General features: G+C 72.4%; 51 protein-coding genes, 9 tRNA genes and 1 other RNA gene (1 of these 61 running past the window's edge). 25 read left to right on the top strand and 36 right to left on the bottom strand.

The window, feature by feature from the left end:
- The 3 genes from H0H10_RS30645 to H0H10_RS30635 form a co-directional block, all read right to left on the bottom strand.
- Positions 1-711 carry the 5' portion of a YceI family protein gene (locus tag H0H10_RS30645; protein WP_188184396.1) on the bottom strand. The gene continues 111 nt to the left of window position 1, outside the view, so the window shows 711 of its 822 coding nt (coding positions 1-711); the start codon lies at positions 709-711; its stop codon lies off the left edge, out of view.
- A gap of 109 nt (positions 712-820) precedes the next feature.
- Positions 821-3,280 carry a DHA2 family efflux MFS transporter permease subunit gene (locus tag H0H10_RS30640; RefSeq protein ID WP_507227373.1) on the bottom strand — a complete coding sequence of 820 codons (2,460 nt, stop codon included), beginning with the start codon at positions 3,278-3,280 and terminating at the stop codon, positions 821-823.
- Between the two features lie 85 nt (positions 3,281-3,365).
- Positions 3,366-3,866 carry a MarR family winged helix-turn-helix transcriptional regulator gene (locus H0H10_RS30635; RefSeq protein WP_188184394.1) on the bottom strand — a complete coding sequence of 167 codons (501 nt, stop codon included), beginning with the start codon at positions 3,864-3,866 and terminating at the stop codon, positions 3,366-3,368.
- Between the two features lie 229 nt (positions 3,867-4,095).
- Between H0H10_RS30635 and H0H10_RS30630 the strand changes: the two genes are divergently transcribed.
- Positions 4,096-4,296: a hypothetical protein gene (locus H0H10_RS30630; protein ID WP_188184393.1), complete on the top strand. Its 201-nt coding sequence runs from the start codon at positions 4,096-4,098 to the stop codon at positions 4,294-4,296.
- A gap of 97 nt (positions 4,297-4,393) precedes the next feature.
- Here the strand turns inward: H0H10_RS30630 and H0H10_RS30625 are convergent, their stop codons facing one another.
- From H0H10_RS30625 to H0H10_RS30590, 8 genes are all read right to left on the bottom strand, one after another.
- Positions 4,394-5,320, bottom strand: coding sequence for an RNA polymerase sigma factor SigF (locus H0H10_RS30625; protein WP_188184392.1), 927 nt, complete (start codon positions 5,318-5,320; stop codon positions 4,394-4,396).
- A 268-nt stretch (positions 5,321-5,588) separates the two neighbouring features.
- Positions 5,589-6,458: an RNA polymerase sigma factor SigF gene (locus tag H0H10_RS30620; RefSeq protein ID WP_188184391.1), complete on the bottom strand. Its 870-nt coding sequence runs from the start codon at positions 6,456-6,458 to the stop codon at positions 5,589-5,591.
- Between the two features lie 157 nt (positions 6,459-6,615).
- Positions 6,616-6,909 (bottom strand): Dabb family protein, encoded by a 294-nt coding sequence (locus H0H10_RS30615; RefSeq protein WP_188184390.1) that lies wholly within the window; start codon positions 6,907-6,909, stop codon positions 6,616-6,618.
- Entirely contained in the window at positions 6,909-7,085 is a 177-nt protein-coding gene (locus tag H0H10_RS30610; protein ID WP_188184389.1) for a hypothetical protein, read from the bottom strand. The genes H0H10_RS30615 and H0H10_RS30610 overlap by 1 nt, the downstream gene beginning before the upstream one ends.
- A 103-nt stretch (positions 7,086-7,188) precedes the next feature.
- Positions 7,189-7,273, bottom strand: a tRNA-Ser gene (locus H0H10_RS30605).
- Positions 7,274-7,330: 57 nt separating this feature from the next.
- The gene (gene tadA, locus H0H10_RS30600) at positions 7,331-7,762 is read right to left on the bottom strand and encodes a tRNA adenosine(34) deaminase TadA (protein WP_223180706.1); all 432 of its coding nucleotides are present in this window, start codon (positions 7,760-7,762) and stop codon (positions 7,331-7,333) included.
- A 59-nt stretch (positions 7,763-7,821) separates the two neighbouring features.
- The gene (locus tag H0H10_RS30595) at positions 7,822-8,358 is read right to left on the bottom strand and encodes a tRNA adenosine deaminase-associated protein (RefSeq protein WP_188184611.1); all 537 of its coding nucleotides are present in this window, start codon (positions 8,356-8,358) and stop codon (positions 7,822-7,824) included.
- Between the two features lie 313 nt (positions 8,359-8,671).
- A complete protein-coding gene (locus H0H10_RS30590; protein WP_188184388.1) occupies positions 8,672-8,908 on the bottom strand; it encodes a hypothetical protein in 237 nt (78 codons plus the stop codon).
- A 137-nt stretch (positions 8,909-9,045) separates the two neighbouring features.
- Between H0H10_RS30590 and upp the strand changes: the two genes are divergently transcribed.
- Positions 9,046-9,681 (top strand): uracil phosphoribosyltransferase, encoded by a 636-nt coding sequence (gene upp / locus H0H10_RS30585; RefSeq protein ID WP_188184387.1) that lies wholly within the window; start codon positions 9,046-9,048, stop codon positions 9,679-9,681.
- Between the two features lie 22 nt (positions 9,682-9,703).
- Here upp and H0H10_RS30580 read toward each other — a convergent pair whose 3' ends face one another.
- From H0H10_RS30580 to H0H10_RS30555, 7 genes are all read right to left on the bottom strand, one after another.
- Positions 9,704-10,333, bottom strand: coding sequence for a LytR C-terminal domain-containing protein (locus H0H10_RS30580; RefSeq protein WP_188184609.1), 630 nt, complete (start codon positions 10,331-10,333; stop codon positions 9,704-9,706).
- Positions 10,334-10,493: 160 nt separating this feature from the next.
- Entirely contained in the window at positions 10,494-10,790 is a 297-nt protein-coding gene (locus H0H10_RS30575) for a type II toxin-antitoxin system VapB family antitoxin (RefSeq protein ID WP_003999914.1), read from the bottom strand.
- 242 nt (positions 10,791-11,032) lie between these two features.
- Positions 11,033-11,164, bottom strand: a complete 132-nt coding sequence (locus H0H10_RS40630) for a hypothetical protein (protein ID WP_262506321.1) — start codon at positions 11,162-11,164, stop codon at positions 11,033-11,035.
- A gap of 93 nt (positions 11,165-11,257) precedes the next feature.
- Positions 11,258-11,689, bottom strand: coding sequence for a hypothetical protein (locus H0H10_RS30570; RefSeq protein ID WP_309141929.1), 432 nt, complete (start codon positions 11,687-11,689; stop codon positions 11,258-11,260).
- Positions 11,686-12,363, bottom strand: coding sequence for an HdeD family acid-resistance protein (locus H0H10_RS30565; protein ID WP_188184386.1), 678 nt, complete (start codon positions 12,361-12,363; stop codon positions 11,686-11,688). Before H0H10_RS30565 ends, H0H10_RS30570 begins: the two co-directional genes overlap by 4 nt.
- Positions 12,364-12,900: 537 nt before the next feature.
- A complete protein-coding gene (locus H0H10_RS30560) occupies positions 12,901-13,503 on the bottom strand; it encodes an HhH-GPD-type base excision DNA repair protein (protein ID WP_188184385.1) in 603 nt (200 codons plus the stop codon).
- Between the two features lie 24 nt (positions 13,504-13,527).
- On the bottom strand, positions 13,528-14,253 hold the full coding sequence (locus H0H10_RS30555) for a siderophore-interacting protein (RefSeq protein WP_188184384.1): 726 nt from the start codon (positions 14,251-14,253) through the stop codon (positions 13,528-13,530).
- An 83-nt stretch (positions 14,254-14,336) separates the two neighbouring features.
- Here H0H10_RS30555 and H0H10_RS30550 point away from each other — a divergent pair, with 83 nt between their 5' ends.
- From H0H10_RS30550 to H0H10_RS30530, 5 genes are all read left to right on the top strand, one after another.
- Positions 14,337-16,403 (top strand): penicillin acylase family protein, encoded by a 2,067-nt coding sequence (locus tag H0H10_RS30550; protein WP_188184383.1) that lies wholly within the window; start codon positions 14,337-14,339, stop codon positions 16,401-16,403.
- Positions 16,396-17,004, top strand: coding sequence for a GNAT family N-acetyltransferase (locus H0H10_RS30545; RefSeq protein ID WP_188184382.1), 609 nt, complete (start codon positions 16,396-16,398; stop codon positions 17,002-17,004). Before H0H10_RS30550 ends, H0H10_RS30545 begins: the two co-directional genes overlap by 8 nt.
- A gap of 5 nt (positions 17,005-17,009) precedes the next feature.
- The gene (locus tag H0H10_RS30540; RefSeq protein ID WP_188184607.1) at positions 17,010-17,489 is read left to right on the top strand and encodes a cupin domain-containing protein; all 480 of its coding nucleotides are present in this window, start codon (positions 17,010-17,012) and stop codon (positions 17,487-17,489) included.
- On the top strand, positions 17,486-18,253 hold the full coding sequence (locus H0H10_RS30535) for an SDR family NAD(P)-dependent oxidoreductase (protein WP_188184381.1): 768 nt from the start codon (positions 17,486-17,488) through the stop codon (positions 18,251-18,253). The genes H0H10_RS30540 and H0H10_RS30535 overlap by 4 nt, the downstream gene beginning before the upstream one ends.
- A gap of 118 nt (positions 18,254-18,371) precedes the next feature.
- Entirely contained in the window at positions 18,372-20,138 is a 1,767-nt protein-coding gene (locus H0H10_RS30530; RefSeq protein ID WP_188184606.1) for a copper resistance CopC/CopD family protein, read from the top strand.
- Positions 20,139-20,229: 91 nt separating this feature from the next.
- Here H0H10_RS30530 and H0H10_RS30525 read toward each other — a convergent pair.
- Positions 20,230-20,317, bottom strand: a tRNA-Ser gene (locus tag H0H10_RS30525).
- 73 nt (positions 20,318-20,390) lie between these two features.
- Between H0H10_RS30525 and ffs the strand changes: the two genes are divergently transcribed.
- The 6 genes from ffs (at position 20,391) to H0H10_RS30495 (ending at position 29,145) form a co-directional block, all read left to right on the top strand.
- Positions 20,391-20,485: signal recognition particle sRNA small type (ffs, locus tag H0H10_RS30520), an RNA gene on the top strand.
- Positions 20,486-20,558: 73 nt separating this feature from the next.
- Positions 20,559-22,886 carry a DNA polymerase III subunit gamma and tau gene (locus H0H10_RS30515; protein WP_188184380.1) on the top strand — a complete coding sequence of 776 codons (2,328 nt, stop codon included), beginning with the start codon at positions 20,559-20,561 and terminating at the stop codon, positions 22,884-22,886.
- 149 nt (positions 22,887-23,035) lie between these two features.
- Positions 23,036-24,289 carry a phosphoribosylamine--glycine ligase gene (purD, locus tag H0H10_RS30510; protein ID WP_188184379.1) on the top strand — a complete coding sequence of 418 codons (1,254 nt, stop codon included), beginning with the start codon at positions 23,036-23,038 and terminating at the stop codon, positions 24,287-24,289.
- A 307-nt stretch (positions 24,290-24,596) separates the two neighbouring features.
- A complete protein-coding gene (locus H0H10_RS30505) occupies positions 24,597-26,441 on the top strand; it encodes a M48 family metalloprotease (protein ID WP_188184605.1) in 1,845 nt (614 codons plus the stop codon).
- 197 nt (positions 26,442-26,638) lie between these two features.
- Positions 26,639-28,147 carry a N,N-dimethylformamidase beta subunit family domain-containing protein gene (locus tag H0H10_RS30500; RefSeq protein ID WP_188184378.1) on the top strand — a complete coding sequence of 503 codons (1,509 nt, stop codon included), beginning with the start codon at positions 26,639-26,641 and terminating at the stop codon, positions 28,145-28,147.
- Between the two features lie 89 nt (positions 28,148-28,236).
- Positions 28,237-29,145 (top strand): phosphoribosylaminoimidazolesuccinocarboxamide synthase, encoded by a 909-nt coding sequence (locus tag H0H10_RS30495; protein ID WP_188184377.1) that lies wholly within the window; start codon positions 28,237-28,239, stop codon positions 29,143-29,145.
- A gap of 45 nt (positions 29,146-29,190) precedes the next feature.
- On the opposite strand, the gene H0H10_RS30490 is transcribed toward H0H10_RS30495, so the two are convergent.
- The 8 genes from H0H10_RS30490 to H0H10_RS30455 form a co-directional block, all read right to left on the bottom strand.
- Positions 29,191-29,263 (bottom strand) — tRNA-Gly (locus H0H10_RS30490).
- 23 nt (positions 29,264-29,286) lie between these two features.
- A complete protein-coding gene (locus tag H0H10_RS30485) occupies positions 29,287-29,901 on the bottom strand; it encodes a response regulator transcription factor (protein WP_188184376.1) in 615 nt (204 codons plus the stop codon).
- Positions 29,898-31,148: a sensor histidine kinase gene (locus H0H10_RS30480; RefSeq protein ID WP_188184604.1), complete on the bottom strand. Its 1,251-nt coding sequence runs from the start codon at positions 31,146-31,148 to the stop codon at positions 29,898-29,900. Before H0H10_RS30480 ends, H0H10_RS30485 begins: the two co-directional genes overlap by 4 nt.
- 38 nt (positions 31,149-31,186) lie before the next feature.
- Positions 31,187-32,005 (bottom strand): ABC transporter permease, encoded by an 819-nt coding sequence (locus tag H0H10_RS30475; RefSeq protein WP_188184375.1) that lies wholly within the window; start codon positions 32,003-32,005, stop codon positions 31,187-31,189.
- Positions 32,002-32,970: an ABC transporter ATP-binding protein gene (locus H0H10_RS30470; RefSeq protein WP_188184374.1), complete on the bottom strand. Its 969-nt coding sequence runs from the start codon at positions 32,968-32,970 to the stop codon at positions 32,002-32,004. Before H0H10_RS30470 ends, H0H10_RS30475 begins: the two co-directional genes overlap by 4 nt.
- 128 nt (positions 32,971-33,098) lie before the next feature.
- Positions 33,099-33,171 (bottom strand) — tRNA-Gly (locus H0H10_RS30465).
- An 80-nt stretch (positions 33,172-33,251) separates the two neighbouring features.
- Positions 33,252-33,323, bottom strand: a tRNA-Gly gene (locus tag H0H10_RS30460).
- A 231-nt stretch (positions 33,324-33,554) separates the two neighbouring features.
- The gene (locus H0H10_RS30455; RefSeq protein ID WP_188184373.1) at positions 33,555-33,872 is read right to left on the bottom strand and encodes a histone-like nucleoid-structuring protein Lsr2; all 318 of its coding nucleotides are present in this window, start codon (positions 33,870-33,872) and stop codon (positions 33,555-33,557) included.
- 340 nt (positions 33,873-34,212) lie between these two features.
- Here H0H10_RS30455 and purS point away from each other — a divergent pair, with 340 nt between their 5' ends.
- The 7 genes from purS to purM all read left to right on the top strand — a co-directional run bounded on the left by purS (position 34,213) and on the right by purM (position 41,905).
- Complete coding sequence (gene purS / locus H0H10_RS30450; protein ID WP_019982969.1) at positions 34,213-34,476, top strand: phosphoribosylformylglycinamidine synthase subunit PurS; 264 nt, start codon at positions 34,213-34,215, stop codon at positions 34,474-34,476.
- Positions 34,473-35,153: a phosphoribosylformylglycinamidine synthase subunit PurQ gene (gene purQ, locus H0H10_RS30445; RefSeq protein ID WP_188184372.1), complete on the top strand. Its 681-nt coding sequence runs from the start codon at positions 34,473-34,475 to the stop codon at positions 35,151-35,153. Before purS ends, purQ begins: the two co-directional genes overlap by 4 nt.
- Entirely contained in the window at positions 35,150-37,408 is a 2,259-nt protein-coding gene (gene purL / locus H0H10_RS30440; RefSeq protein WP_188184371.1) for a phosphoribosylformylglycinamidine synthase subunit PurL, read from the top strand. The genes purQ and purL overlap by 4 nt, the downstream gene beginning before the upstream one ends.
- A gap of 150 nt (positions 37,409-37,558) precedes the next feature.
- Positions 37,559-38,356, top strand: a complete 798-nt coding sequence (locus H0H10_RS30435; protein ID WP_188184370.1) for a maleylpyruvate isomerase family mycothiol-dependent enzyme — start codon at positions 37,559-37,561, stop codon at positions 38,354-38,356.
- A 61-nt stretch (positions 38,357-38,417) separates the two neighbouring features.
- Positions 38,418-39,203 (top strand): META domain-containing protein, encoded by a 786-nt coding sequence (locus tag H0H10_RS30430; protein ID WP_188184369.1) that lies wholly within the window; start codon positions 38,418-38,420, stop codon positions 39,201-39,203.
- A 62-nt stretch (positions 39,204-39,265) separates the two neighbouring features.
- A complete protein-coding gene (gene purF / locus H0H10_RS30425) occupies positions 39,266-40,792 on the top strand; it encodes an amidophosphoribosyltransferase (RefSeq protein ID WP_188184368.1) in 1,527 nt (508 codons plus the stop codon).
- A 45-nt stretch (positions 40,793-40,837) separates the two neighbouring features.
- Entirely contained in the window at positions 40,838-41,905 is a 1,068-nt protein-coding gene (gene purM, locus H0H10_RS30420) for a phosphoribosylformylglycinamidine cyclo-ligase (protein WP_188184367.1), read from the top strand.
- Positions 41,906-41,974: 69 nt separating this feature from the next.
- Here purM and H0H10_RS30415 read toward each other — a convergent pair whose 3' ends face one another.
- Both H0H10_RS30415 and H0H10_RS30410 read right to left on the bottom strand, forming a co-directional pair.
- Complete coding sequence (locus tag H0H10_RS30415; protein ID WP_188184366.1) at positions 41,975-42,223, bottom strand: DUF3073 domain-containing protein; 249 nt, start codon at positions 42,221-42,223, stop codon at positions 41,975-41,977.
- A gap of 300 nt (positions 42,224-42,523) precedes the next feature.
- The gene (locus H0H10_RS30410; protein WP_188184365.1) at positions 42,524-43,609 is read right to left on the bottom strand and encodes a Leu/Phe/Val dehydrogenase; all 1,086 of its coding nucleotides are present in this window, start codon (positions 43,607-43,609) and stop codon (positions 42,524-42,526) included.
- A 220-nt stretch (positions 43,610-43,829) separates the two neighbouring features.
- On the opposite strand from H0H10_RS30410, the gene H0H10_RS30405 reads away from it, so the two are divergent.
- Both H0H10_RS30405 and bldC read left to right on the top strand, forming a co-directional pair.
- Positions 43,830-44,681: a DUF8083 family protein gene (locus H0H10_RS30405; protein ID WP_188184364.1), complete on the top strand. Its 852-nt coding sequence runs from the start codon at positions 43,830-43,832 to the stop codon at positions 44,679-44,681.
- Between the two features lie 531 nt (positions 44,682-45,212).
- Positions 45,213-45,419 carry a developmental transcriptional regulator BldC gene (gene bldC / locus H0H10_RS30400; protein ID WP_003949541.1) on the top strand — a complete coding sequence of 69 codons (207 nt, stop codon included), beginning with the start codon at positions 45,213-45,215 and terminating at the stop codon, positions 45,417-45,419.
- A gap of 481 nt (positions 45,420-45,900) precedes the next feature.
- Here the strand turns inward: bldC and H0H10_RS30395 are convergent, their stop codons facing one another.
- The 7 genes from H0H10_RS30395 to H0H10_RS30365 form a co-directional block, all read right to left on the bottom strand.
- On the bottom strand, positions 45,901-46,092 hold the full coding sequence (locus tag H0H10_RS30395) for a DUF6274 family protein (RefSeq protein WP_188184363.1): 192 nt from the start codon (positions 46,090-46,092) through the stop codon (positions 45,901-45,903).
- Positions 46,093-46,335: 243 nt separating this feature from the next.
- Positions 46,336-46,410: transfer RNA gene (locus H0H10_RS30390), tRNA-Asp, on the bottom strand.
- 92 nt (positions 46,411-46,502) lie between these two features.
- On the bottom strand, positions 46,503-50,447 hold the full coding sequence (hrpA, locus tag H0H10_RS30385; RefSeq protein ID WP_188184362.1) for an ATP-dependent RNA helicase HrpA: 3,945 nt from the start codon (positions 50,445-50,447) through the stop codon (positions 46,503-46,505).
- 103 nt (positions 50,448-50,550) lie between these two features.
- Positions 50,551-50,624: transfer RNA gene (locus H0H10_RS30380), tRNA-Phe, on the bottom strand.
- 24 nt (positions 50,625-50,648) lie between these two features.
- Positions 50,649-50,723, bottom strand: a tRNA-Asp gene (locus tag H0H10_RS30375).
- Between the two features lie 49 nt (positions 50,724-50,772).
- Positions 50,773-50,845, bottom strand: a tRNA-Glu gene (locus tag H0H10_RS30370).
- An 80-nt stretch (positions 50,846-50,925) separates the two neighbouring features.
- A complete protein-coding gene (locus H0H10_RS30365; RefSeq protein WP_188184361.1) occupies positions 50,926-52,545 on the bottom strand; it encodes a metallophosphoesterase family protein in 1,620 nt (539 codons plus the stop codon).
- A gap of 83 nt (positions 52,546-52,628) precedes the next feature.
- Here H0H10_RS30365 and H0H10_RS30360 point away from each other — a divergent pair, with 83 nt between their 5' ends.
- The 3 genes from H0H10_RS30360 to H0H10_RS30350 all read left to right on the top strand — a co-directional run.
- Positions 52,629-52,979, top strand: a complete 351-nt coding sequence (locus tag H0H10_RS30360; protein WP_188184360.1) for a metallopeptidase family protein — start codon at positions 52,629-52,631, stop codon at positions 52,977-52,979.
- Between the two features lie 183 nt (positions 52,980-53,162).
- The gene (locus H0H10_RS30355) at positions 53,163-53,726 is read left to right on the top strand and encodes a hypothetical protein (RefSeq protein WP_188184359.1); all 564 of its coding nucleotides are present in this window, start codon (positions 53,163-53,165) and stop codon (positions 53,724-53,726) included.
- Positions 53,727-53,981: 255 nt separating this feature from the next.
- Positions 53,982-55,772: DEAD/DEAH box helicase (locus H0H10_RS30350; protein ID WP_188184358.1), on the top strand; the 1,791-nt coding region annotated here is incomplete at its 3' end.

Below are 55,772 nucleotides of genomic sequence, written 5' to 3'. Positions count from 1 at the left end.
GAAGTCCTCGCGCCGCAGCTCGGTCGTCGCGCGGAACGCGGCCCGGGTGCCGCCCCACGGGTCGGCGCCGGTGCCGAGGTAGGACAGGTCCAGGTCGACCGGCCGGACGACACCGTGCAGGCCCAGCTCGCCGTGGACCGTCCAGCGGTCGGAGCCGGCCTGGCTCAGTCCCGTGGAGCGGTAGGTGATCTCGGGGAACCGCTCGACGTCCAGGAAGTCCGCGGAGCGCAGGTGGGTGTCGCGCATGCCGTTGCCGGTGTCGATGGAGGCGGCCTTGATCACCGCCTCCACGCGGGACTTGGTGACGTCGTCCGGGGCGATCTCGACCGTGCCGGAGAACTCCGTGAACCGGCCGTGCACGCTGGAGATGCCCAGGTGCTGCGCGACCGCGGCCACGCTGGAGTGCGCCGGGTCGACGGTCCACGGACCCGGCGGCGGCAGCTCGGTGCCGCCCTGGCGCGCCAGCGTCACCGTGCCGACCTCGGCCCGCCCGCTGGCGGTCACGATCGCGCTGGACGCGGCGGGCGCGTAGCCGACGGCCGTGACGATGACGGTGTACGCACCCGGCGCCAGCGGCGTCGTGTCCCGCACGGCGCCCTCGGCGTCCGCCTCGGCGCGCAGCACCTGCGTACCGGTCATGTCGGTCACCGTGACGACCGCGTGCGACACGGCCCATCCGTCCCGCGTACGGATCCTCGCGGTCAGTCCCATCCCGTTTTCTCCCTGCAAAGGCTCAGAAAGTGGTCGTAAAGAAACCGGCCCGTGGCGGGCGGGCGCGCCTCCGCTCAGAGCGCGCACGCCACCACGGGCCGGGGACTCGCTACTCGCCGGGGTGGGCGAGTTCGATGTCGTGGTCGCCGACGCCCCGGCCGGCGACCGTCAGGGCCGTCGCCACCGGCGGGTAGCCGGTCGCGATCACGGTGTACTCACCGGAGTCCAGGTCGGTGAAGGCGTACGCCCCGTCCGCGCCGGTGGTGGCGGTGCCGACCACGTTGCCCGCCGCGTCGACCAGCGTCACGCGGGCGTCGGCCAGCGGACCGTGCGGGGCCCGTACGACGCCCTGGACCTGGGCGCCCGCCTCCAGGTCGACCTCGACCCGGGTGACACCGGTGCCGCCCACCTCGACGGGCAGGGCGCGCGGCCGGTAGCCGGCGGCGTTCACCGCGACGGTCACGGTGCCCGGCACCAGTTCGGCGAAGGAGAACTCGCCCGCCTCACCGGTGGCGGCGGTGGCCAGCAGGTCCCCGCGCACATCGGTCACGATCACCATCGCGTCCTTGACCGGCTGCCCGCTCTCCACGGCCCGGACCAGGCCGGTCAGGCCGCTGGTGCCGCTGAGCAGGATGTCGTAGGCGACCGGCTCGTCGTTCACGACGATCGTCGACGCCTGCGGCTGGAAGCCGTCGGCGGAGGCGATCAGGACGTAGCTGCCCGCGCTCGGCGCGTCCACCGCGTAGGAGCCGTCGGCCTGGGCGACCGACCGGCCCAGCTGCCGGCCCGCCAGCGAGATCAGCGTGACGGCGGCCTGCGGGACCGGGGCGGACTCGGCGCCGCGGACGAAGCCGCGGACCGGGATGCCGCCCGGGGCGGGCGCCTCGGAGCCGGCCGCCGCGGCGAAGGCGGCGAGCGGCTGGGCGGCGGTCTGCGCGGCGGACCCGTCGGCCGACGTGCGGGAGACCGCACCGGCCGGGACCGGCTCGGCGACCGCGGTGGCCTCGGCCGGGACCGGGGCCGCCGGGGAGGACGCCTCGGCGGTGGCCTCCGCCGCCTGGGCGAGGGCGCCCGAGGTCCGCAGCGGGACCTCCTTGATGAACAGGGTCACCAGGAAGGCGAGGAAGGCGATCGGCGCGACGTACAGGAAGATGTCGGCGATGCCGTGCCCGTAGGCGCTCTCCAGCCAGTTGCGGATGCCGGGCGGCAGCAGGTCCATGTCGGGGATCGAGCCGCCGCCGGAGGTCTTGGCGGCCGCCGCCTGCTCCTGCGGGCTGAGCTGCCCGATGGTGTCCGAGGCGTAGTGGCTGATGCGGGACGACATGATGGAGCCGAGCACCGAGACGCCCACCGCGCCGCCGAGCGACCGGAAGAAGGTCACGACGGAGGACGCGGCACCCAGGTCGCTCGGGGCCACCTGGTTCTGCGTGCAGAGCACCAGGTTCTGCATCATCATGCCGACGCCGAGGCCCATCAGCGCCATGAAGATCGCGATGTGCCAGTACGGGGTGTCGTACCGCATGGTGCTCAGCAGGCCGAGGCCCGCCGTCAGCAGCACACCGCCGGCCAGCAGCCAGCCCTTCCACTTGCCGGTCTTGGTGATGATCTGGCCGGAGACCGTGGACGACACGAACAGGCCGCCGATCATCGGGATGGTCATGACGCCCGACATGGTCGGGGACTTGTCCCGGGCCAGCTGGAAGTACTGGCTGAAGTAGACGGTGCCCGCGAACATCGCGATACCGACGAACAGCGACGCGAGCGACGCCAGGGTGATGGTGCGGTTGCGGAACAGCCGCATCGGGATGATCGGCTCACTGGCCTTCAGTTCGACGAGGACGAAGATCAGCGCCAGCACGATCGAGCCGCCGACCATGGCGCCGGTCTGCCAGGACATCCAGTCGTACTTGTCGTCGGCGAAGGTCACCCAGACGAGCAGCAGGCAGACGGCCGCGGTGACGAAGAAGGCACCGGCCCAGTCGACCTTGACCTTGCGCTTGACCACGGGCAGGTTCAGCGTCTTCTGCAGTACGAGCAGTGCGATCACCGCGAAGGGCACGCCGACGTAGAGGCACCAGCGCCAGCCGAGCCAGCTGGTGTCGGTGATGACACCGCCGAGCAGCGGACCGCCGACGGTCGCGACGGCGAAGGTCGCGCCCAGGTAGCCGGAGTAGCGTCCGCGCTCACGCGGGGAGATCATCGCGGCCATGATGATCTGCGCCAGGGCGGACAGACCGCCGGCGCCGAGGCCCTGGATGACACGGGCGGTGATCAGCATGCCCGGGTTCTGCGCCAGACCGGCGACGACCGATCCGATGACGTAGACGATCAGGGCTATCTGGACCAGGGACTTCTTGCTGACCAGGTCCGCGAGCTTGCCCCACAGGGGAGTGGAGGCCGTCATCGCCAGCAGCGAGGCGGTGACGACCCAGGTGTAGGCGCTCTGGCCGCCGCCGAGGTCCGCGACGATCTCGGGCAGGGCGTTGGTGACGATGGTGGAGGACAGGATGGCGGCGAACATGCCGAGCAAGAGCCCGGAGAGCGCCTCCATGATCTGCCGGTGCGTCATCGGAGCGTCTCCGGAGGAGCCTCCCCCGTGCTTGGCATGAGCCCGCACACCGGCTGGTGTGGTCGTTGCCATGGACTTCCTTTGCTTACGTGGTGATCGCGGGTGTACGGGTGGTCGGTTCGACCGCGGGGGGTGCGGCGGTCCGCGCGTGGGTGGACCGGCAGTCGTCGAAACTCGCCCTGAGCCGGGCCATGAGCCGGGTGAGCTGGCCGACCTCGTCGTCGGTCCAGTCGCTCAGGCGGTGGGCGAGCAGCTGGGTGGTCCGTTCGGACAGCTCGTCGAGCTGCGCCCGGCCCTCGGGCGTCAGGCGCAGGATGCGCGAGCGCTTGTCCGCCGGGTCGGGGGAACGTTCGATCCAGCCCCGGTCGGCGATGTGCGCGACATGGCGGCTGGTTACGGACATGTCCACGGCGAGCAGCTCCGCGAGCTTGCTCATGCGCATGTCCCCGTGGCGGCCGAGCAGCGTCAGTACGGCGGCGGACCCGCCGGGGCAGTCGGCCGGCAGGATGCGGCCCATCTCCCGTTTCACGGCGCCGAAGGCGCTGAACTGGCGGATCAGCTCCTCGTACTGCGCCTTCTCGGCCATGCGCACCTCCCGCATTCGTTGCTTAGGGCAACCATAGGAGCAGTTAGTTGCTACAGGCAAATAAAAAGGGGCCATCCGGCATAAAAAGTTGGCAAAGGCAAGTATTGCGAAAGTAAACGTGCAGGTGGCGGATGATGGGCGGGTGCGGGAGGCGTCGCCCGCACCCTGCCCGCTCCCTCGTCCGACCCCCGCTTGGGCCGCACCCGTGGATTCGCTAGTGTCTCGGGCCATGGCTAACAACCAGGGCCCCCAGGGCAATTACGACCCCGCTGGCAGCACCCAGATGTTCCGCGCGTTCGTCGACGAGGGCGCCCCCCAGTCCCGGCAGGCGGCCCCCGCCGCGTCCTCCGGGCCCCGTATCGGCCTGATCGTCGGTGTCGTGGCCGCCGTCGTGATCGTCGCGGCCGTGGCCTGGCTGGCGCTGAAGTAGCCGGAAGGCCGACGGCGCGACCGGACCGGACCGTGAACGACGGCCGCCGCGGCACCCGGGGGTGCCGCGGCGGCCGTCGGACGTGGTCCGGAGAACCTCAGTCGGAGATGAGCCCGTCCCGCAGCTGCGCCAGCGTGCGGGTCAGCAGCCGGGAGACGTGCATCTGCGAGATGCCGACCTCCTCGCCGATCTGCGACTGGGTCATGTTGGCGAAGAAGCGCAGCATGATGATCCGCCGCTCCCGGGGCGGCAGCTTGGCCAGCAGCGGCTTGAGGGACTCGCGGTACTCCACTCCCTCCAGGGCCGTGTCCTCGTAGCCCAGCCGGTCCGCGAGCGAGCCCTCGCCGCCGTCGTCCTCCGGGGCCGGGGAGTCCAGCGAGGAGGCGGTGTAGGCGTTGCCCACCGCGAGGCCGTCGACGACGTCCTCCTCGGACACACCCAGCACGGCGGCCAGTTCGCCGACCGTGGGCGAGCGGTCGAGCTTCTGGGAGAGCTCGTCGCTGGCCTTCGTCAGGGCCAGGCGCAGCTCCTGGAGCCGGCGCGGCACGCGCACCGACCACGAGGTGTCGCGGAAGAACCGCTTGATCTCCCCGACGACCGTCGGCATCGCGAAGGTCGGGAACTCCACGCCCCGCTCGCAGTCGAAGCGGTCGATCGCCTTGATCAGCCCGATGGTGCCGACCTGGACGATGTCCTCCATCGGCTCGTTGCGGGAGCGGAAGCGCGCGGCGGCGTAGCGCACCAGCGGGAGGTTGAGCTCGATGAGGGTGTCCCGGACGTAGGCGCGCTCCGGGCTGTCCTCGTCGAGTGCGGCGAGCCGCAGGAACAGGGAGCGGGACAGGGTGCGGGTGTCGATGTTCGTCGAGGCCGGCAGGGCCGGGGCTTCCTCCGCCGGGAGGGCCTGGGCCGGAACGGCTTCGAGGGCCGGGACGTCATCGATGGGGCCGAGCGCGTCGAGCGCGTCGGGCGCGGTCTCGCTCTCCGCGAGCGCGAGCACCTTCGAGCTGCCCTGGTCTGCGGACATGCCACCCCCTTTGGGTCGCGGGACGGTCGGGGCTCACGCTCCCACGCCGGGAACGCAGCCTTCACCTGAATACCGGAGCCGAGGCCCCGGCAAACGCGTCTCCCGCAGAATGTCACATGTCGGCAACGCGCTGTAGTGACATGTCGACATGCGAGACGCGAATCGGCCCTGGAAAGACGGGGTCTGACGGGATTTCGGCGCCAATCCGTCGGCAACGGCCCTGGTGAGCGATTCGCTCTGGCCGGTGACAGCTCGCTCGTGCTTTCGGTTATGCGTCGATTCGGTTCGCGGATCTCAACCGCTGGAAGCTACGCGCCAGTAGCCGCGAGACGTGCATCTGCGAGACGCCGAGTTCGGCACTGATCTGCGACTGGGTGAGATTGCTGTAGTAGCGCAGCAGCAGGATGCGCTGCTCCCGCTCGGGGAGCTGGACGAGGAGGTGGCGGACGAGGTCGCGGTGCTCGACGCCGTCCAGCGCGGGGTCCTCGTAGCCGAGCCGGTCCAGCAGTCCGGGCAGCCCGTCGCCCTCCTGGGCGGCCTCCAGCGAGGTGGCGTGGTACGACCGTCCCGCCTCGATGCAGGACAGCACCTCGTCCTCGGAGATGCGCAGCCGCTCGGCGATCTCGGCGGTCGTCGGGGAGCGCCCGAAGGCGGTCGTCAGGTCCTCCGTCGCGCTGTTGACCTGCACCCACAGCTCGTGCAGCCGGCGCGGTACGTGGACCGTGCGGACGTTGTCGCGGAAGTATCGTTTGATCTCGCCGACCACCGTGGGCATCGCGAACGTCGGGAACTGCACGCCCCGGTCCGGGTCGAAGCGGTCGATGGCGTTGATGAGCCCGATGGTGCCGACCTGGACCACGTCCTCCATGGGTTCGTTGCGGGAGCGGAAGCGCGCGGCGGCGTAGCGCACCAGTGGGAGGTTGGCCTCGATGAGCGCCGCGCGCACCCGGTCGTGCTCCGGCGTGCCGGGCTGGAGCTCCTTGAGCTCGGCGAACAGCACCTGGGTCAGGGCCCTGGTGTCCGCGCCCCGGCTGCGCCGCGCGGCGGCGTCCCCGGCAGGTGTGTCCTGGGGCGCGTCGTGGGGCGGTGCTTGAGGCGCAGTACTGGCCGGCACGGTCAACTCCACCTCGTGATCCATCAACTCATCCGTCAAATGCGGTCATAGCATCACAAGACATGTGGACTATGTGCAAGCACCGCATATCGCCGTGTTGAGGATGTATTCAGCGGAATTGGGGCATATGGAACTGAACGACCTTCCGCCCCTTTCGGTGCGGCCTGGTCGTGCACTCGCCCTAGAACTCGTAGTCGGCGATCACCCAGGTGGCGAACTCCCGCCACAGGGCGACACCCTCCTGGTGCGCCGGGTGCTCCAGGTAGCGGGTGAGCGCGGCGGAGTCCTCCACCGCGGAGTTGATCGCGAAGTCGTAGGCGATGGGCCGGTCGCTGGTGTTCCAGCCGCACTCCCAGAAGCGCAGCTCCTCGATCCGGCCGCCGAGCGAGCGGAACGCCTCGACGCCCTTCACGACACGGGGATCGTCGCGCTCGACGCCCTCGTTGAGCTTGAACAGCACCAGATGGCGGATCATCACTCTCCTCCGTTGGCGGCCCAGGTCATGAAGTCGCCGATGGCCTTGGCGGCGTCCGATATGCCCTCGAACCCTATCTGGACGTAGTCGGCGGCCTTGGCCGGGTCCGTGATGATCACGTACAGCACGAAGACCACGACCACGTAGACGGCGATCTTCTTCGCGTTCACCGCCACCGCGGCCTCCCCTGTCACAGCTATGCGCCCATGTCACACCGATGCGTCCGGAGCGCACATGATCGCACGAAGGGCCCCGTCAATCGACGGGGCCCTTCTTCAGCGGTAGCGGAGGGATTTGAACCCTCGGTGACTTGCGCCACACTCGCTTTCGAGGCGAGCTCCTTCGGCCGCTCGGACACGCTACCGAGGGAGACCTTACAGCACAGTGCGGCATGGTTTGAAATCGGTATCCGGCGCGGTGCTCAGCGCGTGCGGAAGAACTCCGTGAGCAGCCGGGCGCTCTCGTCGGCCAGCACGCCCTCGATCACCTCGGGGCGGTGGTTGAGCCGCCGGTCGCGCACGACGTCCCAGAGGGAACCGGCCGCGCCCGCCTTCTCGTCGCGGGCGCCGTAGACCACGCGGTCCACCCGGGACTGCACGAGCGCGCCCGCGCACATCGTGCAGGGCTCCAGGGTGACGACGAGCGTGCAGCCGGCCAGCCGCCACTCACCGAGCTCGACGGCGGCCCGCCGGATCGCGAGCACCTCCGCGTGGGCCGTGGGATCGCCGGTGGCCTCGCGCTCGTTGTGCCCGGCCGCGAGCACGGTCCGGCCGTCCGGGGCCAGCACGACGGCGCCGACCGGGACGTCCCCGCCCGAGGCGGCCGCCCGGGCCTCGTCCAGGGCGAGCCGCATCGCGGGACGCCAGCGGTCGCGCACCGGGTCCGGCGTCACTCCGTCGGCGGTCGGTGCGGTCAGCGGACGGTCTCCAGGACTTCCGAGGCGCCCAGGGCGTCCGCGATCTCGCCGAGCGCGTCGTCGGACATCGAGCGCAGCTCCTTCTCGCTCACGCCGAGATCGTCGAGGATCTCGGCGTCGCCGACCGGGCCGTGCGGCACGGCGGCCTCGGCGGAGCCGGCGTCCGCGTCCCCGTCGGCGTCGTCGTCGGACTCGCCGTCCTCCGTGCCGTCGAGGTCGAGGGCGTCGAGGTCGTCGCCGTCGTCGCCGGGCTCCCGGCCGAGCAGCTCGTCGGTGAGCAGGATCTCGCCGTAGCTGCTGCGGGCGGCCGCGGCGGCGTCCGAGACGTAGATACGAGGGTCCTCCTCGCCGTCCACGCGGACGACGCCGAACCACGCGTCCTCCTGCTCGATCAGCACGAGCACCGTGTCCTCGTCGGGAGAGGCTTCCCGGGCCAGGTCGGCCAGATCCGACAGGGTCTCCACATCGTCGAGCTCCGTGTCGCTCGCTTCCCACCCGTCTTCGGTGCGCGCGAGCAGTGCGGCGAAGTACACCGTGACTCTCCCACTGGTCATAGGCGTGCCGGTTGGGGATCCCCCCGGCCGGAGGTTGCGGGCGGGGGAGCGGTGCTCCGAGCCCCACCCATCCGGAATCGTGGCAGAAACATGGCCGTCAGGGGACGTCTTCGGCTCCCTGTGTCCGGCCGTTTTGCCGCGGCTTCGGGAACGCTTCCGCGAGCACCTTCATGAAGGACTCACCAGCGCACTCGTTGCCACCACTTGCGGATCGTACGCGGGTTTTCCCGGCGTCCGCGCACACCCGTGGGGGCAACGTCGGCGCGGCGCGCGATCTTCCCCGTCCGGGCGCCTACCAGCGGAAGGTGCGCATCCGCATCACGTGCCGCAGCCGGGCGGCCTTGGCGCGGCGCGGCTGCACGCGGTCCCGCAGCGCCCGGGCCTCCGCCAGCTCCCGCAGGAACCGGGCCCGGCGCCGGCGGCGCTCGGCCTCCGCACCCGGCCCTGCCCCCGCATCCGTTCCCGTCCCCGTCCCCGGCTGTTCACCCGGCGACGAGGACGGCGTGTCGTGGAAATCCCGGTCAGGCACAGTCTCACCACCCCGTCTCGGTCCTCTCACCTTCCCCCGGACGGGTGGTTTGACGCCAGCGCGCGAGTGAAGCCGCCGGCGGGGGCTTGCCCGGCGCGGGGACGCCGGGTCCACGGGGCCCGGTTACTGTGGTGGACATGCGTCTCCACGTCGTCGACCACCCCCTGGTCGCCCACAAGCTCACCACGCTGCGCGACCAGCGCACCGACTCCGCGACCTTCCGCCGTCTCGCCGACGAGCTGGTCACCCTCCTCGCCTACGAGGCCACGCGGGACGTCCGCACCGAACAGGTCGACATCAACACGCCGGTCGCGCAGACCACCGGCGTCAAGCTCTCCCACCCGCGCCCGCTGGTGGTGCCGATCCTGCGGGCCGGCCTCGGCATGCTGGACGGAATGGTCCGGCTGCTGCCGACCGCCGAGGTGGGCTTCCTCGGCATGATCCGCAACGAGGAGACGCTGCAGGCCTCCACCTACGCCACGCGCATGCCGGAGGACCTCTCGGGGCGCCAGGTGTACGTCCTGGACCCGATGCTGGCCACCGGCGGCACGCTGGTCGCGTCGATCCAGGAGCTGATCAAGCGCGGCGCCGACGACGTGACGGCCGTGGTCCTGCTGGCCGCCCCCGAGGGCGTCGAGCTCATGGAGCGCGAGCTGGCCGGCACGCCGGTGACCGTCGTGACGGCCTCGGTCGACGAGCGCCTCGACGAGCAGGGCTACATCGTGCCGGGCCTCGGCGACGCGGGCGACCGCATGTACGGGGCGGCCGAGTAGCCCCGGCTGCCGTTCCGGCCGCTCAGCAGTCCTTCTTCTTCCCGGCGCTGCCGGGCGTCGGCTGCGGGGCGGTCAGCGCCGCCGTCGCCCGGTCGGCCTCCGCCTTCTGCGCCAGCCCCTTGAAGCCGTTGCCGATGACGAGGTCGACGGCGGCGCCCTTGCGGGTGGCGTCGGTCCGGCGTTCGGCGGCGGGGAGCTGGGCGCCGAGCACGGACAGCGAGGTCTTCAGGGAAGCGGTGGGGCCGAGCAGGATGCCGGTGCCGGTGACCTTCTTGTCGAGCTCCTTGGGCGCGTTGGTCACCTCGCCGATGCGGAAGCCCCGCTTCTTCAGCTCGTCGGCGGTCTTCTGGGCGAGGCCGGAGCGGGTGGTGGCGTTGAGCACGTTGACCGTGATGCGACCCGGCTCGGGAAGGGCCGCGGCGTCGCCCGCGGCGCCGGTGGAGGGGCTCGCCTCGGCCGGGCAGTTGGCCGCGGCGCCGGCCGCCGACGCCTTGTCGCCGCCGGAGAAGACGTCGATGAGCTGCAGAGTGCCCCAGCCGAGCACCCCGAGGACGGCGGCGCAGGCGCCCGCGAGGACCGCGAGCCTGCCGCGTCGCCGGGACGGCCGCATCCGCGGGTACTTGTCCCCCGTGATCCGGTACTGGCCGCCCATCCCGGGGGGAGTCAGCATGCTCATGGCCGCAGCGTAGTGCGACCGGGCGGCGATGCCTACTAGATGATCATTCGACGAGCCGGGGCTCCGGGCAAGACAACCCGAAAGGGCCAAAAGCGCCCCGCGCCACGGCCCGTGTCACGACCCGGAGCGGTGCACGTCAGTCGAGTTCGAGGACCCTCGCGTGCAGCACCTGACGCTGCTGGAGCGCCGCGCGCACCGCGCGGTGGAGGCCGTCCTCCAGGTACAGGTCGCCCTGCCACTTCACGACGTGCGCGAAGAGGTCGCCGTAGAAGGTCGAGTCCTCGGCGAGCAGGGTTTCCAGGTCGAGCTGGCCCTTGGTCGTCACGAGCTGATCGAGGCGGACCGGGCGCGGCGCGACGTCCGCCCACTGCCGGGTGCTTTCCCGGCCGTGGTCGGGGTACGGCCGGCCGTTTCCGATGCGCTTGAAGATCACACGGAAAGCCTACCGGCCCAGACGTTCCGGGCGCAGCCTCACGGTTGGGGCCGCGGCGGTGAGTGCGTAGGGAAACCGGGCCGATTTGGGTGGAAGGGTGTTGGTCTGTTCGGGTTGGTGCCGTGCTCCGGCCGAGGGCTCCCGGCGAGGGCTCCCGCCGAGGCGGCCGCACATCGGGGCGGGCGGCGGGCGGCGGAGCGGGCGGGAGGGCCTCCCGTCACCGCCGCCCGGGTCACCCGGTCTCAGTCACGCCTCCCTTCCCGCGAGGGCCGCTGCCGTTCCCGCGGATCGTCCTTCGGCTCGGGCTTGGGGGTGCGGCGGGCGGCCTCGGCGCGCAGGAGGGCGCGCAGGGCGGCGTAGGGGTCGTTGAGCATGACTGGGTACCTCGTTCCGTTTCCTCGGTGTCTCGTGTCCGTCGTCGTGGTCCACGCGCGTGCGAGGGCCGATGAAGCGGTGGCCGGTCCCTGTCAGCAGCGCAGGACCACGCAGCGCGGGGCACCCGGGGACGGTGGGGGGCCGGGCGGAACGGGTGCGGGCTCCCGGCCCGCGTGCGCCGGCCCGGCGGGCGTGGGCGCCGGGGTCAGGCGGGGGGCCGCGGCTGCACGCCGGCCGTCGCGGGCCGGGAGCCGTACGGCGGTGTCGAGGTGGTCGTACTCCGCGGCCGTACCGCCGCCGGCGCCGCCCGTGCCGTTGCCGCCCCCGGTCCCGGTCCCGCCCGCTCCGCCGGCCTCCACGGCCGGCGCCGGGGCGGGCGCCGCCGGGGCGGCCTGCATGTGCGCGCCCGGCACGAGCAGGGCGAGCAGCAGCACCAGCACCCGCAGCCAGGCGCTCCGGCGTCCGGGCCGGACGCCGGCGGCGTGGGCCCTGCGGGGCCGGGAGCTGGTGCGGACGCCGTTCACAGCGCGTGCGGTACCTGACGGGCGCGCCCCCGGATCCGCAGGGACGTGACGATCTCGACCACCCCGACGGCGACGAGCCACGAGCCGCCGACCACCGTGAGGACGGCGACCGACTCGACCGGCGAGACGACCAGGACGATGCCGGCGACGACGGTGACGAGCCCGAGGAAGAGGTGCCAGCCGCGTGCGGGCATCGCCGGGTCGTGGGCGGCGGCCACGGTCTGGGTGATGCCGCGGAACAGCCAGCCGATGCCGATCCACAGCCCGAGCAGCAGCACCGACTGCAGGGGACCGCGGAAGCAGAACAGGCCCAGCAGGATCGACACGGCGCCGCTGATGAAGGCCATGACCCGCAGTGAGGTCGTCCGGTGCGTGCCGAAGGCGGACGCCAGTTGCAGGACGCCGGTGACGAGCAGGTACAGGCCGAAGAGCACGCCTGCGACGAGCAGGGAGACGCCGGGCCAGACCAGCACCAGCACGCCCAGGACCAGGGACGCGACGCCGGCGAGCAGGACGGCCTGCCACGCGGCCCGGGACAGCAGGTGCAGCGGCCCCTCGAAGGGCGGCTCGGGCTCATGGCCGCCGGGTGGGCCGGCGGTGGGCGCGTGCCAGGCGTGGACCCTGCGGTCGTCGTACTCCTGGCCCCCGGGGGGACCGGTCGGTGGCTCGGTCATGGTTCATGCTGGGAGCGCCCGTGGCCGGGCCGCCACCTGGAGCGGTCCACCGGACTGACACACCCGCCGCCGCCCGCGCCCGGGGCGCCTTCGGGTTGCGTCCGGAGCCGGGGACGTGCGTGCCGGGGGCTGTCCCTGGAGCGGCGCGGTGCCGGTCGCTGACCGGCTCGCCCGGCGCCCGGCGGCCACCGCGCCGACGTGCCAGCCGGCGCGGACGCGCATTCCCCGACGCGTCCCGTTCCCACCGCCACCTGAACCGGGACCGAAGCCAAACCCTTTTCGCCCCTCCGACCCCATGGGCCAGGGGTCCGGAGCTCGTCCCCGGACCGTGCGATCGCACCTAGGTCGTCCTCGACGTGGGCCGCGCGCGGCCGCGGTTCCCTTGCGGCCGTGGGCCGTGGTCATGTGCGGGCGGTGTGGCCGTCGTCGTGGTCTTCGCCGCCGGGGGCTCCCGCTTCGGGCGTGGGGCCCGGGGGCGAGGTCGTCCTCGGTATACGGCGTGCGCGGCCGCGGTTCCGGCGTGGCCGCGCGCCGTGGTTATTTGCCGGCCGGCCCGGTCGGCTTCGCGGCCTTCGCCGCCGCCTTCATCTCCTGTTTGTGCGCCCGTACCTTGGCCAGCGACTCCGGGCCGGTGATGTCGGCGACGGAGCGGAAGGAGCCGGGTGCGCCGTAGTCGCCCGCCGCCTCCTGCCAGCCCTCCGGGCGGACGCCGAGCTGCTTGCCCAGCAGGGCGAGGAAGATCTGCGCCTTCTGCTTGCCGAAGCCCGGCAGGTCCTGGAGCCGGCGCAGCAGTTCCCGGCCGTCGGCGACGCCCCGCCAGACGGCCTCGGCGTCACCGTCGTACGTCTCGACGAGGTACCGGCACAGTTGCTGGATGCGTCCGGCCATCGAGCCCGGGTAGCGGTGCACGGCGGGCTTCTCGGCCAGCAGGGCGGCGAACGCCTCCGGGTCGTGGGCGGCGATGTCGTGCGCGTCCAGGTCCTCCGCGCCCATGCGCCTGGCGATGGTCGACGGGCCCTTGAACGCCCACTCCATCGGGATCTGCTGGTCCAGCAGCATGCCGACCAGGGCGGCGAGCGGACTGCGGCCGAGGAGTTCGTCGGCCTCGGGGTCCTGGGCGAGGTGAAGAGTGACGTCCATGCCCCGATGATCGCGCGTGGGGGCTCAGGTCGCGCGCCAGTACCCCAGCGCGTTCACCCGCTGCTTGGGAAGGCCCAGCTCCTTGCGGACGTACGAGGCGAGGGCCCGGGTCGTGGCCGTGTCGCAGGCGATCCAGACGTACGGGTCGGGAGTGGACCCCAGCAGCGCGGGCAGCGCTTCCTTCACCTGCGCGACCAGGTGGGCGCCCGCGTCGCGGCGCGGGACCGCGCGGACGTCGTGCCGGGCGGGGTCGGTGCGGAAGGGCAGGCCGTCGTCGGCGCCGCCCTCGAACCAGACCGTCGCCGGGGCCTCGTCCAGCGCCCCGAGCAGGGAGTTGAGGGCGGGCAGGGACGCCGGGTCGGCGACGGCGAAGACGTGCGAGGGTGCCGGGTCGGGGGTCTGGAAGCCGGTGCCCTGGACGGTCGCCTCGATGGTGTCGCCGGGCTTCGCGGCCCGGGCCCAGTCGCTGGCGCACCCCTCGTGCAGGGCGAACTCCATGCTGAAGGTGCCGGCCGCCGGGTCGGGGTCGACCAGCGTGTAGGCGCGCTGGTGGGGCCTGCCCGCGTTCTCGAACCACAGCCGCACCCACATCGTGGGGTGGACCCCGGTCGCCGCCAGCATGCCGCCGTCGGTGAGGTGCAGCCGCCGGAAGGCGGGGGTGACGTCCTCGGCGCCCGTGACGGTGAACTCGTAGTCCTTGGCGCGCATCAGCTTGAGGACCGCGCCTTCCCAACCCCGCCCCTGCCCCATCGTTTCTTCACCCTTCACGTACTATTCGGCCACCACATCAAGACTTAGGTGAGCCTAACCTAAAGGAAAGTAGGGGCACAGGGGTGAGCGCCGAGACATACCGCGACGCCTGGGGAATCCCGCACCTGCGCGCGGACAGCGCGGGCGAACTCGCCCGCGCCCAGGGCCGCGTCACCGCCCGCGACCGGGCCTGGCAGCTGGAGGTCGAGCGGCACCGGCTGCAGGGCACCTCGGCGTCCTTCCTCGGCCCCGAGGCGCTCGCCTGGGACCGGTTCGCGCGCCGGGCCCGCCTCGCGGACACCGCCCGCCGCTGCTTCACCGCCCTGGAGGAGCAGGACCCGGAGACCGCCGACTGGGTCCGGGCCTACGTCGACGGCGTGAACGAGGGCCTCGCGCAGTGCGCCGGCCCCGAGTTCGCGCGCGTCGGCCTCGCCCCCGGCCGCTGGGAGCCCTGGACCCCGCTCGGCATCTGGCTCGCCACCCACATCCTCTTCGCCGGCTTCCCGGCCAAGCTCTGGCGCGAGCACGTCACCGAACACCTCGGCCCGGACGCCGTCGCCCTCTTCGCCACGGACGGCCCCGGCACCGCCGGCAGCAACGGCTGGCTGGTGAGCGGCGAGCGCACCGTCACCGGCCACGCGGTCATCGCCGGCGACCCGCACCGCTTCATCGAGGAGCCCGGCGTCTACCAGCAGATCCACCTGTCCTGCCCCGAGTTCGACGTCGTCGGCCTCGCCGTGCCCGGCGTCCCCGGCATCGCCCACTTCGGCCACACCGGCACGGTCGCCTGGGCCATCACCAACGCCATGGCCGACTACCAGGACCTCTACCGCGAGCGGCTGCGCCGCACCGGCGCCGGCGTGGAGGCCCTCGGCCCCGACGGCGTCTGGCACCGCGCCGCCCGGCACACCGAGCTGGTCCGCGTGGCGGGGGAGGAGCCCGTCGAGGTCGAGGTCATCGAGACCGACCGGGGCCCGGTGATCGCCGGCGGCCCCGAGGGCCTGGACGACGGCACCCCGGTCGCGCTCAGCCTGCGCTACCCGCCCCGCGTCACCGCCGACCTCGGCTTCGGCGCCCTGCTGCCGCTGCTGCGGGCCCGCCGGGTCGCCGACGTGGACCGCGCCCTGGACGCCTGGGCCGAGCCGGTCAACGTGGTGCAGGCCGCCGACACCGAGGGCGGGCTGCTGCACCGGATCGCGGGCCGGGTGCCGGTGCGCTCCGACGCCAACCGCACCCGGCTGGTGCCCGCGTGGGAACCCGGCCACGAGTGGCAGGGCCGGCACGTCACGCCCCGCGCCGGACTGACCGACGGGATCGCCGTGATGGCCAACCAGCGCGGCCCGGCCACCCCGCTCGGCGTCGAGTTCGCGCCGCCGCACCGCGCGGACCGCATCGCCGCCCTGCTGGCCCAGAAGGACCGCTGGTCGGCCGCCGACATGCCCGCCCTCCACATGGACACCCACCTGGCCTCCGCCGCCCCCCTGCTGGACCGCCTCGCGGACCTGGCGGACCTGACCCCCGGGGCCGCCGCCCTCCGCGACCGGCTCCTCGCCTGGGACCGCCGGATGGACGCCGGCAGCGCGGACGCGGCGGCCTACGCGGCGGTGCGGAGCGCGGTCGTACGCGGGCTTGCGGCCCACCCGGCGTTCGCCGCGCTGCGCGTCCCGCCCGCGTACCCCGAGGTGTTCCTGCCCTGGCTCGCGCTCGTGCCGCGCATCGGCTACGCCCTCGAACACCTGCTCAGGGCACCCGACCTGTACGGCATCGACCGCACGGAGACCGTCCGTGCGGCGGTGGAGGAGGTGGCCGCGGCCGGGCCCGCCGGCACCTGGGGTGACACCCACCGCCTCGCGGCCTGGCGGGCGCTCCCCGACCCCTCGGACGACGCCCCCGGCCTGTCCGGCGATCACGACTGCGTGCTGTGCACCTCCGCTGTTCCGGGCCTGACCGACCTCGCCGCGCGCGGCCCGGCCGCCCGGTACGTCTGGGACCTCGCCGACCGTGAGGGCAGCCGCTGGGTCGTCCCCTCCGGCGCCTCGGGAATCCCCGGCTCGCCCCACCACCGCGACCAGCTCCCCCTGTGGCTCAGGGGCGAACTCGTCCCCGTCGTCACCGACTTCACCCGACTGCACAAGGAGACCGATGTCTGACCCGTACGCCTCCCGCGCATCCGTCCACGAGCAGGTGCTCGACGGCTTCGGCACCGTGCGCGTCCTGCCCCTCGACGCCGCCGCGGACGCCGGGGTGATCCACCGCTGGGTGAGCGAGGAGCGGGCCTCCTTCTGGGGCATGAACGGCCTGACGCGGGACCAGGTCGCCGGGATCTACGCCCACATGGACACGCTCGACACCCACCACGCCTTCCTCATGGTCAAGGACGGCGAACCCGTCGCCCTGCTCCAGACCTACGACCCCGAGGCCGACCGGGTGAGCGAGTGCTACGACGCCGAACCCGGCGACATCGGCGTCCACCTGCTGCTCGCCCCCGCCGGAGCGGACGGCGCCCGGCCCGGCTGGACCGCGGGGCTGGCGGCCGTCGTCACGACGTACGTCCTGCTGGTCCTCGACCGGAAGCGGATCGTCGTCGACCCGGACGTGCGCAACGACAAGGCCATCGCCCGCTTCCTGAAGCAGGGCTTCACCGCGGGCCCCGCCGTCGTCCTGCCGGAGGTCGACCTGCCCGACGTGTACCTGCCCGAGAAGAGGGCCCAACTGGCCTTCCTCACCCGGGAGGTAGCCTTTCCCGGGTGACTCCGGTGACCCCCGAGGACCTCGTCGAGCACTACGGGCTGGAGCCCATCCCCCGCGAGGGCGGCCTGTTCCGGCGCACCTGGGTGGGCCCGCAGCGCCCCGACGGGCGCCCGGCGGGCTCGGCGATCGTCGCCCTGCTGACCGCCCGCCCGGGCGACTTCTCCGCGCTGCACCGCCTGCCCACCGACGAGATCTGGCACTTCTACCTGGGCGACCCGCTGGAGCTGCTGCTCCTCGCCCCCGACGGCACCTCCCGCACGGCCGTACTCGGACCCGGTGTGCTGGACGGCCAGCACGTCCAGCTCACCGTCCCCGCCCGCACCTGGATGGGCGGGCGGGTGGCGGCGGGCGGTGCCTGGACGCTGTTCGGCTGCACGATGGCCCCCGGCTTCACCTACGAGGACTACGAGCACGGCGACGCGGACGCCCTCACGGCGCGCTATCCGGACCGGGCCCGGCACATCGTGGAACTGTGCCGCCCATGAGCCTCCTACTGGAAGACCAGGTCGCCCTGGTCACGGGCGCGGGCGGCGGCATCGGCCGGGGCATCGCGCTGCGGTTCGCCGAGGAGGGCGCGGCCGTCGCGGTGCACTGCCGTACGGCCGTGGAGGCGGCGCGCGACGTGGCCGCCCGGGTGCGGGAGCGCGGCGGACGGGCCGTCGTGCTGCGCGCCGACCTCACCGACGAGGACGCCTGCCGGCGCCTGGTCGAGGAGGCCGCCGACTGGGGCGGGGGACGGCTGACGGCGCTGGTGAACAACGCGGGCGTGCAGCCGGTGCGGGAGCTGGCCGGGATGACGGCCGACGAGTGGCGGGCGGTCGTGGACACCAACCTGTCGAGCGTCTTCGCCTGCACCCAGGCCGCGGCCGGGATCATGCGGTCGCAGGACGGCGGCGGCACCATCACCCACATCGCCTCCATCGAGGCGAGCGCGCCCGCCCCCGCCCACGCCCACTACTCCGCCTCGAAGGCGGCCGTCGTGATGCACGCCCGCGCGGCAGCGCTGGAGTACGGCCCGTGGGGCGTCCGCGTCAACACCGTCTCGCCGGGGCTCATCGACCGCGAGGGACTGGCCGAGGCGTGGCCGGAGGGGGTGCGGCGCTGGGAGTCGGCGGCGCCGACGGGCCGCCTGGGCCGCCCCGAGGACGTGGGCGACGCGTGCGTGTTCCTGGCGTCGCGGCTGGCGTCCTGGGTCACGGGCCACGACCTGGTGGTGGACGGCGGGGTGTCGGCGCGGCCGGCCTGGTGAGCACGGCGGCGCCCGCGTCCGTATCCAAGCGTCGAGGCGGTGGGCCGACGACCGGGGAGACGACGTGAGGCGTGACGGTGCGCGCGGAGGAGCCCGAGGACCGCGGCCGGTCCGGTGGCTGCTGCTGGGAGCCGTGCTGGTCCTGTTCCTGCTCGGCGGCCCCGGACCGGCGTCCGCGCACGCCGCCCTCACCGCCACCGACCCCGAGGACGGCACCGTCCTCCAGCGGGCCCCGAGCGGCATCACCCTCACCTTCACCGAGTCCGTCGGCCTGCGCGACGACTCCTTCCGCGTCCTCGACCCCGGCGGCCACCGGGTGAGGACGGGACAGGCCGGCCGCGCGGACGGCCGCTCCGACACCGCCCGCCTCACCCTCCGGGAAAAGCTCGGCGAGGGCACCTACACCGTGGCCTGGCGGGTCGTCTCCGCCGACAGCCACCCGGTCTCGGGCGCCTTCACCTTCTCCGTCGGCCGGCCCTCCGCGACGGCCGCGCCGGTGGACGCCGGGCCCGCCGAGGGCCCGCTCACCGGCGCCCTCCACCAGACCGCCCGGTACCTCGCGTACCTCGCGGCCGCCCTGCTCATCGGCACCGCGTCCTTCGTCGCCCTGTGCCGCCCGCCGGACCCCGCCCCGCTGCGCCGCCTGCTGGTGGCCGGCTGGTGGACCCTGCTGGCGTCCACGGTCGCGCTGCTGGTGCTGCGTGCCCCGTACGAGGCGGGGAGCGGGCCGGCGGCGGCGCTGGACGCGGAGGCGTTCGGCGGCACGCTCACCTCCCGGCCGGGAGCGCTGCTGCTGGTCCGGCTGGTGCTGCTCCTGGTGGCCGGGGCCCTCGTGCTGCGCATGGCCCGCCTGCCGCGCCGGCCCGCCCGCACCCCCCTCGCCGTGGCGTCGGGCACTGCCCTGGCCGTCGGACTCGCCCTGACCTGGGCCGCGGCCGAACACGCCTCCGCCGGGATCCAGGTGCCCGCGGCGATGGTGTCGTCCGTGCTGCACCTGCTGGCGACGGCGGTCTGGCTCGGCGGCCTCACCGCCCTGCTCACCCTCCTGCGCCGGCCGGCCCCGGCCGCCGTGGCCGCCCGCTTCTCGCGCCTCGCCCCCGTCTGCGTGACCGTCCTGGCCGTCACCGGCGTCTACCAGTCCTGGCGGGGCCTCGGCTCCTGGTCCGCGCTCACCGGCACGACGTACGGCAGGCTGCTGCTCGCCAAGCTGTCCGCGGTGGCCCTGCTGCTGGCGGCGGCCGCGCTCTCGCGGCGGTGGACGGCACGGCTGGCGACGGCGGACGCGGAGACGGCCGTACGCCCGCGCGAGCGCCTCCCGGAACCGGTGGGCGGCCCGCCCCCGCCCCCGCCGGACCCGTCGCCTCCGGACCCTTCCCCGGAACGCGCCGCCGGGGACGCCCACCGGCGGCGGCTGCGCCGCTGTGTGCTGGTCGAGGCCGGCGTCGCGGCCGTGGTGCTCGCCGTCACGACCGTGCTCGCCGGCACCCTGCCCGGCCGGGCGGCGGCCGAGGCGGGCCGGGGGACACCGGCGGGCGGGGTGCTGCCCGCGTCCGTCACCACGATCCCGTTCGACACCGGCACCCCCGGCGGCCGTGGCACGGTCCAGATCACCCTGGACCCGGGCCGCACCGGCGACAACGCCGTGCAGGCCGTGGTCTTCGGCCCCGACGGCGGCCTGGCCACCGTCCCCGAGCTACGGCTCTCCTTCACCCTCCCCGACCGCGACATCGGCCCCGTCCAGGCGGAACTCGTCGACCGCGGCGGCTACTGGAGCGCCAACACCGTCACCCTCCCCCTCCCCGGCACCTGGACGATGAAGGCGACGGTCCGGGTGTCGGAGGTGGACCAGGTGAGCGAGACGAGGAAGACGCGCATCGCTCCCTGACCGAGCAGACCGCGCCGAGCCGGGCCGGTCGGCCCGCGGTCCGGTGAAACGCCAGAGGGCCGGACCGCTTGTGCGGTCCGGCCCTCTGGGCTGGCGGAGGATACGAGATTCGAACTCGTGAGGGGTTGCCCCCAACACGCTTTCCAAGCGTGCGCCCTAGGCCTCTAGGCGAATCCTCCGCCGGAAACATTACATGACCCGAGGGAGTGCTCGCGAACTCGTTCCCGGGCCGAACGATCGGGTACGCTGGGCGCAGCCCCTCACGCGGCGCTATCTGACTGAACTCCCCCAGGGCCGGAAGGCAGCAAGGGTAGGTTGGCTCTGGCGGGTGCGTGGGGGGCGTTTGCGTGTCCGGGGCTGTGAGGAGCGCCCCGTTCGACGCGGGCCGGTTTGTCAGTGGGCGCCTATAACCTCGTATGCGTGTCGTCTCTCGCGTTGTACCGCCGCTACCGCCCGGAGTCCTTCGCCGAGGTCATCGGGCAGGAGCATGTCACCGACCCGCTGCAGCAGGCGCTGCGGAACAACCGGGTCAATCACGCGTACCTGTTCAGCGGTCCGCGCGGCTGTGGCAAGACGACCAGCGCGCGGATCCTCGCCCGCTGCCTGAACTGTGAGCAAGGTCCCACCCCGACGCCGTGCGGCGAGTGCCAGTCGTGCCGGGACCTCGCCAGGAACGGGCCGGGTTCGATCGACGTCATCGAGATCGACGCGGCTTCGCACGGCGGTGTGGACGACGCCCGTGACCTGCGGGAGAAGGCGTTCTTCGGGCCGGCCGGCAGCCGGTACAAGATCTACATCATCGATGAGGCCCACATGGTCACCCCGCAGGGCTTCAACGCCCTGCTCAAGGTGGTCGAGGAGCCCCCGGAGCACCTGAAGTTCATCTTCGCGACCACCGAACCCGAGAAGGTCATCGGGACCATCCGGTCGCGGACCCACCACTACCCGTTCCGGCTCGTGCCGCCCGGCACCCTGCGGGACTACCTCGCCGCGGTGTGCCAGAAGGAGGACATCCCGGTCGAGGACGGCGTGCTGCCGCTGGTGGTGCGCGCCGGCGCCGGTTCCGTCCGTGACTCGATGTCCGTCATGGACCAGTTGCTCGCGGGCGCCGGTGCCGACGGTGTGACGTATGCCATGGCGACCGCCCTGCTCGGCTACACGGACGGTTCGCTGCTCGACTCGGTGGTCGAGTCGTTCGCCTCGGGCGACGGCTCCGCCGCCTTCGAGGTCGTGGACCGGGTCATCGAGGGAGGCAACGACCCGCGCCGCTTCGTCGCCGACCTGCTGGAGCGGCTGCGTGACCTCGTCATCCTCGCCGCCGTGCCCGACGCGGCGGAGAAGGGGCTCATCGACGCCCCCGCCGACGTCGTCGAGCGGATGCAGGCCCAGGCCCGGTCCTTCGGTGCCGCCGAGCTCAGCCGCGCCGCCGACCTGGTCAACGAGGGGCTCACCGAGATGCGGGGCGCCACCTCGCCCCGCCTCCAGCTGGAGCTGATCTGCGCGCGCGTGCTGCTGCCCGCCGCGTACGGCGACGAGCGTTCGGTGATGGCCCGGCTGGACCGGATCGAGCGCGGTGTGCAGTTCTCGGCGGGCGCGGGCGCGCCCGCGATGGCGTACGTTCCCGGCCCCGACGCCCATGCGGGTGCCGCCGGTGCCGCCGCCCCGGTTCCGCCGGGGGGCGGGCCGGCCGCGGCCCGAGCGGCGGTGCGCGCGCCGGGTGGCGCCGGCTCGCCCGGCCCGGGTTCCCCGGCTCCCGCCGCGTCGGCGGCCGGGCCGGTCGCTTCTCCCGACGCGCCGAGTGCCCCCCCGTCCGCGCCTGCCGCTCGGGCCGAGGGCGCCGGCGCCGGCCCGGCCGCGCCCGCCGGACAGCCCGCCACCGGTGCCGCCGGAGGCGGTCAGCCACCGGCACCGGCCTCCGCACCCGCGTCCGTGCCGCCGGCCTCCGCGCCCGCGCCCGGCGCCTGGCCCACCGCGGCTCCGGCCGGTGGCGGGCGCCGTCCCGGCGGATGGCCGACGGCGGCACCCGCGGGCGGCGGGCAGCCCAGGGCGGCGACTCCCGCGGAGCCCGCCCCCGCTGCCCCCGCCGCCCCGTCCTCCCCCGGTCCCGCCGCCGCTGCCACGCCCCGGTCCGGTGGCCTGGACCCCCGCTCGCTCTGGCCCGACATCCTCGAGGTGGTCAAGAACCGCCGCCGGTTCACCTGGATCCTGCTCAGCCAGAACGCCCAGGTGACCGGCTTCGACGGCACGTCCCTCCAGCTCGGCTTCGTCAACGCCGGTGCCCGCGACAACTTCCTGAGCAGCGGCAGCGAGGACGTACTGCGGCAGGCCCTGGCCGAGCAGTTCAACGTGCAGTGGAAGATCGAGGCGGTCGTCGACCCCTCCGGCGGTTCGGCACCCCAGCCCCCCGCCGGTCCCTCCGGCGGCTACGGAGGATCCGGCGGAGGCGGCTTCGGCGGTCCCGGCAACGCCGGCTTCGGCGGCGGTGCGTCCGCCCCGCGCCCGGTGACGCCGCCGCCCGCGTCCCCGGCCCCCGCCCCGTCCGCGCCGCCCGCGGCACCGGCCGCCGCACCCGCGCCGGCCGCCCCCGTCACCCCGGCCCCGGCCCCCGAGCCGCCGGCCCCGGTCTCCCCCGAGGACGACATCCCCGAGGACGACGACCCCGACCTCGACGAGTCGGCCCTCTCCGGCCAGGAACTGCTGGTACGGGAGCTGGGGGCGACGGTCGTGGAGGAGATCACGCACGAGTAGGCGCCGTGCGCGCGAGCAGGCGCGCGTGGGTCCGTGCCTGTCCCGCACCACCCCAGGCACCCGCTCTGGAGGAACGCACAAACACCGGACAACCCTCCCCTCGGAAGCCCGCACAAACCACCCCGGCCCGCTCCCGTTAGGCTGACCCCGTGAAGGTCCTCGTCATCGGCGGCGGCGCCCGCGAACACGCCCTGTGCCGTTCCCTGTCCCTCGACCCCGACGTCACCGCGCTGCACTGCGCCCCCGGCAACGCCGGCATCGCCGAGGTCGCCGAGCTGCACCAGGTCGACGCCCTCGACGGCGCGGCCGTCTCCGCGCTGGCCACGGAGCTCGGCGCCGACCTGGTCGTCGTCGGTCCCGAGGCGCCCCTGGTCGCCGGGGTCGCCGACGCCGTGCGCGAGGCGGGCATCCCGGTCTTCGGCCCCTCCGGGGAGGCCGCCCAACTGGAGGGCTCCAAGGCCTTCGCCAAGGACGTCATGGCCCACGCCGGCGTGCCCACGGCACGCTCGTACGTCTGCACGACTCCCGAGGAGGTCGACGCGGCGCTCGACGCCTTCGGCGCCCCCTACGTCGTCAAGGACGACGGGCTGGCCGCCGGCAAGGGCGTCGTCGTCACCGGTGACATCGAGGCGGCCCGGGCGCACGCGCGGGCCTGCGAGCGCGTCGTCATCGAGGAGTACCTCGACGGCCCCGAGGTCTCCCTCTTCGCCGTCACCGACGGCGAGACCGTACGCCCGCTGCAGCCCGCCCAGGACTTCAAGCGGGCCCTGGACGGCGACGAGGGCCCGAACACCGGCGGCATGGGCGCCTACTCGCCGCTGCCGTGGGCCGACCCCAAGCTCGTGGACGAGGTCGTGGAGACCGTGCTCCAGCCGACCGTCGACGAGATGCGCCGCCGCGGCACCCCGTTCTCCGGCCTCCTCTACGCCGGTCTCGCGATCACCTCCCGCGGCGTCCGCGTGATCGAGTTCAACGCCCGCTTCGGCGACCCCGAGACGCAGGTCGTGCTGGCCCGGCTCCAGACCCCGCTGGCCGGCCTGCTGATGGCGGCCGCCACCGGCAACCTCGCCCCCCTCGAACCCCTGCGCTGGAGCGACGACGCGGCCGTCACCGTGGTCGTCGCCTCGCACAACTACCCCGGCACCCCGCGCACCGGCGACCCGATCACCGGGCTCGACCAGGTGGCCGCCGAGGACGCCCCGCACGCCTACGTCCTGCACGCCGGCACCCGGCGCGAGGGCGACTCGGTGGTCAGCGCGGGCGGCCGCGTCCTGTCCGTCACGGCCACCGGCAAGGACCTCACCGAGGCCCGCGACCGCGCCTACCGGGCCGTCGCCCGCATCGGCCTCGACGGCTCCCAGCACCGTACGGACATCGCGGCGAAGGCGGCGGCGGGCGCGTAGCCCGAGCCCGGAGAACGCCCCTCCGCACCGAACCCGGCAGGCCCCGGCTCCGTCTCAGGAACCGGGGCCTGATCCTTGCTGTCCGTCATCCACCTTTGCCCAAAGCCATTCCATCGAGTGACCAATGCGCCATACGGCTGACGGGTGCCCGGGCCCCAACTAGGGTGCCGCGCAGGCGTTCCGGCACATGGCCCACCGGCATTGCGATGTCAGTGGCGGGTGCCACAGTGGGGGAGTGAGCACCAGCAGGAGAGCATCAGGACAGCCCAGGGCAGCAAGGAGGGGGTGAGGTCCGGCCGTGACCGGTATGGGTGTGGAGGCGGGCGCGCAGACCGCGCGTTCCCGGGCGCTGGCCGTGCTGCGGATCCGCAGCCGGGCGCTGGCGGTGGCGCTGCTGCCCGCGGCCGCCGCCGTGGTCCTGCTCGCGGGCGGCTCCACCGGCCATCTCGTGGGCCCGGGGTGGGACGCCGCCCGCTGGGCCGTGTCCGTGATCGCGCTCCTCGTCCTGCTCGCCGCCGTCGGCGTCGCCCTGGTCGTGGCCCGGGCCCGCCCCGCCATGACCCCGACGGTCCCGATCGCGGAGGACTCGGCGCCGGACCTGTACCGGATGGTGCGTGACCTGGCCGACCGGCTCGACGTCCCCGCGCCGTCCGCGATAGCGCTCACGCCGGACTGCGACAGCTGGCTGGAGGACCGCACCCACCGGGCGCACGGCCCGCCGTCCCCGGAGGAGCAGGACGACGCGGCCGGCCCGGGCGGGCCCGCGCACCGAAGGTCCGCGGCCGCTCCGGTCCTCGTCATCGGCTCCCCCTTCCTGTGGTGGATGCGGGTGGGCGAGCTGCGCGCCGTCCTCGCCCCCGTCGTCGCCGGTACGGGACCGTCGGCGCACCCCGACATAGCCGCCGCCCGGCGCTTCGTCCAGGGCCTGGACGCCGCGGTGGCCGTGGCCTCGGCGGGGAACCGCGGTCCGCTGTCCCGCACGGTCTGCAAGGGCCTCGGCTGGGTCTCCCGGCTGCTGCTGCGCAGCTGCCGCGGCCATGCCGCCGAGATGGAGCGCGGGGTCGCGGCGGCGGCCGCCGAGCGCGCACAGGCCGTGGACTACGGTCTGCGGATCGTCGCCCAGGAACAGGTCGGCCTGGCGTACGCCGGCTGGGACCGGCTGCTGACCCGGGTGGCGCTGCCGGCCTGGCGCATGGGCCGCTGGCCCTCCCGGCTGGACGTCGGCGTCGTCGCGGCGCTCACGGAGCTGTCCCGCCGCGACCGCCTGGCCGAGGGCTTCGCCTCCCGGCTGGGCGAGCGCCCGGCCTGCGACCTGCTGGAGGAGCCCGGCGCCGTGGACGGCGCGGTCTCCCTCCTCGCCGCCCGCCTGTTCCACGGGGGCCCGGCGGAGCCCGGCCCGGACTGGTCGCCGGTGGAGTGGGACCAGTACCCGGAGGAGGTCGTCGACCGCACCTGGCGCACGAACGCGGCCCGGCTCCACCGGGTCCTGGACACCCTGGGCGTCCGCCGCACCGCCGAGAGCGCCGCACCGGGCGCCGAGGGCCCGACCCTCGCCCGCGTGCTGGACCACCTCACGGACCCGTCCGCACCGGCCGCCGGCCACCCCCCGGCGGCGCACGGCGGCCCGGCCGGGCACGCCGCCCGCACGGACGGCCGGACCCCCGACGACGACCACGACAACGCCGGTCACGCGCACGCGTGTCACGACGACGACCTCGCCGGCACCACCCCCCGCGGCGCGGCCCTCGCCGCCGGGCTCAGCGCCCAGCTGGCCCGCGAGGAGGCGGAGTCCGCCGGGCCCAGGGCCCCCGCCGCGTCCTCCGCGATACCTCCCGTCGGCGCGGCCGGCCCCGACCGGGCCCTGTGGGACGACCGGGCGCTCCCGCTCTTCCCCCTGCAGGCCCCGCGCACCAGCCGCGAGATACTCACCGAGCACATCACGGCGATGGTGTGCTGTGCGGCGATGGACACCGCCGGAGCGTCCCCGGGACTGGACTGGCTCGACGGCCCCTCTCTGCTGGTCAACGGCGAACGGACGGCGGACCTGGGCCCCCGCGTCCTCAGTCTCGTCGAGGGCGGCGACCCGGCCCCGCTGCGGGCCTGGCTCACCGAGCTCGGCATACGCCCGGAGAAGCCCGTACGCCTGGTCTGAGGCGCCCGCCCTCCGCGACCACCTGATCCCCGACCCTCTGAGACATGTGAATCGGATCCTCCGCTTCCACTTTCGGTCACTTCGCAACGAACAGTGACAGCACGCGCGCGAAATGTGATGTGCTGGGACCGATCGCGCACATGGCAAGGGCGTACGTCATACGCACGACCACGGGGGCACGAGGGAGGGGAAGTCCCATGGCGTCCGAGCAGATCCGCCGCTGGGAGTCCGGAGCGCTCGCGCACGCCGTGACGGACCCCTTCGGACAGGGGCCCGTCCCCTGGCTGCGCGGCGGCGAGACGTACTTCGGGGACTCCGGCCAGGTCGTCCCCTGGTACGTGGACCCCGACCCGGCACAGGACCCCGCCCCGGACACCCGGGCGAAGTCCCGGAAGTACCCCGAGCGCCGCTCCGGCGGCGGTCCGCGCGCCGCCGACGACGTGCACCGCCAGATCAAGGGCTTCACCGCCACCGGCGCCGTCGCTCCCGGCGAGGCCATCGACTTCCACATCACCGTCGACCCGCCCCAGGAGTTCGGCGTCGACGTCTACCGGATCGGCCACTACGGCGGCGACGGCGCAGCCAAGATCACCACCAGCCCCCGCCTGTCCGGCATCGTCCAGCCCCCGCCGCTCACCGCCGACCGCACGGTCTCCTGCCACCACTGGTGGCTGTCCTGGCGGCTGCAGATCCCGTCGTACTGGAACATAGGCGCGTACGTCGCCGTCCTCACCACCGCCGACGGCTACCGCTCCCACGTGCCCTTCACGGTCCGCGACAGCGACCCGGCCGACCTGCTCCTGGTCCTGCCGGACATCACCTGGCAGGCGTACAACCTCTACCCGGAGGACGGCCGCACCGGCGCCAGCCTCTACCACGCCTGGGACGAGGAGGGCCGGCTGCTCGGCGAGGCCGACGCCGCGACGACCGTCTCCTTCGACCGCCCGTACGCGGGAGCGGGCCTGCCCCTCCACGTCGGGCACGCCTACGACTTCATCCGCTTCGCCGAGCGCTACGGCTACGACCTCGCCTACGCCGACGCCCGCGACCTGCACTCCGGCCGCGTCGACCCGAGCCGCTACCGGGGCCTGGTCTTCCCCGGCCACGACGAGTACTGGTCCACCGCCATGCGCCGCACCACGGAACTGGCCCGCGAGCAGGGCACGTCCCTGGTGTTCCTCTCCGCCAACACCATGTACTGGCAGGTGGAGCTGGCCCCCTCCCCCTCCGGCGTCCCCGACCGCCTGCTGACCTGCCGCAAACGCAAGGGGCCGGGGAGGCCCGCGCTGTGGCGGGAGATCGACCGGGCCGAGCAGCAGCTGATCGGCATCCAGTACGCGGGCCGGGTCCCCGAACCGCACCCGCTGATCGTCCGCAACGCCGGCCACTGGCTGTGGGAGGCCACCGGGGCGCAGGAGGGCGACGAGATCGAGGACCTGGTCGCGGGCGAGGCCGACCGCTACTTCCCGCGCACACCGCTCCCGGAGCACGACGAGCGGATCCTGCTCGCCCACTCGCCGTACACCGACGTCGACGGCGTCCGCCGCCACCAGGAGACGTCCCTGTACCGGGCGGCGTCCGGCGCCTGGGTCTTCGCGTCCGGAACGTTCGCATGGTCGCCGGCCCTGGACCGCCCCGGCCACGTCGACCCGCGCATCCAGCGCGCCACCGCCAACCTCCTGGACCGCATCTGCAAACGCGACTGACCGTGTCCGGCCGCCACCGACCCCCTGTCCGTCGATCACCCGGGCATACGGGAGAATCAAGCCATTGGACAGAACCACGGGGAGGAACCGTGTCCGGATTCGTCGAAAAGCCCGAGCCGATCCAGGTTCCGGGTCTGGTGCATCTGCACACCGGCAAGGTGCGCGAGCTGTACCGGAACGAGGCGGGCGACCTCGTGATGGTCGCCAGCGACCGCATCTCCGCCTACGACTGGGTGCTGCCGACCGAGATCCCCGACAAGGGCCGGATCCTCACCCAGCTCTCCCTGTGGTGGTTCGAGCAGCTCGCCGACCTGGTCCCGAACCACGTGCTCAGCACCGAACTGCCCCCCGGCGCCCCCGCCGACTGGCAGGGCCGGGCCCTGGTCTGCAAGTCCCTGCGCATGGTCCCCGTGGAGTGCGTGGCCCGCGGCTACCTCACCGGCTCGGGACTGGCCGAGTACCGGGAGTCCCGCACCGTCTGCGGCCTCGCCCTCCCCGAGGGCCTGGTCGACGGCTCCGAGCTGCCCGCCCCGATCTTCACCCCGGCCACCAAGGCCGAGGTCGGCGAGCACGACGAGAACGTCTCCTACGAGGAGGTGGCACGCCGGGCCGGCGCGGACACCGCGGCCCGGCTGCGCCAGGCCACCCTCGCCGTCTACTCCCGCGCCCGGGACATCGCCCGCGACCGCGGCATCATCCTCGCGGACACGAAGTTCGAGTTCGGCTTCGAGGGCGGCGAGGACGGGAACCTCGTCCTCGCCGACGAGGTCCTCACCCCGGACTCCTCCCGTTTCTGGCCGGCCGACCAGTGGCAGCCGGGCCGCGCGCAGCCGTCGTACGACAAGCAGTACGTCCGGGACTGGCTGACCTCGGCGGAGTCCGGCTGGGACCGCGGGAGCGAGCAGCCCCCGCCGCCGCTGCCGCCGCAGGTCGTGGAGGCGACCCGCGCCAAGTACGTGGAGGCCTACGAACGCCTCACGGGCACGAGCTGGTCCTAGAACATCAAGAAGCCCCCGGCCGGAGCCGGGGGCTTCTTGATGCGGAGCGGACGACGAGGCTCGAACTCGCGACCTCAACCTTGGCAAGGTTGCGCTCTACCAACTGAGCTACGTCCGCAGTGCGCCGTGGCGCGACAGCCACTATACCCAACCGCGCTCCCGCGCGAGACGCACCGCCGCGTGCCGGTTCTCCGCACCGAGCTTGGTCACGGCCGACGACAGGTAGTTCCGTACGGTCCCCTCCGCGAGCGCGGCGCGTTCGGCGATCTCCGCCACGGGTGCCCCGTCGGCGGCCAGTTCCAGCACCTCCGCCTCCCGCGCGGTCAGCGGCGAGTCCCCGGCGGAGATCGCGTCGGCGGCCAACTCCGGGTCGACGTAGCGGTTTCCGGCGTGCACCGTGCGGATCAGCTCGGCGAGCCGCTGCGCGCTGACGGTCTTGGGGACGAACCCGCGCACCCCCGCCGCGAGCGCCCGCTTCAGATGCCCCGGCCGTCCGTGACCGGTCACGATCAGCACCTGGCAGCCGGGCAGTTCGGTGCGCAGGGATGTGGCGACCTTCACACCGTCCGCGCCGGGCATCTGCAGATCGAGTACGGCGACGTCCGGGGCGTGCGCCCGCGCCATCGCCAGCGCCTCCGGCCCGCTGGCCGCCTCGGCGACCACGACCAGGTCGTCCTCCAGGGACAGCAGGGCCGCCAGCGCCCCGCGGATCAGATGCTCGTCGTCGGCGAGCAGAACGCGCACGACCTCCGTCACGACGCGGCCCCCGGCACCGTCCCGGCGGTCAGCGGAACGTCCGCGACCAGCCGGAACACGCCCTTGCCGGCGGTCCCGGCCTGCAGCGTCCCGCCCACCGCGGACAGTCGCTCCCGCAGCCCGGCCAGCCCCGAGCCGCCCGGACCGGCCGCGCCGGCCGCCGGACCCGGCCCGGAGCCGTCGACCGCCCCGTCGTTCTCCACCGTCAGCACCACACGCCCCTCAGACATCCGCACCACCACGGCGCACTTCTCCGCGTCCCCGTGCCGCAGCACGTTCGTCGTCGCCTCCCGCACCACCCAGGCGAGCGCCGACTGCACCTCGGCGGGCAGTCCGGACGTGTCGCCGGTCACCTCGCACGCGATCCCCGCCGCCGCCAGCACTCCCTGGGCACCGGCGAGTTCGGCCTCCAGATCGGCCTCCCGGTAGCCCCGCACCACGTCGCGCACCTCCCGCTGGGACTCCTGGGCGATGCGCTGCACCTCGATCATCTGCTCCACCGCCTCGGGCCGCCCGCGCCTGACCAGCTGGACGGCCAGCTCGCTCTTGAGCGCGATCACGGCCAGGTTGCGCCCCATCACGTCGTGCAGATCCCGGGCGAACCGCAGCCGCTCCTCGGCCACGGCGAGCCGCGCCCGGGTCTCGCGGGCCTCGTCGAGTTCGTAGACGGCGTTGAGCAGCCAGACGGAGAAGACCGAGGTGAAGGCGAGGAAACCGGCGCCGGCCAGCACGAAGCCGGCCGTGGCGAGCGCCACGGGGCCGGGCATGCCCAGGGGGAACCCCACGATGCCGGCCCCCGCCGCGAAGCCGCCGACGATCGCGACGATCCGCCGCCGGTTGCGGACGCCGAGCGCCACGGTGCCGGCGCCGAAGCACAGCACCCCGCCGAACACCGACCCGGCCGCGGCGTCGACGCCCTCGCCGGCCGGGCCGCGCCCCGCGAGGGCGACGGCGCCGACCGCGAGCACCGCGGTGACGGCGGCGAGGGTCCACAGCAGCCGGACGGGCTGGGCCCGCCGGCCGCGCGTCCAGTCCAGCGCCCGGGACGCCGTCACCATGCAGACCGCGGCGTGCACGGCGACCAGCAGCGACAGAGCGCTCGCGAGGCGTGTCCCCACGTGCTCGAAGGTCGTCAGCCCGATCGCCGTGACCTCGATGACGCCGAAGAAGTGGAAGGACCACCGCGTGTACGTCTCGACCTTGGCCGGTGTCGTCTTCCGCCGCCACCAGCCACCCGGCCTGCGCATGTCCTCGCTCGCCCCGCTCTCCCCGACGTCACCGTCCATCAGTGTCGCGGCTCCCAGCGGAACCACCGCCGTACAGCAAACACCGCGAACGCGGTCCAGGCCACCGCCGTCGCGAGGGCGCCCAGTGCCTCGGACGCCGACAGGTCACCGGTCCAGCCGCCGCGCACCAGCGTGACGACGGGCGTCAGCGGCAGCAGCTCGCAGACGGAGGCCACCTTGTCGGGCAGCAGCTCCAGCGGGACGAACATGCCGGAGCCGATCATCGAGACCAGCAGCAGCGGCATGGGCGTGACCTGCGCGCTCTCGCCGGTCCGGGTGAAGCCGGAGGTGGCCGCGGCGAGGGCGGCGCACATCACGAGCCCCAACAGCAGGCCGAGGACGGCCAGATGGGGCGCGGACGGCGCGTCCAGGTCGAGCAGGACGGCGCATCCGGCCGTCAGCAGCAGGCACTGCAGCAGCCCGGTGGCGACGGCCGGCATCGCGGAGCCGGCCAGGATCTCGGCGTCCCGCAGCTCGCCGGTGCGCAGCCGCTTGAGGACGAGTTCCTCGCGCCGGACGACGAAGACCCCCACGAGGGTCGAGTAGACGGCGAACAGCAGGGAGAAGCCGATCGCCGCGGGCAGTACGAGGGTGCCGATGGTCAGCCCGGCCTCGCCGAGGTCCATCTCCTCGGCCGCCGACCGCACGCTGACCGGCAGCACCAGCGGCACGAACAGTCCGGCGACGAGCGCGCCCTTGCTCCGTCCGAGCAGGGTCAGCTCGGCACGGGCGAGGGCCGTCATCCGGCTCATGGGCGTGGTGGCCGCCGCCTTCGGGGCGCGCGCCGCCGCGGGCGCCCCGGTGTTCGTGGCGCTCATGCCGCGTACTCCTTCCTCGTGTGCGCGGTCTCCGCCGCGGAGACCTCCTTCGCTATCCCCAGGAACGCCTCCTCCAGGGACGCCGACCGCACGTCCAGGCGGTGCAGCTCCACCCGGGCCCGCTCGGCCCAGACCAGGAGCCCGGTGGCCGCCCGCTGGAGTTCACGGGTGCGCAGCCGGACGGTCCGGCCGTCGGTCTCGTGCCCGGTCACGCCCAGCTCGGCGAGCGGCGGCAGATCGCCCACGAAGTAGCCCTCGGGCAGCTCGAAGGTGATCCGCGACGGCTGCGTGGCGGTCACCTCGGCCGGGGTCCCGGTGGTGGCGATGCGGCCGTCGTGCATGATCGCGAGACGGTCGGCGAGCTGCTCGGCCTCTTCCAGGTAGTGGGTGGTCAGCAGCACCGTCGTGCCGGCGTCGCGCAGGGTGCTCACCAACTCCCAGGTGTCCCGGCGGCCTTCGGCGTCCAGTCCGGTGGTGGGCTCGTCCAGGAAGAGCACCTCGGGGTCGCCGAGCAGGGCGAGCGCCAGGTCGAGCCGGCGCCGCTGGCCCCCGGACAGCTGCTTCACCCGGACGCCGGCCTTCGACTCCAGCCCGACCAGCGCCAGCACCTCGGCCGGCGGCCGGGCCCCGCTCACGCAGCCCGCCCACATCCGCGCCGTTTCCGCGACGGTCAGCTCGGACGGGAAGCCGCCCTCCTGCAGCATCACCCCGGTGCGGGGGCGTACGGCGGCCCGGTCGGTGTAGGGGTCGTGTCCGAGGACGCGCACCCGCCCGCCGGCCGGTGCGGCCAGGCCCTCCAGCAGTTCGACGGTGGACGTCTTGCCGGCGCCGTTGGTGCCGAGCAGTGCGAAGATCTCCCCGCGGCGCACGGAGAAGGTGACGCCGCGCACAGCCTCGAACCCGCCCCCGTACACACGTCGCAGGTCGGTGACCTCAATCACGTGTTCGTGTTCGTTCGCTTCCATACCCCGAGCATCCCCGCCCGGCGGGCCCGGCAGCAGTGCGCGCTGTCATCGCCGGGCATGACAAATGTCAGACACTCGACGGGAACACGAAAAGACCCCGGTCCATCAGGACCGGGGTCTCATTCCCGAGCGGACGACGAGGCTCGAACTCGCGACCTCAACCTTGGCAAGGTTGCGCTCTACCAACTGAGCTACGTCCGCATTGCCTCCGACCGGCTTTCACCGATCGGTGCGAGCACCAGCCTACCTGATCCACTTGAGTGGTCGGTACGGCGATGCAGAGCGGGTGACAGGAATCGCACACTGCGCCTTCCCCCTGGAAGGGGGATGTTCTACTACTGAACTACACCCGCAAGTCCGTGAGCTGGGCTTTTCGGCCTCGCCCCTCGGCGTGCTCCAGACTTTAGCTGATCACCGGGGGTGCTGCGCAAGTCGGTTGCCGCGGGGGCCGGCTGAGCGGCCGTCGGCGGCAGCCCGCCGGGCCGGGAGCCGCCCGCCGGGCAGGGAACCGCCGGGCCGGACGTCACCGCCGGACCGGGGGTCACCGCCGGACCGGGAACCGCGTAGGGCCAGGCCCCGCCCGCTCACTGCGCCTCGGCGAACGCCTCGTACACCTTCTTCGGGATCCGGCCCCGCGCCGGCACGTCCATCTTGTTCGCCTGCGCCCAGGCGCGGACCGCCGCCGGGTCCGGGGCCACCTCCGTCTGCCGGTACGCCCGGCCCGACCGCGACCGCTTGCGGCCGGCCGACACGTAGGGCTCCAGAGCCTTGCGCAGTTTCCTGGCATTGGCTTCGTTCAGGTCGATCTCGTACATCTTGCCGTCGACTCCGAAGGCGATCGTCTCCGCCGCTTCCGAGCCGTCGATGTCGTCAAAGAGAGTGACCACGACACGCTGCGCCACGAATATCGGTCCCTTCGTGCGGCATCTCCGCGATGACGTGCCAGGACGTCGCGAAGACGCCGACTGTTCGCCTGCAATTGGGCAAAGTATCGGCTAATGACATTTCATTTGTACAGTGCCTGGCAATGAAATGGGAAGACCGACTAAATCTCTCCGCGTGTCCGGTGCGCAATAGCCGCCGGGGCACGATCCGGGATCTTTCCCGAAGCTTTTCGTGCGGGCCCGCGACCGATGCCCAATCGTGACAGGGGTCACGTACTTTCCTACAACGCTACACGCGTAGATTTTTTGTGCGGGTAGTCTGAAGGAACCTGCTCAGCACCACACACCGGGAGTGCCAGTGGCACGCGTCGTAGTCGACGTCATGCTCAAGCCGGAGATCCTCGACCCCCAGGGCCAGGCGGTGCAGCGCGCACTGCCGCGGCTCGGTTTCGAGGGGATCTCGGACGTACGTCAGGGAAAGCGATTCGAACTCGAAGTGGACGGGCCGGTCGACGACGCCGCCCTCGCCCGCATCCACGATCTTGCGGAATCCTTCCTCGCCAACACCGTGATCGAGGACTTCACCGTCAAGGTGGAGGAAGTCGCGGAGGCCGCGAAGTGACCGCTCGTATTGGCGTCGTCACTTTCCCCGGCAGCCTCGACGACCGGGACACGCAGCGCGCGATCCGCGTCGCAGGCGCCGAACCCGTGGCGCTCTGGCACAAGGACAAGGACCTCAAGCAGGTCGACGCCGTCGTGCTGTGCGGCGGTTTCAGTTACGGCGACTATCTGCGGGCCGGCGCCATCGCGCGCTTCTCGCCGGTGATGGACACCGTCATCGACCAGGCGAAGGCCGGCCTCCCGGTCCTCGGCATCTGCAACGGCTTCCAGATCCTCACGGAGGCCCACCTGCTGCCCGGCGGCATGCTCGGCAACGACCACCTGCACTTCATCTGCCGCGACCAGAAGCTGCGGGTGGAGAACGCCTCCACCGCCTGGACCAGCGACTACACCGCGGGCCAGGAGATCAGCATCCCGCTGAAGAACATGGACGGGCGCTACGTCGCCGACCAGCGGACGCTGGACGAGCTGGAGGCCGAGGGCCGGGTCGCGTTCCGGTACCTCGACTTCAACCCGAACGGCTCGCTCAACGACATCGCCGGCATCACCAACGCCGAGGGCAACGTCGTCGGCCTGATGCCGCACCCCGAGCACGCCGTCGAGCCGCTGATCGGCACCGGCCGCACCGACGGCCTCCCGTTCTTCACCTCGATCCTCAAGAAGCTGGTCAACGCATGAGCCGGACGCCTCTGGACACGGTCGAGCACGCGGCCGCGACCCCCGACGTCGAGCTGCCCTGGGCCGAACTCGGCCTGAAGAAGGACGAGTACGAGCGGGTCGTCGAGATCCTCGGCCGCCGCCCCACCGGGGCGGAGCTGGCCATGTACTCGGTGATGTGGTCCGAGCACTGCTCGTACAAGTCCTCCAAGGTCCACCTCCGCCAGTTCGGCGAGAAGGCCCCCGAGTCCGACGCGATGCTCGTCGGCATCGGCGAGAACGCCGGTGTCGTCGACGTCGGCCAGGGCTACGCCGTCACCTTCAAGGTGGAGTCGCACAACCACCCGTCGTACGTGGAGCCCTACCAGGGCGCCGCGACCGGCGTCGGCGGCATCGTCCGCGACATCATCGCGATGGGCGCCCGCCCGGTCGCCGTCGTCGACCCGCTGCGCTTCGGCGCCGCCGACCACCCCGACACCAAGCGCGTCCTCCCGGGTGTCGTCGCCGGCATCGGCGGCTACGGCAACTGCCTGGGCCTGCCCAACATCGGCGGCGAGGTCGTCTTCGACGCCTGCTACCAGGGCAACCCGCTGGTCAACGCCGGCGCCATCGGCGTCATGCGGCACGAGGACATCCACCTCGCGAAGGCCTCCGGCGCGGGCAACAAGGTCATCCTGTACGGCGCCCGGACCGGCGGCGACGGCATCGGCGGCGCCTCGATCCTCGCCTCGGAGACCTTCGACGACGCCAAGCCCTCCAAGCGCCCCGCCGTCCAGGTCGGCGACCCCTTCCAGGAGAAGCTCCTCATCGAGTGCACCCTGGAGGCGTTCCAGGAGAAGCTGGTCGTCGGCATCCAGGACCTCGGTGCGGCCGGCCTGTCCTGCGCGACCAGCGAGCTGGCGTCCAACGGCTCCGGCGGCATGCGCGTCACCCTGGACGACGTCCCCCTGCGCGACTCCACGCTCTCGCCCGAGGAGATCCTCATGAGCGAGTCGCAGGAAAGGATGTGCGCCGTCGTCGAGCCCGACAAGGTCGACCGCTTCCTGGAGATCTGCGACAAGTGGGACGTCATCGCCACCGTCATCGGTGAGGTGACCGACGGCGACCGCCTGGAGATCTTCTGGCACGGCGAGAAGATCGTCGACGTCGACCCGCGCACGGTCGCCCACGAGGGCCCGACCTACGAGCGCCCCTACGCCCGCCCGGACTGGCAGGACGCCCTCCAGGCCGACGACGCGAACAAGCTGCCCCGCCCGGAGACGTCCGAGGAGCTGAAGGACCAGGTCCTGAAGCTGGTGGCGTCCCCGAACCAGGCGTCCAAGAAGTGGATCACCCAGCAGTACGACCACTTCGTCCAGGGCAACACCGTCCTCGCCCAGCCCGAGGACTCCGGCATGATCCGCGTCGACGAGGAGACCGGCCTCGGCGTCGCCATCGCCACCGACGGCAACGGCCGGTACGCCAAGCTCGACCCCTACACGGGCGCGCAGCTGGCGCTGGCGGAGGCGTACCGCAACGTCGCCACGACGGGTGCCAAGCCCCTCGCGGTCTCCGACTGCCTGAACTTCGGCTCGCCCGAGGACCCGGCGGTCATGTGGCAGTTCGCCGAGGCCGTGCGCGGTCTGGCGGACGGCTGTCAGCAGCTCGGCACCCCGGTGACCGGCGGCAACGTCTCGCTGTACAACCAGACCGGTGAGGCCGCCATCCACCCGACCCCGGTCGTGGCGGTCCTCGGCGTCATCGACGACGTGGCCCGCCGCACGCCGGTCGCCTTCCAGGAGGAGGGCCAGCTGCTCTACCTCCTCGGCGACACGCGTGAGGAGTTCGGCGGCTCGGCCTGGTCCCAGGTGATCCACGACCACCTCGGCGGGCTGCCCCCGAAGGTCGACCTGGAGCGCGAGCGCCTGCTGGCCGAGATCCTGATCTCCGCCTCCCGCGACGGCATGATCGACTCCGCGCACGACCTGTCCGACGGCGGTCTGGTCCAGGCCGTGGTCGAGTCGGCGCTGCTCGGGGGGAAGGGCGCGCGTCTGGTCGTCCCCGACGGTCTGGACGCCTTCACCTTCCTGTTCTCGGAGTCGGCGGGCCGCGCGGTCGTCGCCGTCCCGCGTTCGGAGGAGGTCCGGTTCAACGACATGTGCGGCGCGCGGGGACTGCCCGCCACCCGCATCGGCGTCGTGGACGGCACCTCCGTCGAGGTCCAGGGCGAGTTCGAGCTCTCCCTGGAGGAGCTGCGCAAGGCGCACGAGGACACGATCCCGGCGCTGCTGTCCTGATCCCCGTACGGCCCGGGCCTCCCGTGCTCGGGGAAGCCCCCGCCCGCACCGCCGGGCGGGGGCTTCGCCGTTCCCGGCGCCGACGCCCGCACCGCCCCGACGTCGTATTTCCCATGACCTCCGGCTTCCGCGCCCTCTAGGCTCGCCCCCATGCCCCCGGCCAAGAAGCGCACCCGCAGTTACGACCCCGCCCGTACCCGCGCCGCCGTCCTCGCCCAGTTCGGCCACGTACGGGCCGCCGTCCGCACCCTGACCCCCGAGCAGCTCGCGCTGCCGACCCGCCTGGGCGACTGGACCGTACGGGAGCTGGTCGCGCACATCGGCATGGCGCTCACCGCGGTGCACCGTGCCCTGGACCGCCCGGCCCCGCCGAAGCAGGACGCCCGGCTGGTGGACTGGACGTTCGCCACCGCCGGCAACGCGGCGGCGATCGCCGACTTCACCCGCGGGCTCGCCGCCGACCACCCCGACCTCGACGCCTACCTCGCCGGCATCGACCAGAGCCTGCGCACCTTGCTCGACGAGCACCCCGGCGGCCGGCTGCTGGAGACCAACGCCGGCGCCCTTTCCCTGGACGACTACCTGGTCACCCGCACCGTCGAGCTCGTCGTCCACACCGACGACCTGGACGCCGCCGTGCCCGGCCTCGACGTGCCGCTCGACCGGCAGGCCCTGGCCGCCGCCACCCGGCTGCTGGCCGACGCGCTCGCCGTGAAGGCGCCCGGTGCCTCGACGGAGGTGCGGATCCCGCCGTACGCCGTCGTGCAGTGCGTCGAGGGGCCCCGGCACACCCGGGGCACCCCGCCCAACGTCGTCGAGACCGACCCGCTGACCTGGGTCCGGCTGGCGACCGGGCGGACCGCGTGGAAGGACGCGCTCGACGAGGCCGCGGTCAGCGCGAGCGGAGAGCGGGCCGACCTCGGGGAACTGCTGCCGCTGCTGGCCTGATACGGGCCGGGGCCGGACCTCCCGAGGGGAACCGTTCCTTCCCCCGCTCCGTCGAATGGGCATGTACAGGCAGAAGCAGCGCATGACCCTGACCCTGGCGGCCGTCGCCGCGCTCGTGCCGCTCGCGGCGGCCTGCGGCACCGAGAAGGCGGACGGAGGCAGCGGCTCCGTCGGCACCGGCCGGACCCCCGTCACCGGCGTGCACTGGAGCATCGACAGCGTCACCGTCGACGGCACGACCCACCGGGCACCGGACGGCGCCCACGTCCGCATCGGCGACGGTGGCCGGGCCGAGGGCAGCTTCGGCTGCAACGGCTTCAGCGCCCGGGCCGACGTCGACGGCGACCGCATCCGCCTCAGCGACACCACGGCCACCGAGATGGCCTGCGACAAGGTGCCCATGGGCTTCGAGGAGAGGCTCGCCAGCACCCTCACCGACGGCACCCTGACCACCGAGACCAAGGGCGACCGCCTGACGCTCACCGCCGCCGACGGGGACACGGTCCGGCTGAGCAGGCAGCCGGACGCGGCCCTGTACGGCACCAGGTGGACCGTCACGTCCCCCGGCACCGACGGCCGCGCGCAGCTCACCTTCGACCGCGACAAGGCCGCCGTCTCCGGCCGGCTCGGCTGCAACCACGTCAACGCCGGGGCCACCGTGCGCGACGGCCATATCACCCTCGGCGCTCCGTCCACCACCCGAATGATGTGCGAAGACTCACTCATGGACACCGAGAAGCGGTTGCTGCGTCTCTTCGAGGGCCGGGCCGACTATCGAATCGATCAGCAAACCCTCACGCTGACCAGCGAAAACGGCACCGTCGTGCGAGCCGTCGCCGACCGGTGAGGCCCTGCTGATCCCGTATCCCCAATTCGGACCAGTGGTCGATCTCGCCTACACTCGGTGGCGTGCCACGTGGTGACGGTCGACTCAATCACGATCTGCTCCCCGGTGAGAAAGGCCCCCAGGACGCATGCGGCGTCTTCGGTGTCTGGGCTCCGGGCGAAGAGGTCGCAAAGCTCACGTACTTCGGGCTCTACGCCCTCCAGCATCGGGGCCAGGAATCCGCGGGAATCGCGGTCAGCAACGGCTCCCAGATCCTCGTCTTCAAGGACATGGGCCTGGTCTCCCAGGTCTTCGACGAGACCTCGCTCGGTTCGCTCCAGGGTCACATCGCGGTCGGACACGCCCGCTACTCGACCACCGGTGCCTCCGTGTGGGAGAACGCCCAGCCGACGTTCCGTGCCACCGCGCACGGCTCCATCGCGCTCGGTCACAACGGCAACCTCGTCAACACCGCCCAGCTCGCCGAGATGGTCGCCGACCTGCCCAAGCAGGACGGCCGCTCCACCCGCGTCGCGGCGACCAACGACACCGACCTGGTCACGGCCCTGCTCGCGGGCCAGACCGACGACGACGGCAAGCCGCTGACCATCGAGGAGGCGGCCGGCAAGGTGCTGCCCCAGGTGCGCGGCGCCTTCTCCCTCGTCTTCATGGACGAGCACACCCTGTACGCGGCCCGCGACCCGCAGGGCATCCGCCCGCTGGTGCTCGGCCGGCTGGAGCGCGGCTGGGTCGTCGCCTCCGAGTCCGCCGCCCTGGACATCTGCGGCGCCAGCTTCGTCCGCGAGATCGAGCCGGGCGAGTTCGTCGCCATCGACGAGAACGGTCTGCGCACCTCGCGATTCGCGGAAGCGAAGCCCAAGGGCTGTGTCTTCGAGTACGTGTACCTGGCCCGCCCGGACACCGACATCGCCGGCCGGAACGTCTACCTCTCCCGCGTCGAGATGGGCCGCCGCCTGGCGAAGGAGGCCCCGGTCGAGGCCGATCTCGTCATAGCGACCCCGGAGTCCGGCACGCCCGCCGCCATCGGCTACGCCGAGGCGTCCGGCATCCCCTTCGGCAACGGCCTGGTGAAGAACGCCTACGTGGGCCGCACCTTCATCCAGCCCTCGCAGACCATCCGCCAGCTCGGCATCCGCCTGAAGCTGAACCCCCTGAAGGAAGTCATCAAGGGCAAGCGGCTGGTCGTCGTGGACGACTCCATCGTCCGCGGCAACACCCAGCGGGCCCTGGTCCGCATGCTGCGCGAGGCCGGCGCCGCCGAGGTCCACATCCGGATCTCGTCCCCGCCGGTGAAGTGGCCCTGCTTCTTCGGCATCGACTTCGCCACCCGCGCCGAGCTCATCGCCAACGGCATGAGCATCGACGAGATCGGCACCTCGCTGGGCGCCGACTCCCTGGCGTACATCTCCATCGACGGCATGATCGAGGCGACCACCATCGCCAAGCCGAACCTGTGCCGCGCCTGCTTCGACGGCGAGTACCCGATGGAGCTCCCCGACCCCGAGCTGCTCGGCAAGCAGCTCCTGGAGACCGAGCTGGCCGCCGGGCCCGCCGCCACGGCCGCCACCGACGCCATCCGTCGTCCGTAGCGCCGCCCGCAATACCTGCCGTACGACACAAAGGTTCTCATCGTCATGCCTGACACAACCGGTGCCAGCTACGCAGCCGCGGGCGTCGACATCGAAGCCGGCGACCGCGCCGTCGAACTGATGAAGGAGTGGGTGAAGAAGACGCAGCGGCCCGAGGTCCTCGGCGGCCTCGGCGGTTTCGCCGGCCTCTTCGACGCCTCCGCACTCAAGAAGTACGAGCGCCCCCTGCTGGCCTCCGCCACGGACGGCGTCGGCACCAAGGTCGACATCGCCCGGCAGATGGGCGTCTACGACACCATCGGCCACGACCTGGTCGCGATGGTCATGGACGACATCGTGGTGTGCGGCGCCGAGCCGCTGTTCATGACCGACTACATCTGCGTCGGCAAGGTCCACCCCGAGCGCGTCGCCGCGATCGTCAAGGGCATCGCCGAGGGCTGTGTGCTGGCCGGATGCGCCCTGGTGGGCGGCGAGACGGCCGAGCACCCGGGCCTGCTGGGCGAGGACGACTTCGACGTCGCCGGCGCCGGTACGGGCGTGGTGGAGGCCGACCGGCTGCTGGGCGCGGATCGCATCCGCAAGGGTGACGCGGTCGTCGCCATGGCCGCCTCCGGCCTTCACTCGAACGGGTACTCGCTCGTCCGCCACGTCCTGCTGAACGAGGCCGGACTCGCCCTGGACGCGCACATCGACGACCTCGGCCGCACCCTCGGCGAGGAGCTGCTGGAGCCGACGAAGATCTACTCGCTGGACTGTCTGGCCCTCACCCGCACCACCGAGGTGCACGCCTTCAGCCACGTCACCGGCGGCGGACTCGCGGCGAACCTCGCCCGTGTCGTCCCCGACGGCCTGCACGCGGTCGTCGACCGCTCCAGCTGGACCCCGGCCCCGGTCTTCGATCTCGTCGGCCGGACCGGACAGGTCGAACGCCTGGAGCTGGAGAAGACCCTCAACATGGGCGTGGGCATGATCGCCATCGTCCCCGAGGAGTCGACGGACGTGGCCCTGGCGACCCTGGCCGACCGCGGCGTGGACGCCTGGGTGGCCGGCGAGATCACCGACCGCGGCGACCACGAGACCGGCGCCGCCCTCGTCGGCGACTACGCCGTCTGAGGCAACGCGGGTAGCACAAGACCCGGTCGGTGACGTGAGTCACCGACCGGGCTGGTGATCAGTGCAAGGTCAAGCGCCGCGACGCTGCTGAGAGGACTGGTCGTCCTCGTCCTCGTCGTCGTCCTCGTAGAGGTCGGCGTACTTTGCGTACAGGTCGTCGTCCTGCTCATCGTCCTCGAAACGGTCGCCGTTCGGCGACGGATTCGACGTCGATGCGCCCAGCTCCTCGGCCAGGCGTGAGAGGTCCGTCCCACCGCTGTTGTACTTCAGCTGGCGGGCGACCTTCGTCTGCTTGGCCTTGGCCCGGCCGCGCCCCATGGCTCGACCCCCTCAACGACGGGGCTCGACGGCCCCAGAGTCTTGACACGCGTTCATGGTCCGGAACGGGCTCTCCGTGGAGAGACCGGTCCGTAGGGCTTCCACGGTACCTGAGCCCACGCCCATACGGTACGTCGCCCGCAGCACGTGGCCGTGCCCAGAACCTTCGAGGAGCCCTGTCCTCGCTGGTCAACGGCGATTTTAACCACCTTTCGACGGTCGACCCGCCGGTGGAAGTGAGAGTTCTCTCCAACTGCCCACCGACGGGTACCGCTCAAACGTTCGAGAACGGGCCCCGGCTCACCGCCTCCCGCGTGCCTCCGCCATCCGCTGCTCGGCGATCCGGTCGGCCGCGGCGGCCGGCGGAATCCCGTCCGTCTTCGCACGTGCGAATATGGCGAGCGTGGTGTCGTAGATCTTGGACGCCTTCGCCTTGCACCGGTCGAAGTCGAAGCCGTGCAGCTCGTCGGCGACCTGGATGACACCGCCGGCGTTCACCACGTAGTCCGGCGCGTAGAGGATCCCCCGGTCGGCCAGGTCCTTCTCGACGCCCGGGTGGGCGAGCTGGTTGTTGGCCGCCCCGCAGACCACCTTCGCCGTCAGCACCGGCACGGTGTCGTCGTTCAGCGCCCCGCCGAGCGCGCAGGGCGCGTAGACGTCCAGGCCCTCCGTGCGGATCAGCGCGTCGGTGTCGGCGACGGCCCGTACCGACGGGTGCCGCTCGGTGATGCGCCGCACCGCGTCCTCGCGCACGTCGGTGACGACGACGTGCGCGCCCTCGGCCAGCAGGTGCTCCACCAGGTGGTGGCCGACCTTGCCGACGCCCGCGATGCCGATCGTGCGGTCGCGCAGCGTCGGGTCGCCCCACAGGTGCTGGGCGGAGGCCCGCATGCCCTGGTAGACGCCGAAGGCGGTGAGCACGGAGGAGTCGCCCGCGCCGCCGTTCTCGGGGGAGCGGCCGGTCGTCCAGCGGCACTCGCGTGCCACGACGTCCATGTCGGCGACGTAGGTGCCGACGTCGCAGGCCGTGACGTACCGGCCGCCGAGCGAGGCGACGAACCGGCCGTAGGCGAGCAGCAGCTCCTCGGTCTTGATCTGCTCCGGGTCGCCGATGATCACGGCCTTGCCGCCGCCGTGGTCCAGGCCGGCCATGGCGTTCTTGTACGACATCCCGCGGGCGAGGTTCAGCGCGTCGGCGACGGCCTCCTCCTCGCTCGCGTACGGGTAGAAGCGCGTACCGCCGAGCGCGGGGCCGAGAGCGGTGGAGTGGATGGCGATGACGGCCTTCAGTCCGCTGGCGCGGTCCTGACAGAGCACGACCTGCTCATGACCCCCCTGGTCCGTGTGGAAGAGGGTGTGCAGGACGCCGTCGGTTACGTCGGTCACGGTGGTGACTCCTGAGTAAGTAGCGGCGGATCGAGGCAGGCCCCGTGCGGGTGGCGGGGACTGTGGCACGAGATTAGAGCCTGGTGCCGCCCGCTCGCCGCACAGTGCCCAGGATCACCTCCGCACGGAGTACGGCCGTGCGACGATTTGCAGAGATTCCCGCGCCTTTGTGAGCGCGCCGCGCAGGTTTTCGCGGCGGTGCGCGGGGGAGGGAGCAGGCGTGCCCAAGGTGTCCTCGGTGATCGTCCCCTACGCGGCGTACCTGCGCGTCTACGAGCCGCTGGCCGCCTTCCCCGAGCCCGAGCGCGGCCACTGGGCGCGCTACGCCCGCCGCACCGACCTCCCGTCGTACCAGGACGAACTCCGCCGCTCCCTGGCGGACCTGCTGCCCACCCCGCCCGTCCCGGTGCCGGTGCACGAGAGCGGCGACGCCTTCGTGGCGGAGGTCGACGGGGTGGTGTGCGTGTGCCCCTGGCGGACCAGGCTGCGCGGCTGGCAGGCCCTCGGGGAGTTGTCCGAGGACTTCCCGGAACCGGTCCTGGACGCGCTGCTGCCCCCGGTGGTCCGGCGCCAGACCGCGCAGGACTACGAACGCTGGCTCGAACGCAACCCGGACGCCCGCCCGTGGATCCGCACGGCGACCTGGCAGGTGCCGATCAACTGGTTCGTGCTCGTCTCCGACGAGGAGCGCGAGTACGACAAGGGCGGCGACGGCGCCGGGGCGGCGGCCCCGGTGCTGCGCTACCGGACGCCGATGGTGCAGGCCCGGCGCCGGGTCGCCCGGGGTCTGCGGGCCCTGAAGGAGGCTGTGGACGAGGGGCCGCTGATCGACGGACTGGTCGACGTGGGCCGCTGGCTGGAGGAGTTCCACCCCCGCTCGCTGGTGGAGCTGGACTACGGCGGGCTGGTGCACGCCCTGCCGGCCGGCGAGTTGGAGGACGACCACTCCGCGGCGGACGTCGCCGAGGGCATCGAGGCGCTGCGGCACGGCGACGGCGAGTCGGCGGGGGCGGCCTACGGGCGGCTCGTCGAGCGGTGGCGGGCGGTACGGGACCGCCGGTCGGCGAACTGACGTTTGACGCGACGCCCGTTTTGGGGTTTCGTCTCTCGCTCCAGGACTCACCCGGTGCGCTGACGTGCCGTCAGCAGGGGACGTAAGTCCCGATCCGGGCGTATGTCTCAAGCGTGACGGATCGCACGTACCCCACTCTTGCGCCCCTTCCCCCTCGTCATGCCAAAATAGGACAAGGAGCCCGGGGAGGGCTCCGTCCGTCCCGTTGTGGTGCACTGTGGGCGGAATCTCAGCATTGCACGCTTTGGTGGGTCTGGTGACTCCTGATCGCCCCTGTGACTGATCGTCACAGGGGCGTGACTGTCCGCTATGGCATGGTCCATCGGCTTCCGTCGCTGATGAACACCTGGGAGGGCAATTCCATCGGTTTGGCCGACGCGGCTGGACAGATGGTGTAGTTGTAGTGCCGAGGACAAGCCGTTCGTCCTATAACCGACTCGACTCGCGTCCGCCATTTCGGGCAACGCGGGTCAAGGTGCAGAATTTAGAGGAAAGAACCGAGAAGGTTCGGTTCTCCCGAGGAGGCCGCTCATGACCGCTCGCACCCCTGATGCCGAGCCGCTGCTGACCCCGGCTGAGGTCGCCACCATGTTCCGCGTCGACCCCAAGACGGTCACGCGCTGGGCGAAGGCCGGCAAGCTCACGTCGATCCGCACGCTCGGCGGGCACCGCCGCTACCGCGAGGCCGAGGTCCGCGCTCTGCTCGCGGGCATTCCGCAGCAGCGCAGCGAGGCCTGAACAACCGCATAACCGGACAGAACGGCAGGTCCCCCAACCTGCCCGCGCGTCTGGAACCACAGCTCCACACGACGCGGGTCCTGCCCCAACAGGTCCCTCGCCCAAGCCGTTCGAGTACGTAGGCGTCTGACAGGGTGCGTCGTCGATCGCGCTGGACTCCGCCGGGTCCAGCGCGATCTTTTTTGTGCCTGGTGACGGCCCGTCGGGCGGCTCTGTGAGCGGCCTTGTCGGAGTCTGGGGAGGGCTGTCGGATCCGCTGTGGTCCGGCCGTGGGGGTGGTGTGCCGGCACCCTTCCGGGGGGTGCAATTGCACATATTAAATTGACCAGTTGTAGGGGAGGGGTAAGTGCCACCGTTTCAAAAACTCATACGGTGACACCCGTCACATACCGCGAAGCTTGTTGCCTCTGGCACATGTGCGCTAATGGACGCTCCCGTTCCAGCAGCCCGCGCTCGTACGGGCGTTGGGCGCCGGCGAGGGTCATGCGGGGGTGCGGCTCTCGCCCTCGGCGGCCTCCTCGGAGCCCTGGGGAGGCGGCGCGGCGGAATCCATCGCCAGTCGCAGCAGACGGTGGCAGATGGGGCAGTGGCGCGTCAGGTGGCGGTACGACGACGCGGCCGACAGATGCGCGCGGAGCAGGGCCCGCGTCTCGTGCCTGACCGATGCCGCCATACGCCACCTCCTGGGGCCCCACGGGGAACGGGGGCCTGCTTCCGGAGTACCGACCGAATGTGACGCCGTCAAGGCCGCGAGAGGGCCACTGAGGCCCGACGGCCGACGGGTGGGGCGGACACGCGGGCATGACGAAGGGCCCCTCACCGAATCGGTGCGGGGCCCTTCATGAAGCGGCTGCGCCGCGGGTTGTACGTGAGTGAACGAGAAGGCCCGCACCGTTCAGTGCGGGCCTCTCTACTGCGGTCCTGACGGGATTTGAACCCGCGGCCTCCACCTTGACAGGGTGGCGAGCACTCCAAACTGCTCCACAGGACCAGGTTTGCCGCGCTTTCCGTGCGGTGCGCTGCGAGAAGGACTGTACAGGAGGGTGAGCCCCTGGGTCGAACTCACCCTCCGTGCGCGTCCCGTCACGGCGCCAGCGCGTCGATCGCCTTCACGATCCGCTTGTCGGACACGGGGTACGCCGTGCCCAGCGCGTGGGCGAAGTAGCTGACCCGCAGTTCCTCGATCATCCAGCGGACGTCCAGGACCTGCTGCGGGACGGGCCGGCCCTTGGGCATCTGCTCCAGCAGCCACGCGTACTCGTCCCGCATCTCCTGGACCTTCTCCATCCGGGTCGTGTCCCGCTGGACGTTGGACGGCATCTGCTGCAGGCGGCGGTCGGCGGCCACCAGATAGCGCATCAGGTCCGGCAGCCGCCCGACACCCGCCTCCGTCACGAAGCCGGGCTTCACGAGGCCGTCCAGCTGCGCCCGCACGTCCTGGAGGTTGGCCAGCAGCGCGGGGCTCCGTACGGCCTTGAGCCGCCGCTCGCACGCCTGCCAGGCGGCCAGCACCTGCTGCACCTGGCCCACCGCACGGACGGTCGTGTCGACGATCTCCGCACGCACCTTGTCGTACAGCTTCCGGTACGACTCCTCGTCCCACGCCGGACCGCCGAAGTCCGCGATCAGCCTGTCGGCCGCCGCCATCGCGCAGTCGTCGAAGAGGGCCTGGATCGAACCGTGCGGATTCGCGGACAGCCCGAGCTTCTGCTGGTTGGTCAGCTTTTCGGACGCGAACTTCGCAGGGTTGACCGGAATGTTGCGCAGGATCAGCCGGCGCGTGCCCTTCCACATCGCCTGCGCCTGCTCGGCCTCGGTGTCGAAGAGGCGCACCGACACCGTGTCCCCGTCGTCGACCAGCGCCGGGTAGGCCTTCACCGGCTGGCCGGCCCGGCGGGTCTCGAAGACGCGGGTGAGCGTGCCGATCGTCCAGTCGGTCAGGCCGGTGCGCTCCAGGGACTCCCCGCCGCTGCGCTCGGCGGTGGCCGCGGCGGCCTGGGAGAGGGCCTTGCGGGCCTTCGGCCTGAGCTTGAGCTTCAGGGCCTCCAGGTCCTTGTCCTCGGCCAGCTTGCGGCGCCGCTCGTCGACGATCCGGAAAGTGATCTTCAGATGGTCGGGGACCTTCGACCAGTCGAAGTCCTCGGCCTCGAAGGGCACCCCCACCATGCGCTTCAGCTCCCGCGCCATGGTCACCGTCAACGGCTCCTGCAGGGGGACCGCCCGCTCCAGGAACGCCTTCGCGTAGTTCGGGGCGGGCACGTAGTTGCGCCGGATCGGCTTGGGCAGGGACCGGATCAGCTCCGTGACGACCTCTTCCCTGAGGCCCGGGATCTGCCAGTCGAAGCCCTCGTCGGTGACCTGGTTGAGGACCTGCAGCGGGATGTGGACGGTGACGCCGTCCGCGTCCGCGCCCGGCTCGAACTGGTAGGTGACGCGGAACTTGAGCGGGCCCTGGCGCCAGGAGTCCGGATAGTCCGCCTTGGTGACCGCGCCCGCCTTCTCGTTGATGAGCATCTCGCGCTCGAAGTCGAGGAAGTCGGGCTGCTCGTGCCGCTTGCGCTTCCACCACGAGTCGAAGTGGGCGCCGGAGACCACGTGTTCGGGGACCCGCTGGTCGTAGAAGTCGAAGAGCGTCTCGTCGTCGACGAGGATGTCCCGGCGCCGAGCGCGGTGCTCCAGCTCCTCGACCTCGGTCAGGAGCCGGCGGTTGTCGGCGAAGAACTTGTGGTGCGTGCGCCAGTCGCCCTCGACCAGGGCGTTGCGGATGAACAGCTCGCGGCTGGTCTCCGGGTCGATCCGGCCGTAGTTGACCTTGCGCTGGGCGACGATCGGTACGCCGTACAGCGTGACCTTCTCGTACGCCATCACGGCCGCCTGGTCCTTCTCCCAGTGCGGTTCGCTGTAGGTGCGCTTCAGGAGGTGCCCGGCGAGCGGCTCGACCCACTCGGGCTCGATCTTCGCGTTGACCCGTGCCCAGAGGCGGGAGGTCTCGACGAGTTCGGCGGACATCACGAAGCGCGGGGGCTTCTTGAAGAGCGCCGAGCCGGGGAAGACCGCGAACTTGGCGTTGCGGGCACCCAGGTACTCGTTCTTCGCCCCGTCCTTCACGTCCTTCATGCCCACGTGGGACAGCAGGCCGGCGAGCAGCGAGATGTGGATGCGGTCGCCGGGGGCGTCCTGGTCGTTGAGGTGGATGCCCATCTGCTTCGCGACCGTGCGCAGCTGGGTGTAGATGTCCTGCCATTCGCGGATGCGCAGGAAGTTGAGGTACTCCTGCTTGCACATCCGGCGGAAGGACGACGAGCCGCGCTCCTTCTGCTGCTCGCGGATGTACCGCCAGAGGTTGAGGTAGGCGAGGAAGTCGCTGGTCTCGTCCTTGAAGCGGGCGTGCTGCTGGTCCGCCTGGGCCTGCTTCTCCGCCGGGCGCTCGCGCGGGTCCTGGATGGACAGCGCGGCGGCGATCACCATGACCTCGCGGACGCAGCCGTTCTTGTCGGCCTCCAGGACCATCCGGGCCAGGCGGGGGTCGACGGGGAGCTGGGCGAGCTTCCGGCCGGTCTCCGTGAGCCGCTTGCGGGGGTCCTTCTGGGCGGGGTCGAGGGCCCCGAGCTCCTGGAGGAGCTGGACGCCGTCGCGGATGTTGCGGTGGTCCGGCGGGTCGATGAACGGGAACTTCTCGATGTCGCCGAGGCCGGCCGCGGTCATCTGCAGGATGACGGAGGCGAGGTTCGTACGGAGGATCTCGGCGTCGGTGAACTCCGGGCGGGCGTTGAAGTCGTCCTCGGAGTACAGCCGGATGCAGATGCCGTCGGACGTACGGCCGCAGCGGCCCTTGCGCTGGTTGGCGCTGGCCTGCGAGATCGGCTCGATGGGCAGGCGCTGGACCTTGGTGCGGTGGCTGTACCGGGAGATCCGGGCGAAGCCGGGGTCGATGACGTACTTGATGCCCGGGACGGTGAGGGAGGTCTCGGCGACGTTGGTCGCGAGAACGATCCTGCGTCCGGTGTGCGGCTGGAAGACGCGGTGCTGCTCGGCGTGGGACAGCCGGGCGTACAGCGGCAGGATCTCGGTGAACCTGTACTGCTTCTTCATCAGGGCGTCGGCGGTGTCCCGGATCTCCCGCTCACCGGAGAGGAAGACGAGGATGTCGCCCTTGCCCTCGCCCATCAGCTCCTCGACGGCGTCCGTGATCGCGGTGATCTGGTCCCGGTCGGCGTCGTCACCGTCCTCTTCGAGGAGGGGGCGGTAGCGGACCTCCACCGGATACGTCCGGCCGCTGACCTCGATGATCGGGGCGTCGCCGAAGTGCCGGGAGAAGCGCTCGGGGTCGATGGTGGCCGAGGTGATGACGACCTTGAGGTCGGGCCGCTTCGGCAGCAGCTGGGCGAGGTAGCCCAGCAGGAAGTCGATGTTGAGGGACCGCTCGTGGGCCTCGTCGATGATGATCGTGTCGTAGGCGCGCAGCTCGCGGTCGGTCTGGATCTCGGCCAGCAGGATGCCGTCGGTCATCAGCTTGATGAACGTGGCGTCCGGGTCGACCTGGTCGGTGAACCGCACCTTCCAGCCGACGGTCTCCCCGAGCGGGGTGTTCAGCTCCTCCGCGACGCGCTCGGCGACCGTGCGGGCGGCGATCCGCCGCGGCTGCGTGTGCCCGATCATGCCGCGGACGCCACGGCCGAGCTCGACGCAGATCTTCGGGATCTGGGTGGTCTTCCCGGAACCCGTCTCACCCGCGACGATGACGACCTGGTGATCACGGATGGCCTCCGCGATCGCGTCCTTCTTCTGGCTGACGGGCAGCTGCTCGGGGTAGGTGACGGCGGGCACGCGGGCCCGGCGCGCGTCGAGACGCTGCTCGGCCTTGGCGACCTCCGCCTCGATCTCGGCGAGGACGGCGGCTCGGGCCTCCGGCTTGCGGATCTTGCGGGCACCTTCGAGCCGACGCCCGAGCCGGTGCGCATCGCGCAGTGACAGCTCGGTCAGCCGGGGGGCGAGGGTGCCGAGGGCGGGGGCGGGGTGCGTAGACATACGGGATCCAGGATCTCATCCTCGCGAAATTCGTGGCGAACGATTTGTGCCTGGCGGCCACGCAACGCAAAACCCCCGCCGATGATCTCGACGGGGGTTGTTGTGGCTGGGGCCGGGGTCGAACCGGCGACCTTCCGCTTTTCAGGCGGACGCTCGTACCAACTGAGCTACCCAGCCACGAGGTTTCACATGAAACCTCAGCGGTCCTGACGGGATTTGAACCCGCGGCCTCCACCTTGACAGGGTGGCGAGCACTCCAAACTGCTCCACAGGACCATTGTGGTGTGTGCGAACCGGCGAACCAAGTGTCGCACACCGTACTGCGTGCCCCCAACGGGATTCGAACCCGTGCTACCGCCTTGAAAGGGCGGCGTCCTAGGCCGCTAGACGATGAGGGCTATCGGCCCGCCTGGGCGCTTCTCAGCGCGTCGGGGACGTGAGAAGCATATGGGATGGCGGGAGGTATCGCCAAAACGGTTTACGGAGTGCTCTCCGCGGGGCTGGGCGACGGGCTCCCCGGAGAGGCGGTGCCGTCCCCCGGCGACGGGGTCCCGCCCGTCGGCGACGGGGTCGCCCCCGGCTGGTTCTCCTTCGGCAGATGGCGGCTGACCTCGGCCGTCGTCAGGCCCAGGCCGCCGAGCTTGATCTGGTCCCAGGCCTGGAGGCGGCGGGTGTCCCGGTCGAAGTAGAGGATCGACGCCTGGATCGGGTCGGGGTATGTGCCCTCGACCGCGCGCAGGCCGCTGCCGCCCGTGGATCCCTCGATACGGAGCCGGGTGCCGTACTTCATGACCTCCATGTCCTCGTGGTGGACGTGCCCGGCGAGCACCAGCGGCACCTCCCCGTCCACCTCGCGGGCCGCCGACGGCTCATGGGCGATGGCGACGTCCACGGGAGTGCCGGCCGCGCGCTGGTCGCGCAGGGCCGAGGCGAGGCGGGCGCCGGCCAGTTCCTGGGACGCCTCCGCCCCGGGCTTCGTCGAGCGGTCGGGGGTGAACTGCGGGTCGCCGATCCCTGCGAAACGCAGGCCCGCGACCGTGCGGGCCCGGCCGTCGTCCAGGACGTGCACGTTCTTCAGGCCCTCCAGGTAGCGCTGGGTGACCAGGGAGTCGTGGTTGCCCCGGACCCAGACGTAGGGCGCGCCCAGGTCCTCCACCGGGTCCAGGAAGCCGTTCTCGGCGGCCGTGCCGTGGTCCATCGTGTCGCCGGAGTCGACGATCACGTTGACCTTGTACTGCTCCACCAGCGAGGCGATGATCTTCCAGCTCGCCGGGTTGAGATGGATGTCCGACACGTGCAGGACGCGGATCGTGGTCGGGTCCGGCTGGTAGGCGGGGAGCGTGGAGGTGACGTCGTACAGCTTGGTGACGTTCGTCACCAGGCGGGCCAGCTCCTTCTGGTAGATGTCGAACTCGGTGACGATGCTGCGCGCGTCGCCCACGAGGGAGGGCGCGGAGGAGAGCAGGCCGGAGAACTTCGGCTCCAGGACCGAGTCCGGGTTCCAGGTGGCGTACGCGGTTCCTCCGGAGGCGGCCAGGAGGGTGAAGGCCAGGCCGCCGGCGGCCAGGGCGCGGCGCGGGCGGCGGTAGACCGCGAGGCCGAGGGCGGTGGCGCCCGCGACGACGGCGACGCAGGAGCGGACGGCCAGGTCGAGGGTGCCGTGCTCGACGTCCCGCGCGACCTCGTCCTGGAGGCCGGAGAGGCGCTCGGGGTGGTCGACGAGGGCCTGGGCGCGGTCCGGGTCGAGCTGGTCGACGTTGACGTCCAGGCGGACCGGGGCGACATGGCTGTCCAGCTGGAGGGCGCCCAGCGGGGAGACGTTGATCTTCGTGCCGCCGGTGAGGGACGGGCGCAGGGTCATCGTGGTGTTCATCGGGCCGACCGGGACCCGTACGTCGCCCACGATCAGCAGGCCCAGCCAGGCCCCGGCCAGGACGACGGCGACGAGGCCGAGGGCGCGGGTCCACGGGCGGGGCCGCGGGGCGAGTTCCACGGCGGCGGGCGAGGGGCGGGCGGCACGACGGGGCCGGACGAGGGCGCGCGGAGCCCTCCGGATGCGGTCGAGGACGTGCAGGACTGCGGCTGGGACGCGGGCCATTGGTCCCGTATGCCCAAGTGCTGGGGCGGATATGCCGGGGCGCACTCCTCTCGTCCGGCTGTGTCGTACCCGACAATGGGCCTGTGCTGGAGATGACGCGCGAGGAGTTCGAGGAACTGGTCGCCGAGGCGCTCGACCGGATCCCGCCGGAGCTGACGCGGCTGATGGACAACGTCGCGGTGTTCGTCGAGGACGAGCCGCCGACGGAGGATCCGGAGCTGCTCGGGCTGTACGAGGGGACGCCGCTGACGGAGCGTGGGGAGTGGTACGCGGGCGTGCTGCCGGACCGGATCACGATCTACCGGGGGCCGACGCTGCGCTTCTGCGAGACCCGCGAGGACGTCGTCGCCGAGACCGAGGTGACCGTGGTGCACGAGATCGCGCACCACTTCGGCATCGACGACGCGAGGCTGCACGCCCTCGGGTACGGGTGATCCCCGGGTACGGGTGATCCCCGGGCGCGGGTGGCGCACGGTCCTCGGGGCGAGGCGCGTGTCCTCTTGTGGGTGACGGGAGTTGGGCACGTCGACTCCTTCCCCTCCCTCGGGCTCCCGGGGCGCGCTCGACGTTCCCGGCGGGCCGGACAGGGGAGACCCCGATCGGAGAGGTGGCTTCCCGTGCGCCCCTTGTACGTACCCGTCCGCCTGGCCGCCGCGGTCATGGCCGTGGCGGCCGCCGCCGGCTGCATGAGCGTGGGAGACGACGAGTCCGGCGGGGACGCCAGGCCGTCGCGCTCCGCCGGGGAGCGGGGCGGCGAGGAGGCCGACGGGGGATCGGCGGTCTCGGGCGACGGCGCCGGGCGCGGCGCGGTCGCCGACGGCGAGCGCGGGCACGGCGAGGGCGGGAAGGGCAAGGACGACCGCAAGGGCAAAGGCAAGGGCAAGGGCAGGAGCAGGGGCGGGGGCAAGGGCGACCGGGCGGCGTCCCCCTCGGCCGCCCCGTCCGGGAAGGCGACCGGGTCGGCCCCCGCGGGCGGCGGTGCCGGCGAGCCGACGCCCACCCGGACGGCGGATCCCGAGCCCACCCGGACGGCCGATCCGGAGCCGACGCCCCCCGACGAGCCGCCCGCCCCGCCGACGCCGGAGCCGACGGTGGCGGAGCCGTCCTCGTCGGCGCACGAGCCGCCCGGGCCGCAGCTGGCGCAGCGCGAGCCGGCCCCGGAGGCGGGAGTGCCGGTGTAGGGCGAAGACCGGCTGACCTTGGCGGGCGGAGACCGGCTGACCTGCACCGTTGGGCTCGGTTTGCCTATGAGGGCAGTGGGTGCGTATGGTGGTAGATCGTTTGATCCCATTTGCCCGGCGCCACCGCAGAGCGCGCCGTGTGGCGCGTACTCTCCTTTGCCGTGGTGGACCGCATCGAGGCGGTCGTATTGCGAATCGCGAATCACGGAGTTGACGGGCGCGTGCCGACGAGACTCCGGAAGGTTTCGCATACGCATGTCCATCGCCAGTACTGATCACGTCGTCGTGCCCGAGAACATCGAGAACGCCGACACTCCCGAGACCCCCGAAACCGTGGAGACGACCGGGAACGAGGCCGCCGAGGCCGCTCCCGAGATCACCTTCGCGGACCTCGGTCTCCCCGAGGGCGTCGTGCGCAAGCTCGCGCAGAACGGCGTGACCACCCCCTTCCCGATCCAGGCCGCGACCATCCCGGACGCCCTGGCCGGCAAGGACATCCTCGGCCGCGGCCGCACCGGCTCCGGCAAGACCCTCTCCTTCGGTCTGCCGACGCTGGCCACGCTGGCCGGCGGCCGCACCGAGAAGAAGAAGCCCCGGGCCGTCATCCTGACGCCCACCCGCGAGCTGGCCATGCAGGTCGCCGACGCGCTCCAGCCGTACGGCGACGTCGTCGGCCTGCGGATGAAGGTCGTCTGCGGCGGTACCTCCATGGGCAACCAGATCTACGCCCTGGAGAAGGGCGTCGACATCCTGGTCGCCACCCCCGGCCGGCTGCGCGACATCATCAACCGCGGCGCCTGCTCCCTGGAGAACGTCGAGATCGCCGTTCTCGACGAGGCCGACCAGATGTCCGACCTGGGCTTCCTGCCCGAGGTCACCGAGCTGCTCGACCAGGTCCCGGCGGGCGGTCAGCGGATGCTGTTCTCCGCGACCATGGAGAACGAGATCAAGACCCTGGTCGACCGCTACCTGAACGACCCGGTCAGCCACGAGGTCGACGCCGCCCAGGGCGCGGTGACGACCATGTCGCACCACATCCTGGTCGTGAAGCCCAAGGACAAGGCGCCGGTCACCGCGGCCATCGCCTCCCGCAAGGGCCGCACCATCATCTTCGTCCGCACCCAGCTCGGCGCCGACCGCGTCGCCGACCAGCTGCGCGAGGCCGGTGTGAAGGCCGACGCGCTGCACGGCGGCATGACCCAGGGCGCGCGGACCCGGACGCTGGCCGACTTCAAGGACGGGTACGTCAACGTCCTGGTCGCCACCGACGTCGCCGCCCGCGGCATCCACGTCGACGGCATCGACCTGGTGCTGAACGTCGACCCGGCCGGCGACCACAAGGACTACCTGCACCGGGCCGGGCGCACGGCGCGCGCGGGCCGCACCGGCACCGTGGTGTCCCTGTCCCTGCCGCACCAGCGGCGCCAGATCTTCCGCCTGATGGAGGACGCGGGCGTCGACGCCCAGCGTCACATCATCCAGGGCGGCGCGGCCTTCGATCCGGAGGTCGCCGAGATCACCGGCGCCCGGTCGATGACCGAGGTCCAGGCCGAGTCCGCGGGCAACGCGGCCCAGCAGGCCGAGCGCGAGGTCGCCCAGCTCACCAAGGAGCTGGAGCGGGCCCAGCGGCGTGCCACCGAGCTGCGCGAGGAGGCCGACCGGCTGGTCGCCCGGGTTGCGCGGGAGCGGGGCGAGGACCCGGAGGCGGTGCAGGCCGAGGCGGCCGCAGCCGTGTCCGTGGCCGAGGTGTCGCTGCCGGAGCAGCCGGGCCCGCGGGACGTGGAGAGGACGGAGCGGGGCGGCCACGGCCGGGACCGTTTCGCCGACCGCGACCGCGAGCGCTCCTTCGACCGTGACCGTGGCGGGCGTTCCTTCGAGCGCCGTGACGACCGCGGCGGCTTCAACCGGGACCGGGACCGTGACCGCGACCGTGGTTTCGACCGTCGTGACGGCGACCGTGGCGGCTTCCGCCGTGACGACCGGGGTGACCGCGGTGAGCGTCGTGACGACCGTGGCGGCCGTTCCTTCGACCGCCGTGACGGCGAC

Source organism: Streptomyces griseicoloratus (assembly GCF_014534645.1).
Classification (GTDB): Bacteria; Actinomycetota; Actinomycetes; order Streptomycetales; family Streptomycetaceae; genus Streptomyces; species Streptomyces griseicoloratus.
Note: the sequence above shows the minus strand (reverse complement) of the source record. Positions and strands in the feature narration are given on the sequence as shown.

Bases quoted from the DNA above. Each gene is read 5' to 3' on its own strand.
- H0H10_RS30640 (WP_507227373.1), bottom strand. From the start codon at position 3,280: ATGACGCACCGGCAGATCATGGAGGCGCTCTCCGGGCTCTTGCTCGGC.
- H0H10_RS30635 (WP_188184394.1), bottom strand. From the start codon at position 3,866: ATGGCCGAGAAGGCGCAGTACGAGGAGCTGATCCGCCAGTTCAGCGCC.
- H0H10_RS30630 (WP_188184393.1), top strand. From the start codon at position 4,096: ATGGCTAACAACCAGGGCCCCCAGGGCAATTACGACCCCGCTGGCAGC.
- H0H10_RS30625 (WP_188184392.1), bottom strand. From the start codon at position 5,320: ATGTCCGCAGACCAGGGCAGCTCGAAGGTGCTCGCGCTCGCGGAGAGC.
- H0H10_RS30620 (WP_188184391.1), bottom strand. From the start codon at position 6,458: ATGGATCACGAGGTGGAGTTGACCGTGCCGGCCAGTACTGCGCCTCAA.
- H0H10_RS30615 (WP_188184390.1), bottom strand. From the start codon at position 6,909: ATGATCCGCCATCTGGTGCTGTTCAAGCTCAACGAGGGCGTCGAGCGC.
- tadA (WP_223180706.1), bottom strand. From the start codon at position 7,762: ATGCGGCTCGCCCTGGACGAGGCCCGGGCGGCCGCCTCGGGCGGGGAC.
- upp (WP_188184387.1), top strand. From the start codon at position 9,046: ATGCGTCTCCACGTCGTCGACCACCCCCTGGTCGCCCACAAGCTCACC.
- H0H10_RS30580 (WP_188184609.1), bottom strand. From the start codon at position 10,333: ATGGGCGGCCAGTACCGGATCACGGGGGACAAGTACCCGCGGATGCGG.
- H0H10_RS40630 (WP_262506321.1), bottom strand. From the start codon at position 11,164: ATGCTCAACGACCCCTACGCCGCCCTGCGCGCCCTCCTGCGCGCCGAG.
- H0H10_RS30565 (WP_188184386.1), bottom strand. From the start codon at position 12,363: ATGACCGAGCCACCGACCGGTCCCCCCGGGGGCCAGGAGTACGACGAC.
- H0H10_RS30560 (WP_188184385.1), bottom strand. From the start codon at position 13,503: ATGGACGTCACTCTTCACCTCGCCCAGGACCCCGAGGCCGACGAACTC.
- H0H10_RS30555 (WP_188184384.1), bottom strand. From the start codon at position 14,253: ATGGGGCAGGGGCGGGGTTGGGAAGGCGCGGTCCTCAAGCTGATGCGC.
- H0H10_RS30545 (WP_188184382.1), top strand. From the start codon at position 16,396: ATGTCTGACCCGTACGCCTCCCGCGCATCCGTCCACGAGCAGGTGCTC.
- H0H10_RS30535 (WP_188184381.1), top strand. From the start codon at position 17,486: ATGAGCCTCCTACTGGAAGACCAGGTCGCCCTGGTCACGGGCGCGGGC.
- H0H10_RS30505 (WP_188184605.1), top strand. From the start codon at position 24,597: ATGGGTGTGGAGGCGGGCGCGCAGACCGCGCGTTCCCGGGCGCTGGCC.
- H0H10_RS30500 (WP_188184378.1), top strand. From the start codon at position 26,639: ATGGCGTCCGAGCAGATCCGCCGCTGGGAGTCCGGAGCGCTCGCGCAC.
- H0H10_RS30480 (WP_188184604.1), bottom strand. From the start codon at position 31,148: ATGCGCAGGCCGGGTGGCTGGTGGCGGCGGAAGACGACACCGGCCAAG.
- H0H10_RS30475 (WP_188184375.1), bottom strand. From the start codon at position 32,005: ATGAGCGCCACGAACACCGGGGCGCCCGCGGCGGCGCGCGCCCCGAAG.
- H0H10_RS30470 (WP_188184374.1), bottom strand. From the start codon at position 32,970: ATGGAAGCGAACGAACACGAACACGTGATTGAGGTCACCGACCTGCGA.
- purL (WP_188184371.1), top strand. From the start codon at position 35,150: ATGAGCCGGACGCCTCTGGACACGGTCGAGCACGCGGCCGCGACCCCC.
- H0H10_RS30435 (WP_188184370.1), top strand. From the start codon at position 37,559: ATGCCCCCGGCCAAGAAGCGCACCCGCAGTTACGACCCCGCCCGTACC.
- H0H10_RS30430 (WP_188184369.1), top strand. From the start codon at position 38,418: ATGTACAGGCAGAAGCAGCGCATGACCCTGACCCTGGCGGCCGTCGCC.
- purM (WP_188184367.1), top strand. From the start codon at position 40,838: ATGCCTGACACAACCGGTGCCAGCTACGCAGCCGCGGGCGTCGACATC.
- H0H10_RS30415 (WP_188184366.1), bottom strand. From the start codon at position 42,223: ATGGGGCGCGGCCGGGCCAAGGCCAAGCAGACGAAGGTCGCCCGCCAG.
- bldC (WP_003949541.1), top strand. From the start codon at position 45,213: ATGACCGCTCGCACCCCTGATGCCGAGCCGCTGCTGACCCCGGCTGAG.
- H0H10_RS30395 (WP_188184363.1), bottom strand. From the start codon at position 46,092: ATGGCGGCATCGGTCAGGCACGAGACGCGGGCCCTGCTCCGCGCGCAT.
- hrpA (WP_188184362.1), bottom strand. From the start codon at position 50,447: ATGTCTACGCACCCCGCCCCCGCCCTCGGCACCCTCGCCCCCCGGCTG.
- H0H10_RS30365 (WP_188184361.1), bottom strand. From the start codon at position 52,545: ATGGCCCGCGTCCCAGCCGCAGTCCTGCACGTCCTCGACCGCATCCGG.